At 67.4% G+C, this 55,348-nt stretch carries 56 protein-coding genes and 1 riboswitch (1 of these 57 cut by a window edge); of the genes, 29 read left to right on the forward strand and 27 right to left on the reverse strand.

Annotated elements, in window-relative coordinates:
• From SB751_RS13355 to pruA, 3 genes are all read right to left on the reverse strand, one after another.
• Positions 1-150 (reverse strand): ATP-binding cassette domain-containing protein (locus tag SB751_RS13355; RefSeq protein WP_410748194.1); only part of this gene is annotated, 150 nt, incomplete at its 3' end.
• Positions 151-234: 84 nt separating this feature from the next.
• Positions 235-1,443, reverse strand: a complete 1,209-nt coding sequence (locus SB751_RS13360) for an ABC transporter substrate-binding protein (protein WP_410748118.1) — start codon at positions 1,441-1,443, stop codon at positions 235-237.
• Positions 1,444-1,488: 45 nt separating this feature from the next.
• Positions 1,489-3,114: an L-glutamate gamma-semialdehyde dehydrogenase gene (gene pruA, locus SB751_RS13365; protein ID WP_410748119.1), complete on the reverse strand. Its 1,626-nt coding sequence runs from the start codon at positions 3,112-3,114 to the stop codon at positions 1,489-1,491.
• A 118-nt stretch (positions 3,115-3,232) separates the two neighbouring features.
• Here pruA and SB751_RS13370 point away from each other — a divergent pair, with 118 nt between their 5' ends.
• The gene (locus tag SB751_RS13370) at positions 3,233-3,904 is read left to right on the forward strand and encodes a GntR family transcriptional regulator (RefSeq protein ID WP_144198142.1); all 672 of its coding nucleotides are present in this window, start codon (positions 3,233-3,235) and stop codon (positions 3,902-3,904) included.
• Between the two features lie 6 nt (positions 3,905-3,910).
• On the opposite strand, the gene SB751_RS13375 is transcribed toward SB751_RS13370, so the two are convergent.
• The gene (locus SB751_RS13375) at positions 3,911-4,522 is read right to left on the reverse strand and encodes a helix-turn-helix domain-containing protein (RefSeq protein WP_144198143.1); all 612 of its coding nucleotides are present in this window, start codon (positions 4,520-4,522) and stop codon (positions 3,911-3,913) included.
• Between the two features lie 98 nt (positions 4,523-4,620).
• Between SB751_RS13375 and kbl the strand changes: the two genes are divergently transcribed.
• From kbl to msuE, 9 genes are all read left to right on the forward strand, one after another.
• Positions 4,621-5,823: a glycine C-acetyltransferase gene (gene kbl, locus SB751_RS13380; RefSeq protein ID WP_144198144.1), complete on the forward strand. Its 1,203-nt coding sequence runs from the start codon at positions 4,621-4,623 to the stop codon at positions 5,821-5,823.
• Complete coding sequence (locus SB751_RS13385) at positions 5,820-6,779, forward strand: L-threonine 3-dehydrogenase (RefSeq protein ID WP_144198145.1); 960 nt, start codon at positions 5,820-5,822, stop codon at positions 6,777-6,779. The genes kbl and SB751_RS13385 overlap by 4 nt, the downstream gene beginning before the upstream one ends.
• Before the next feature lie 77 nt (positions 6,780-6,856).
• The gene (locus SB751_RS13390; RefSeq protein WP_144198146.1) at positions 6,857-7,321 is read left to right on the forward strand and encodes a MarR family winged helix-turn-helix transcriptional regulator; all 465 of its coding nucleotides are present in this window, start codon (positions 6,857-6,859) and stop codon (positions 7,319-7,321) included.
• Between the two features lie 5 nt (positions 7,322-7,326).
• Positions 7,327-9,303, forward strand: coding sequence for an FUSC family protein (locus tag SB751_RS13395; protein ID WP_250025438.1), 1,977 nt, complete (start codon positions 7,327-7,329; stop codon positions 9,301-9,303).
• Positions 9,303-9,512 (forward strand): DUF1656 domain-containing protein, encoded by a 210-nt coding sequence (locus SB751_RS13400; protein ID WP_092296794.1) that lies wholly within the window; start codon positions 9,303-9,305, stop codon positions 9,510-9,512. The genes SB751_RS13395 and SB751_RS13400 overlap by 1 nt, the downstream gene beginning before the upstream one ends.
• A complete protein-coding gene (locus SB751_RS13405) occupies positions 9,509-10,384 on the forward strand; it encodes an HlyD family secretion protein (RefSeq protein ID WP_186296842.1) in 876 nt (291 codons plus the stop codon). Before SB751_RS13400 ends, SB751_RS13405 begins: the two co-directional genes overlap by 4 nt.
• An 8-nt stretch (positions 10,385-10,392) precedes the next feature.
• Entirely contained in the window at positions 10,393-11,853 is a 1,461-nt protein-coding gene (locus SB751_RS13410) for an efflux transporter outer membrane subunit (RefSeq protein WP_211942678.1), read from the forward strand.
• A 153-nt stretch (positions 11,854-12,006) separates the two neighbouring features.
• Positions 12,007-12,762 carry a MetQ/NlpA family ABC transporter substrate-binding protein gene (locus SB751_RS13415; protein WP_377731802.1) on the forward strand — a complete coding sequence of 252 codons (756 nt, stop codon included), beginning with the start codon at positions 12,007-12,009 and terminating at the stop codon, positions 12,760-12,762.
• 92 nt (positions 12,763-12,854) lie between these two features.
• Positions 12,855-13,418 (forward strand): FMN reductase, encoded by a 564-nt coding sequence (gene msuE / locus SB751_RS13420; RefSeq protein WP_144198222.1) that lies wholly within the window; start codon positions 12,855-12,857, stop codon positions 13,416-13,418.
• A gap of 40 nt (positions 13,419-13,458) precedes the next feature.
• Here the strand turns inward: msuE and SB751_RS13425 are convergent, their stop codons facing one another.
• The 6 genes from SB751_RS13425 to SB751_RS13450 all read right to left on the reverse strand — a co-directional run bounded on the left by SB751_RS13425 (position 13,459) and on the right by SB751_RS13450 (position 19,669).
• Entirely contained in the window at positions 13,459-13,707 is a 249-nt protein-coding gene (locus SB751_RS13425) for a hypothetical protein (protein WP_211942659.1), read from the reverse strand.
• Positions 13,708-13,800: 93 nt separating this feature from the next.
• Complete coding sequence (locus tag SB751_RS13430; protein WP_410748120.1) at positions 13,801-15,273, reverse strand: amidase; 1,473 nt, start codon at positions 15,271-15,273, stop codon at positions 13,801-13,803.
• A gap of 31 nt (positions 15,274-15,304) precedes the next feature.
• A complete protein-coding gene (gene fghA / locus SB751_RS13435; RefSeq protein WP_313817187.1) occupies positions 15,305-16,153 on the reverse strand; it encodes an S-formylglutathione hydrolase in 849 nt (282 codons plus the stop codon).
• A gap of 11 nt (positions 16,154-16,164) precedes the next feature.
• The gene (locus SB751_RS13440; protein ID WP_410748121.1) at positions 16,165-17,271 is read right to left on the reverse strand and encodes an S-(hydroxymethyl)glutathione dehydrogenase/class III alcohol dehydrogenase; all 1,107 of its coding nucleotides are present in this window, start codon (positions 17,269-17,271) and stop codon (positions 16,165-16,167) included.
• Between the two features lie 97 nt (positions 17,272-17,368).
• Entirely contained in the window at positions 17,369-18,727 is a 1,359-nt protein-coding gene (locus SB751_RS13445; RefSeq protein WP_144198226.1) for an NTP/NDP exchange transporter, read from the reverse strand.
• A gap of 9 nt (positions 18,728-18,736) precedes the next feature.
• The gene (locus SB751_RS13450; RefSeq protein ID WP_144198227.1) at positions 18,737-19,669 is read right to left on the reverse strand and encodes an aldo/keto reductase; all 933 of its coding nucleotides are present in this window, start codon (positions 19,667-19,669) and stop codon (positions 18,737-18,739) included.
• Between the two features lie 167 nt (positions 19,670-19,836).
• Here SB751_RS13450 and SB751_RS13455 point away from each other — a divergent pair, with 167 nt between their 5' ends.
• The 5 genes from SB751_RS13455 to SB751_RS13475 all read left to right on the forward strand — a co-directional run bounded on the left by SB751_RS13455 (position 19,837) and on the right by SB751_RS13475 (position 23,555).
• A complete protein-coding gene (locus tag SB751_RS13455; RefSeq protein WP_186296861.1) occupies positions 19,837-20,700 on the forward strand; it encodes a branched-chain amino acid ABC transporter permease in 864 nt (287 codons plus the stop codon).
• Positions 20,697-21,719, forward strand: a complete 1,023-nt coding sequence (locus SB751_RS13460; protein WP_144198229.1) for a branched-chain amino acid ABC transporter permease — start codon at positions 20,697-20,699, stop codon at positions 21,717-21,719. Before SB751_RS13455 ends, SB751_RS13460 begins: the two co-directional genes overlap by 4 nt.
• Positions 21,716-22,468, forward strand: a complete 753-nt coding sequence (locus SB751_RS13465) for an ABC transporter ATP-binding protein (RefSeq protein WP_144198230.1) — start codon at positions 21,716-21,718, stop codon at positions 22,466-22,468. The genes SB751_RS13460 and SB751_RS13465 overlap by 4 nt, the downstream gene beginning before the upstream one ends.
• Positions 22,461-23,165, forward strand: coding sequence for an ABC transporter ATP-binding protein (locus tag SB751_RS13470; RefSeq protein ID WP_250025430.1), 705 nt, complete (start codon positions 22,461-22,463; stop codon positions 23,163-23,165). Before SB751_RS13465 ends, SB751_RS13470 begins: the two co-directional genes overlap by 8 nt.
• Before the next feature lie 102 nt (positions 23,166-23,267).
• Positions 23,268-23,555, forward strand: a complete 288-nt coding sequence (locus tag SB751_RS13475) for a hypothetical protein (protein ID WP_144198232.1) — start codon at positions 23,268-23,270, stop codon at positions 23,553-23,555.
• Here the strand turns inward: SB751_RS13475 and SB751_RS13480 are convergent.
• The 7 genes from SB751_RS13480 to SB751_RS13510 all read right to left on the reverse strand — a co-directional run bounded on the left by SB751_RS13480 (position 23,534) and on the right by SB751_RS13510 (position 30,828).
• Complete coding sequence (locus SB751_RS13480; protein ID WP_144198379.1) at positions 23,534-23,812, reverse strand: c-type cytochrome; 279 nt, start codon at positions 23,810-23,812, stop codon at positions 23,534-23,536. The genes SB751_RS13475 and SB751_RS13480 overlap by 22 nt on opposite strands.
• 38 nt (positions 23,813-23,850) lie before the next feature.
• Positions 23,851-25,113 carry a PQQ-dependent sugar dehydrogenase gene (locus SB751_RS13485; protein WP_144198233.1) on the reverse strand — a complete coding sequence of 421 codons (1,263 nt, stop codon included), beginning with the start codon at positions 25,111-25,113 and terminating at the stop codon, positions 23,851-23,853.
• A gap of 123 nt (positions 25,114-25,236) precedes the next feature.
• Positions 25,237-26,418, reverse strand: coding sequence for an ABC transporter substrate-binding protein (locus tag SB751_RS13490; RefSeq protein WP_144198234.1), 1,182 nt, complete (start codon positions 26,416-26,418; stop codon positions 25,237-25,239).
• 126 nt (positions 26,419-26,544) lie between these two features.
• Entirely contained in the window at positions 26,545-27,906 is a 1,362-nt protein-coding gene (locus tag SB751_RS13495) for a GntP family permease (protein WP_144198235.1), read from the reverse strand.
• Positions 27,907-28,022: 116 nt separating this feature from the next.
• A complete protein-coding gene (locus SB751_RS13500; protein ID WP_144198236.1) occupies positions 28,023-28,415 on the reverse strand; it encodes a RidA family protein in 393 nt (130 codons plus the stop codon).
• A 44-nt stretch (positions 28,416-28,459) separates the two neighbouring features.
• On the reverse strand, positions 28,460-29,923 hold the full coding sequence (locus SB751_RS13505; RefSeq protein ID WP_144198237.1) for an N-acyl-D-amino-acid deacylase family protein: 1,464 nt from the start codon (positions 29,921-29,923) through the stop codon (positions 28,460-28,462).
• 2 nt (positions 29,924-29,925) lie between these two features.
• Positions 29,926-30,828, reverse strand: coding sequence for a MurR/RpiR family transcriptional regulator (locus tag SB751_RS13510; RefSeq protein WP_144198238.1), 903 nt, complete (start codon positions 30,826-30,828; stop codon positions 29,926-29,928).
• A 126-nt stretch (positions 30,829-30,954) separates the two neighbouring features.
• Between SB751_RS13510 and SB751_RS13515 the strand changes: the two genes are divergently transcribed.
• From SB751_RS13515 to SB751_RS13525, 3 genes are read left to right on the forward strand one after another with little or no spacing between them, the layout of a single operon-like run.
• Positions 30,955-32,235, forward strand: coding sequence for an amino acid deaminase (locus SB751_RS13515; protein ID WP_144198239.1), 1,281 nt, complete (start codon positions 30,955-30,957; stop codon positions 32,233-32,235).
• A gap of 14 nt (positions 32,236-32,249) precedes the next feature.
• A complete protein-coding gene (locus SB751_RS13520; protein ID WP_144198240.1) occupies positions 32,250-33,185 on the forward strand; it encodes a sugar kinase in 936 nt (311 codons plus the stop codon).
• Positions 33,186-33,244: 59 nt separating this feature from the next.
• Positions 33,245-33,886, forward strand: coding sequence for a bifunctional 4-hydroxy-2-oxoglutarate aldolase/2-dehydro-3-deoxy-phosphogluconate aldolase (locus tag SB751_RS13525; protein ID WP_144198241.1), 642 nt, complete (start codon positions 33,245-33,247; stop codon positions 33,884-33,886).
• Positions 33,887-34,011: 125 nt separating this feature from the next.
• On the opposite strand, the gene SB751_RS13530 is transcribed toward SB751_RS13525, so the two are convergent.
• The 5 genes from SB751_RS13530 to SB751_RS13550 all read right to left on the reverse strand — a co-directional run bounded on the left by SB751_RS13530 (position 34,012) and on the right by SB751_RS13550 (position 38,106).
• On the reverse strand, positions 34,012-34,143 hold the full coding sequence (locus SB751_RS13530) for an entericidin A/B family lipoprotein (protein ID WP_092296698.1): 132 nt from the start codon (positions 34,141-34,143) through the stop codon (positions 34,012-34,014).
• 165 nt (positions 34,144-34,308) lie between these two features.
• Entirely contained in the window at positions 34,309-35,631 is a 1,323-nt protein-coding gene (locus SB751_RS13535; RefSeq protein WP_144198242.1) for a GGDEF domain-containing phosphodiesterase, read from the reverse strand.
• Between the two features lie 375 nt (positions 35,632-36,006).
• Entirely contained in the window at positions 36,007-37,320 is a 1,314-nt protein-coding gene (locus SB751_RS13540) for a hemolysin family protein (RefSeq protein WP_144198243.1), read from the reverse strand.
• A gap of 142 nt (positions 37,321-37,462) precedes the next feature.
• Positions 37,463-37,810: a HigA family addiction module antitoxin gene (locus SB751_RS13545; RefSeq protein ID WP_410748122.1), complete on the reverse strand. Its 348-nt coding sequence runs from the start codon at positions 37,808-37,810 to the stop codon at positions 37,463-37,465.
• Positions 37,807-38,106 carry a type II toxin-antitoxin system RelE/ParE family toxin gene (locus tag SB751_RS13550; RefSeq protein ID WP_144198245.1) on the reverse strand — a complete coding sequence of 100 codons (300 nt, stop codon included), beginning with the start codon at positions 38,104-38,106 and terminating at the stop codon, positions 37,807-37,809. Before SB751_RS13550 ends, SB751_RS13545 begins: the two co-directional genes overlap by 4 nt.
• 177 nt (positions 38,107-38,283) lie before the next feature.
• Between SB751_RS13550 and SB751_RS13555 the strand changes: the two genes are divergently transcribed.
• From SB751_RS13555 to SB751_RS13570, 4 genes are all read left to right on the forward strand, one after another.
• Positions 38,284-39,174: a helix-turn-helix domain-containing protein gene (locus SB751_RS13555; RefSeq protein ID WP_144198246.1), complete on the forward strand. Its 891-nt coding sequence runs from the start codon at positions 38,284-38,286 to the stop codon at positions 39,172-39,174.
• A gap of 79 nt (positions 39,175-39,253) precedes the next feature.
• A riboswitch (FMN riboswitch) is annotated at positions 39,254-39,421 on the forward strand.
• A 195-nt stretch (positions 39,422-39,616) separates the two neighbouring features.
• Positions 39,617-40,249: a 3,4-dihydroxy-2-butanone-4-phosphate synthase gene (gene ribB, locus SB751_RS13560; RefSeq protein ID WP_244844450.1), complete on the forward strand. Its 633-nt coding sequence runs from the start codon at positions 39,617-39,619 to the stop codon at positions 40,247-40,249.
• Positions 40,250-40,278: 29 nt separating this feature from the next.
• On the forward strand, positions 40,279-40,794 hold the full coding sequence (locus SB751_RS13565) for a surface-adhesin E family protein (protein ID WP_377731798.1): 516 nt from the start codon (positions 40,279-40,281) through the stop codon (positions 40,792-40,794).
• 96 nt (positions 40,795-40,890) lie between these two features.
• Positions 40,891-42,609 (forward strand): mechanosensitive ion channel domain-containing protein, encoded by a 1,719-nt coding sequence (locus tag SB751_RS13570; protein ID WP_144198249.1) that lies wholly within the window; start codon positions 40,891-40,893, stop codon positions 42,607-42,609.
• Between the two features lie 19 nt (positions 42,610-42,628).
• Here SB751_RS13570 and SB751_RS13575 read toward each other — a convergent pair whose 3' ends face one another.
• Entirely contained in the window at positions 42,629-43,006 is a 378-nt protein-coding gene (locus SB751_RS13575; protein ID WP_246118965.1) for an RT0821/Lpp0805 family surface protein, read from the reverse strand.
• A 639-nt stretch (positions 43,007-43,645) separates the two neighbouring features.
• Here SB751_RS13575 and SB751_RS13580 point away from each other — a divergent pair.
• On the forward strand, positions 43,646-45,160 hold the full coding sequence (locus SB751_RS13580) for a glucan biosynthesis protein G (protein ID WP_410748195.1): 1,515 nt from the start codon (positions 43,646-43,648) through the stop codon (positions 45,158-45,160).
• Positions 45,133-47,736 carry a glucans biosynthesis glucosyltransferase MdoH gene (mdoH, locus tag SB751_RS13585; protein ID WP_250025425.1) on the forward strand — a complete coding sequence of 868 codons (2,604 nt, stop codon included), beginning with the start codon at positions 45,133-45,135 and terminating at the stop codon, positions 47,734-47,736. The genes SB751_RS13580 and mdoH overlap by 28 nt, the downstream gene beginning before the upstream one ends.
• 114 nt (positions 47,737-47,850) lie before the next feature.
• On the opposite strand, the gene SB751_RS13590 is transcribed toward mdoH, so the two are convergent.
• Entirely contained in the window at positions 47,851-48,432 is a 582-nt protein-coding gene (locus tag SB751_RS13590) for a hypothetical protein (RefSeq protein WP_144198252.1), read from the reverse strand.
• A gap of 192 nt (positions 48,433-48,624) precedes the next feature.
• Between SB751_RS13590 and SB751_RS13595 the strand changes: the two genes are divergently transcribed.
• The gene (locus SB751_RS13595) at positions 48,625-49,842 is read left to right on the forward strand and encodes a Bcr/CflA family multidrug efflux MFS transporter (RefSeq protein WP_144198253.1); all 1,218 of its coding nucleotides are present in this window, start codon (positions 48,625-48,627) and stop codon (positions 49,840-49,842) included.
• Here the strand turns inward: SB751_RS13595 and SB751_RS13600 are convergent, their stop codons facing one another.
• Both SB751_RS13600 and SB751_RS13605 read right to left on the reverse strand, forming a co-directional pair.
• Complete coding sequence (locus SB751_RS13600) at positions 49,843-50,709, reverse strand: mechanosensitive ion channel family protein (protein WP_144198254.1); 867 nt, start codon at positions 50,707-50,709, stop codon at positions 49,843-49,845.
• A gap of 153 nt (positions 50,710-50,862) precedes the next feature.
• Positions 50,863-52,065 (reverse strand): ammonium transporter, encoded by a 1,203-nt coding sequence (locus tag SB751_RS13605; RefSeq protein WP_144198255.1) that lies wholly within the window; start codon positions 52,063-52,065, stop codon positions 50,863-50,865.
• A 33-nt stretch (positions 52,066-52,098) separates the two neighbouring features.
• Between SB751_RS13605 and SB751_RS13610 the strand changes: the two genes are divergently transcribed.
• From SB751_RS13610 to SB751_RS13625, 4 genes are all read left to right on the forward strand, one after another.
• Positions 52,099-52,410: a hypothetical protein gene (locus SB751_RS13610; protein ID WP_410748123.1), complete on the forward strand. Its 312-nt coding sequence runs from the start codon at positions 52,099-52,101 to the stop codon at positions 52,408-52,410.
• A gap of 162 nt (positions 52,411-52,572) precedes the next feature.
• Positions 52,573-52,854, forward strand: a complete 282-nt coding sequence (locus tag SB751_RS13615) for an HU family DNA-binding protein (protein WP_008651272.1) — start codon at positions 52,573-52,575, stop codon at positions 52,852-52,854.
• A 148-nt stretch (positions 52,855-53,002) separates the two neighbouring features.
• A complete protein-coding gene (locus tag SB751_RS13620) occupies positions 53,003-53,488 on the forward strand; it encodes an acyl-CoA thioesterase (protein ID WP_092296653.1) in 486 nt (161 codons plus the stop codon).
• Positions 53,489-53,490: 2 nt separating this feature from the next.
• Positions 53,491-53,967 carry a CreA family protein gene (locus tag SB751_RS13625; protein WP_144198381.1) on the forward strand — a complete coding sequence of 159 codons (477 nt, stop codon included), beginning with the start codon at positions 53,491-53,493 and terminating at the stop codon, positions 53,965-53,967.
• 15 nt (positions 53,968-53,982) lie between these two features.
• On the opposite strand, the gene SB751_RS13630 is transcribed toward SB751_RS13625, so the two are convergent.
• On the reverse strand, positions 53,983-55,348 hold the 3' portion of the coding sequence (locus SB751_RS13630) for a class I adenylate-forming enzyme family protein (RefSeq protein WP_410748124.1). The gene runs 395 nt beyond the window's last position; 1,366 of the gene's 1,761 nt are visible here — the last part of the coding sequence; its start codon lies off the right edge, out of view; the stop codon is at positions 53,983-53,985.

Below are 55,348 nucleotides of genomic sequence, written 5' to 3' on the forward strand. Positions count from 1 at the left end.
CAGGTTGAAGCAGGTCGTCTTGCCTGCGCCGTTGGGGCCGATCAATGCGTGGATCGAGCCGCGCCGCACCTGCAGGTCCACGCCGCTGACCGCCGTAAATCCCTTGAAGGACTTGGTCAGGTTGCGGACTTCTAGTACGTTGGTTTGCATGAGTCTCTTATAGGCTGCCGGTTGGCTCCCCTCCGTCTGCGAGAAAGCGGCAGGAGAGGAGAGCGAACCATGGCTGTCGTCTATTTACTTCTTCACCAGCGGGCAGCGCGACTGCGACAGCGGCTGGAAGGCTTCCTCGGCCGGCACGGTGGCCACGAGCTTGAGGTAGTCCCACGGCGTCTTGGACTCGCTCGGCGCCTTCACTTCCATCAGGTACATGTCATGCATCATGCGGCCGTCGGCGCGGATATAGCCGTTCTTGGCGAACGCGTCGTTGATCTTGGCCTTCTTGAGCGCCGCCATCACGGTGTCCGAATCGTCGCTGCCGGTGGCCTGCACGGCCTTCAGGTACTGCAGCACGGCCGAGTACGTGCCGGCATGCACCATGTTCGGCATGCGCTTCATGCGGGCGAAGAAGCGTGCGCCGAATTCGCGCGTCTGCGGGTTCAGGTCCCAGTACCAGGCATCGGTCAGCTTCATGCGCTGCGTCAGCTTCAGGCCCAGGCTGTGCACGTCGCTGATGGTCATCAGCAGGCCCACCAGGGTCTGGTTGCGCGGCAGGCCGAAGTCGTTGGCCGCCTTGATGGCGTTGATGGTGTCACCGCCGCCGTTGGCCAGCGCCACCACCTGGGCCTTGCTGGCCTGGGCCTGGAGGATGAACGACGAGAAGTCCGACGCGTTCAGCGGGTGCTTGATGTTGCCGGCCACCGTGCCGCCGGACGCCTTCACCACATCCGCCGTGGCGGTTTCCAGCGACTGGCCGAACGCATAGTCGGCCGTCAGGAAGTACCAGCTCTTGAGGCCCTGCTTGACCATGGCCTTGCCGGCCACATTGGCCAGCGCGTACGTGTCATACACATAGTGGACGATGTACGGCGAGCACTCCTCGTTGGTGTGGCGCAGGTTGGCGCCACCGGTAATCAGCGAGATGCGCTTCTTCTCGGATGCGATGCGCGAGACGGCGAGCGCGACCGACGAGTTCGGCAGGTCGACGATGGCATCGACGCCGTCACGGTCGATCCACTCGCGCGCCTTGGCGCTGCCGATGTCCGCCTTGTTCTGGTGGTCGGCGGTGACCAGCTCGATCTTCTTGCCCGGCAGCCCATAGCCGAAATCCTCGATGGCCAGCTTGGCGGCCTCGACCGAACCCTTGCCGGCATAGTCAAGGTAGACGCCCGACAGGTCGGTCATCACGCCGATCTTGACGACATCTCCGGAAATCGCGGCGCTGGCAGCGCCGGCAAACGTGGAAAGGCTGAACGCCAGGGCGGACAGCAGGGTGGCTCGCTTCATCTCTTCTTCTCCATGGTGGTGTTGCTAGAAAAGCTGGGCGGCTGCTCAGACCGCCATGTGCGCGTACCGGTAGTCGGCAGGCGGCACGAACGTTTCCTTGACCGTGCGCGGCGACACCCAGCGCAGCAGGTTCAGCGGCGAACCGGCCTTGTCGTTGGTGCCACTGCGGCGTGCGCCGCCGAACGGCTGCTGGCCGACCACCGCACCGGTCGGCTTGTCGTTGATGTAGAAGTTGCCGGCGGCGAAGCGCAGCACGCTGGAGGCCTGGGCAATAGCCGCGCGGTCCCTCGCAAAGATCGCGCCGGTCAGCGCGTAGGGGCTGGTGCCGTCCACCAGTTCGAGCACCTCGGGCCAGTGCGCGTCGGCGTAGACGTAGACCGAGAGCACCGGGCCGAACAGTTCGGTTTCCATCAGTGTGTGGTGCGGGTTGTCTACCTGGAGCACGGTCGGCGTGATGAAGTAGCCCACGCTGTCGTCGGCCTTGCCGCCGGTGACCAGCTTCACGGCGCTGTCGCTGGCGGCGCGTTGCAGATGGCCATGGATGCGGTCGAACGCGCGGCGGTCGATCACGGCGCCCATGAAGTTGGTGAAGTCGGTCACATCGCCCATCTGGATGGTCTCGGCCATCGCCACCACGCGCTCGCGCACGGCCGGCCACAGCGAGGCGGGGATGTAGGCGCGCGACGCCGCGCTGCACTTCTGGCCCTGATACTCGAAGGCGCCGCGCAGCAGCGCCACGGCCAGCGTGTCGGCATCGGCGGACGGGTGGGCGAGCACGAAGTCCTTGCCGCCGGTTTCGCCGACCAGACGCGGATAGCTGCGGTAGCGCGACACATTGCAACCGACTTCGCCCCACAGCGTGTCGAACACGGCGGTCGAGCCAGTGAAGTGGATGCCGGCCAGTTCGGGCCGCGCCAGCACGGCGCCGCTGATGGCCACCGGGTCGCCCGGCAGGAAGTTGATGACCCCCTTCGGCAGACCGGCGGCCTCGAGCAGCTCCATGAACAGGAAGTTCGACAGCGACGCCGTGGCGGCCGGCTTCCACAGCACGGTGTTGCCCATCAGCGCCGGGGCGATGGCCAGATTGCCGCCGATGGCCGTGAAGTTGAACGGCGTGACGGCGTAGACGAAGCCTTCCAGCGGACGGTATTCGAGGTGATTGCGCATGCCCGGCGACGAAATCGGCTGGCCGGCCGCCAGTTCGTGGGCGAATTGGACGTTGAAGCGCAGGAAGTCGATCAGCTCGCAGGCGGAGTCGATTTCGGCCTGGTAGGCGGTCTTGCTCTGGCCGAGCATGGTCGCCGCGTTCAGGCGGGCGCGCCACGGGCCGGCCAGCAGGTCGGCGGCCTTGAGGAAGACGGCGGAGCGCTCGGCCAGCGTGGCGTTGGCCCAGTCGCGCTGGGCGGCCACGGCGGCGTCGATGGCGGCGTGGATGGTGGCCTGGCCGGCGTTGTGGACTTCGCCCAGGCAGTGGGCGTGAGCGTGCGGGGCGCGCACGTCGGTGATATCGCCGCTGCGGATGCGCTCGCCGCCCACGATGGCCGGGATCTCGCGCACCAGACCTTGCTGCTTGTCGAGTTCCGCCGTCAGCGCGATGCGTTCGGCGCTGCCCGGGGCGTAGTTCAGGACCGTTTCATTGATGGATTTTGGATAGAAATTGTTTGCAGACATATACGTTAGACGCTTCTTTGGATATGAATACTAATAAATTGGATCCAGTTTAGCAGTCGGGATATTCAGGCACAATAGGGGCCTCACTCGAATCGCATACCGATCTCCAGCACCTCCCATGTCCACGCAAACGGGCCGCGCAAGCGCCCCTACCAAGGGTTTACCCCAGATCATTCGCGATCAGCTTCGCTACGAAATTCAGAAAGGCACGTTGCCGGCGGGGGCGCAGTTGCGCCAGGACGCGCTGGCGGAACGCTTCAACGCGAGCCGCATTCCCGTGCGGGAAGCGCTGCGCCAGCTTGAATCGGAAGGGCTCGTCACCTACCAGCGCAACCGTGGCGCGGTGGTGTCAGGCATGGATGCGACGCAGATCTGCGAGCTGCTAGATATCCGCGTCGCCCTGGAATGCCACGCGGCGCGCATCGGCGTGCCGAACATGGTTCAGCAGGATTTCCAGCAGATGCAGGAGATTCTGGACGCGTACTCGCAGTCGGAGTCGCTCGTGGAGTGGGCCGAGTACAACCGGCGCTTCCACCTGGCGCTGTGCGCGCCGGCCAACAACAAGCGGCTGCGGCGGCTGATCGAGGAGTTCTGCCTGAACACGGACCGCTACACGCACGAGCAGATGTCGATGGCCACCGGCAAGGAAGGCCCGCAGGCGGACCACTATCGCATTCTGGAAGCGTGCAAGGCGCGCGATGCCGAGAAGGTGGCGTCGCTGCTCGAGGAGCACATCCTCGAGACCAAGCGCAATCTGCTCGCCAGCGAGCGGATGAAGGAAGTGGATTAAATCAAATCAGGCAGGGTGCACCACCACGAGCAGCGCCGTGGCGGCACTCTTGCCCGGATTGGCGATGGCATGGGCCACGTCCGCGCCATAACGCGCGGTATCGCCATGCTTCAGCTTTTTCTCGTCCTCCGCGGCACGCACGGTCATTGACCCGCTCAGCACCGACAGGTGCTCCTGCGTGCCCGCGTCATGCGGCTCGGACGCCAGCACCCCACCGGGCTGGATCGTCAGCTCATACCACTCGAATTTCCCTGCCAGGTCGATCGGCCCAAGGATGCGCAGTTCGCAGCGTCCGTCCGGGCTTTTCAGCGCCGGGATGGCGTGCGGCTGCACCACGGCAATCGCCGGCGCCGGCGCGCTCACCGCGCCATTGGCCAGGAAGTCCGCCAGGTTCACACCCAGCGCGTTGGCCAGCCGCCACAGCACGGCCACCGTCGGATTGGTGAGATTCCGTTCGATCTGGGACAGCATAGACTTGGAGACACCGGCGCGGCGCGACAGGTCGTCCAGCGACAGCTGCTGGGCCTGCCGCAGCGCCTGGAGCGCGCCTCCCACGGCGGGCGGCCCATCGGACTGGATGGGCGGCTTGGGGGTGTTGGGCGGGGAGGGTTGCGTCATCGTCATGTGTTCGTTATAGTGCACGAACCGTTCGTTATATAGAACATGTTCGATTTATCGAATCGAACGACCGAGACACTACCACCGGGAGCCGGGCCATGTCGAGTGCCGAGACCTTCTACGCATCCATCCGCGCGGAACTGGATGCCATCCGCGACGCGGGGCTGTACAAGCGCGAGCGCATCATCGCCACGCCGCAGGGCGCGGTCATCCGCACGGCCGACGGGCGGGAAGTAATCAACCTCTGCGCCAACAACTACCTGGGGCTGTCCTCGCACCCGCAGGTGATCGAGGCCGCCCACGAAGCCTTGCGCACCCACGGCTTCGGCCTCAGCTCGGTGCGCTTCATCTGCGGCACGCAGGACCTCCACAAGACGCTGGAGGCGCGGCTGGCCCGCTTCCTCGGTACCGAAGACACCATCCTCTACGGCTCCGCCTTCGACGCCAACGGCGGCCTGTTCGAGACCCTGCTGGGCCCGGAAGACGCCGTGATCAGCGACGCGCTGAACCATGCGTCGATCATCGACGGCATCCGGCTCTCCAAGGCGCGCCGCTACCGTTACCAGCACAACGACCTCGACGACCTGCGCGCCCAACTGCAACAGGCCGATGCCGACGGCGCGCGCTTCAAGCTGGTGTTCACCGACGGCGTGTTCTCGATGGACGGCACCGTGGCGCGCCTGGATGAAATCCGTGCGATCTGCGACGAGTTCGGCGCGCTGCTCGGCATCGACGAATGCCACGCCACCGGCTTCATGGGCGCGCGCGGGCGCGGCACGCACGAGGCGCGCGGCGTGTTCGGCAAGATCGACATCATCACCGGCACGCTCGGCAAGGCGCTGGGCGGCGCCTCGGGCGGCTTCACCAGCAGCCGCAAGGAAGTGGTGGAACTGCTGCGTCAGCGCTCGCGTCCGTATCTGTTCTCGAATACCGTGGCCCCGGCCATCGTCGGCGCCAGCATTGCCGTGCTGGACATCCTGGAGGCCAGCACAGACCTGCGCGACCGGCTCGAGCGCAACACCGCGTTCTTCCGCCGGGGCATTGCCGCGCTGGGCTTCGACATCAAGCCGGGCGACCATCCGATCGTCCCGATCATGGTCTACGATGCTGAGAAAGCCCAGCAGCTTGCCGAGCGGCTGCTGGCGCTGGGCGTCTACGTGGTGGGCTTCTTCTACCCCGTGGTACCGAAGGGCCAGGCGCGCATCCGCGTGCAGCTGAGCGCGGTGCACGACGAAGCCACGCTGCAACGCGCGCTGGACGCCTTCGCGCAGGCGGGCCGTGAACTGGGGCTGATTCGATGAGCCAGGCAGTGAGCAAGCCGCAGATTCTGATCATCGGCGCCAACGGGCAACTGGGTTCCGAACTCGCGCTGGCGCTGGCCGAGCGCCACGGGCGCGAGCATGTGGTCACCTCGGACGTGGTGCCCACCGGCCGCCACGTGCATATCGCCCATGAAATGCTGAACGTGACCGACCGGGGCGAACTGGCCACGGTGGTGGAGCGCCACGGCATCACCCAGATCTACCTGCTGGCCGCCGCGCTTTCCGCCACGGGCGAGAAGGCCCCGCAGTGGGCGTGGAACCTGAACATGACCGGGCTGCTGAACGTGCTGGAACTGGCGCGCCAGCAGGGCATCGAGCGGGTGTTCTGGCCCAGTTCGATCGCCGCGTTCGGCCCCACCACGCCCGCCGTGAACACCCCGCAGAAAACCATCATGGAGCCGACCACGGTCTACGGCATTTCCAAGCAGGCGGGCGAGGGCTGGTGTCGCTGGTACTTCGAGAACCACGGTGTGGATGTACGCAGCGTGCGCTATCCGGGGCTGATCTCGCACAAGACCCCGCCCGGCGGCGGCACCACCGACTATGCGGTCGATATCTTCCACCACGCGGTGCGCGGCGAACCGTACGACTGCTTTCTGGAGTCCGACGAGCGACTGCCGATGATGTATATGCCCGACGCGATCCGCGCCACGCTGGAGCTGATGGAAGCGCCGCGCGAGTCGATCCGCGAGCGGGGCAGCTACAACCTCGCCGGCATGAGCTTCACCCCGGCCGAGATTGCCGAGGCGATCCGCCGCCGGGTGCCGGACTTCGTTGTGCGCTATGCCCCGGACTACCGGCAGGCCATCGCCCGGGGCTGGCCGGATTCGATCGACGACAGCGCTGCGCGCACCGACTGGGGCTGGCAGCCGAAGTTCGGCCTCGCGGAAATGGTCGATGACATGCTGGAGAACCTGAAGACGGCCGCCGGGTAAGCGCCGCCCACGCCACGTGAACTAGTTCGGAAAGAAATAGTTTGCATCCTAATTAATTCACGTCTATCATTCGGCGCATGCCCAAGATAGACGCCCTCCTATTTGCCTTTACCGGCCAGCTCATGCTGGCGGGCCGCCAGTGGCGCCAGATCAGCCAGGCGTCGGTCACGGCACACGGTATCTCCGCAGCGGCCGCCGCGCCGCTGCTTTTCATTCGCCGCCTGGGTGGCGGGGTGCGCCAGGTGACGCTGGCGGACTACGTGGGCGTGGAAGGCGCCACGCTGGTCCGTCTGGTCGATCAACTGAGCGCTGCCGGGCTGGTCCGCCGCGAGGTGGACCCCAGCGATCGCCGCGCCAACGTGCTCTCGCTCACCGAGGCCGGTGAGCGCATGGCCGAGCAGATCGAAGCCGAACTCAAGCAACTGCGCGCCGAAGTGTTCGCCGAGATCAGCGAGACTGACCTCGAAGCCACGCTGCGCGTGCTGGGCGCCTTGTACAAGGCCTCAGGGGCCGCTTCCGCGGCGGCCAAGCTGGAGTCCTGAGCATCATGGGCAGTTGGCCATCCGCACGGGACTGGGTTTTCTCGTTCAAGGCGTTTGCCGCCGCCATGCTGGCGCTCTGGATCGCGATGTACATGGGCCTGCCGCGTCCGTACTGGGCGATGGCGTCCGTCTACGTGGTGGCACATCCGCTGACCGGCGCCACGCGCTCCAAGGCGCTGTACCGCGTGCTCGGCACGCTGATGGGCGCCGCGGCCGGCGTGGCGATGGTGCCCTCGCTGGTCAATTCGCCGCCGCTGCTGATGGGCGCCGTGGCGCTCTGGACCGGCTGCCTGCTCTACATCGCCCTGTTGCACCGCACCCCGCGCAGTTACGTCTTCATGCTGGCCGCCTACACGCTGCCGCTGGTGGCGCTGCCGGCGGTGGACAATCCCACCGCCATCTTCGATATCGCCATTGCCCGGGCCGAGGAAATCAGCCTGGGCATCCTGTGTGCGGCCGTGGTCGGCGCCGTGGTGTTCCCGGCGAGCGTGGCGGACGTGCTGCGCCACAAGTCGCGCCAGTGGATGGCCGACGCCGCACTCTGGGCCGGCGACATGCTCTCGCCCAGCCCCGGCATGCAGGTCACGCGCCACCAGAGCCGCCACCGCCTGGCCGCCGACATCCTGGCCCTCGATCAACTCATCAGCCAGCTGGGCTACGACACCGAAAGCATCGCCCGGGTGCGTGCCGCGCGTGAACTGCGCGGGCGCATGACGATGCTGCTGCCGGTGATGTCCTCGCTGGCGTCCATCGTGGAATCGCTCCAGGCCGCCGGCGGCTTGCCGGACACCCTGCGTGCCCAGATGCAAGCGGCCCGCGCGTGGATTCAGGGCGGGGCGGTGGACGCGCCGCCGGTGCTGACCAGTACGCCGCTGGAACCGGGCTGGGACGCCGCGCTGGTCACCGCCGCCGAAGACCGCCTGCAACAGATGGTGGCGCTGTGGCGCGACTGCGTGTCCCTGTGCCGGCGCATGGGCGAGCGCGACGTGCGCGGCGGCTGGGTGCCCGAGTTCCGGCGCTGGGACGTCGGTCAGACCCGCCACTACGACCACGGCCTGCTGCTGTTCTCCACCGTCACGGTGGCGCTGTCTATCTTCACCATGGGCATGCTGTGGATCCACATGGGCTGGGCCGATGGCGCCGGCGCGGTGGCGCTGGGCGCGGTGTCGTGCTGCTTCTTTGCCGCCCTGGACGAACCCGCGCCGATGATCCAGTCATTCTTCAACTGGAACGTGGTGTGCATGGTGATCTCGATGGTGTTCCTGTTCGCCGTGCTGCCCGTGGCACATGATTTCGAGATGCTGGTGCTGATGTTCGCCGTGCCGTACCTGATCATCGGCCTGCTGGTGGCGCAGCCGCGCCTGGCGATGATCGGCATGCCGCTGGCGGTGGTCACGGCCAACGACATCGGCATCTCGGGTGCCTACAGCGCGGACTTCCATACCTTCTTCAACAGCAATATCGCTGGCATCGCTGGCATCGCGTTCGCGCTGGTCTGGACGCTGGTGATGCGGCCGTTCGGCACCGCCGCCGCCACGCGCCGGCTGGTGCGATCCAGTTGGGGCGATATCGCCGACAACGCAGTGGGCACCCGCCCCGAGGAACACACCCGGCTGCGCGCGCGCATGCTGGACCGGCTGGCGCAACTGGTGCCCCGGCTGGCCGCCAGCGAGAGCGAGGTATCGCCCGATGGCTTCAGCGAGGTGCGCGTGGAGCTGACCACGCTGGCGCTCCAGCGCGAGATGCCCAGCCTGTCGGCGCCCGAGCAGCATGCGGTCAAGCGCGTGCTGCGCAGCGTGGCCGGCTACTACCAGGCGCGGCTGGACGGCAAGCGCGACGCACCGCCGCCGGCGCTGCACACGCGGCTGGCCAACGCGCAGCGCAAGGTGCAGTCGCGCATCGCGCTGGCTGCCCTGGTGGAGATGCAAGTGGCCCTGTTCCCGCCGGCCGTGATGCCGGCCCCTGTTACCGGAGGCGCCTGATGCCCGGCGAATTCAGTCTTTATGGCGTGTTCATCCCCAGCCTGCTGGTGTGGATGCTGGCCGCCTTTGCCATCACGAGTGGCGCGCGTGCAGTGCTGACGCGCCTGGGGTTCTACAAGCTCGTGTGGCACCGTTCTCTGTTCAATCTGGCGCTGTACGCGATCGTCCTGGGTGGGGTGGTTGCCGTGGTGCCGTGGTTCCAATCATGAAATTCAAACTCTCTTCGCTCGGGCCAGTCGTGCTGACGCTGGCCGTCACCGCCGTGGGCGCGGTTGTCGTCAAGCATCTGTGGGATTACTACACCGTGGCGCCGTGGACGCGCGACGGGCATATCCGCGCCGAGGTGGTGCAGGTGGCCCCCGATGTCTCGGGCCTGGTCACGCGCATCGCCGTCAAGGACAACCAGCGCGTGAAGGCTGGCGACCTGCTGTTCGAGATCGACCATGAACGCTACGCGCTGGCGCTGCGCCAGGCCCAGGCCACGGCTGCTGCAATGCGCGCCAGCCTGGCCCAGTACCGCCGCGAGGCGAACCGCAGCCAGAAGCTGGCCGAGGTGGTGTCGCGGGAAGTGATCGAGGAAGGGCTGGCCCGGGTGCAGCAGGGCGAGGCCACGCTGGCGCAGGCCGAAGCCGCCGTGGACGTGGCCAAGCTGAACCTGGACCGCACGCGCGTGGTGAGCCCGGTGGAGGGCTACGTCAACGACCGCCTGCCGCGCCTGGGTGACTACGTGAGCACCGGCAAGCCCGTGCTGTCGATGGTCGATGCCCGGTCCTTCCATGTGGAAGGCTACTTCGAGGAAACCAAGCTACACGGCATCCATATCGGCAGCCCGGTGGACATCCGCATCATGGGCGAGAAGGGCGTGCTGCATGGCCATGTGCAAAGCATCGCAGCCGGCATCGAGGACCGTGACCGCACCAGCAGCAACAGCCTGCTGCCCAACATCAATCCCACGTTCAACTGGGTGCGGCTGGCGCAGCGCGTGCCGGTGCGGATCCAGTTCGACCAGATGCCCGCCGACGTGCGGCTGGTGGCCGGACGTACCGCCACGGTCTCGGTGACCGGAGGAGGTACGCAGTGAACAGCGCAGTGAGTCGCTTCACCCGTGCCACGCTGGCGGGGTTGCTCCCGCTCGCGCTGGCAGCCTGCATGACCGTCGGCCCTGACCACAAGGTGCCCGGGGATGCCGTGGTCAACGCCACCACCGCCAACGGCCCGTTCCAGGGTGCCGACAACCCGGCGGTGTCGATCGGCGAGGTGCCCAACGACTGGTGGAAGCTCTATGACGACCCGAAGATCGAGGGGCTGGTGAAGCAGGCGCTCGTCGCCAACACCGACCTGCGCGTGGCCGCCGCCAACCTGAAGCGCGCCATCGCCGTGTATCACGAGGTGGAAGCGGAGAACCTCCCCGAGGCCAAGTTCCGCGCCAGCGCGGAGCGCGGCCAGATTGCCGGCGAGCCGCTGCTGAAGGAAGAAAAGATCCCGGCGATGAACTTCGGCGACATCGGCTTCGACGTGTCGTACCTGATCGACTTCTGGGGCAAGCTCACCCGCGCCGATGAAGCCGCGCTGGCCGGCGCGCAGGCCAGCCAGGCGGCGCTGGACCAGGCCCGCGTAGGCGTGGTTGCGGAAACCGTGCGCGCCTATATGCAGGGCTGCACTGCCACGCATGAACTGCACGTGGCCCAGCATCAGCTCGACCTCCAGGTGCGCGGCGCGCAGCTCGCCCAGAAGATGGTCGATGCGGGACGCGGCATGCCCACGGACGTGCTGCGCGCACAGGCGCAGGCCGATGCGCTGCGCGCCGTGCTGCCCAGGTACCGCGCCGAGCAGGAAGGCGCCGCCTATCGGCTGGCCGTGATGCTGGGCAAGCCGCCCACCGCGCTGGACATGTCGAGCGTGGCGTGCGAGCACGTGCCCACGCTGCGCCAGGCCCTGCCGGTGGGCGATGGCGCGGCGCTGCTCAAGCGCCGTCCGGACGTCCGTCAGGCCGAGCGGGAACTGGCTTCGGCGACGGCCAAGATCGGCGTGGCAACGGCGGACCTCTATCCGCAGATCCGCATCGGCGCCTCGGCGGGGTTCACCGGCATTCTGGATCACCTGGGCCAGGCGCCGACCGCGCACTGGGGCTGGGGCCCGGCGATCTCGTGGACGATTCCGACCAGCGGCACGCGCGCCCGCATCCACAACATGGAAGCCGGCGCCGAGGGCGCGCTGGCCCACTTCGATGGCGTGGTGCTGCGCGCGCTGCGCGAGACGCAAAGCGCGCTCTCCAGCTACACGCACGAACTCGAGCGCAACCAGGCGCTGCGCGACGCACGCGACAAGGCCGACGAGGCCGCCAGGCACAACCGGCTGCTGTATCAGGCAGGGCGCTCGCCGTACCTGCAGAGCCTGGACGCGGACCGCACGCTGGCTAACAACGACGCCGCGCTGGCCGCCTCGGACGCGCAGATCGCCATGGACCAGATCAACCTGTTCGTGGCGCTGGGCGGGGGCTGGCAGGACGCGCCGGCCGTGGCGAGCCACCCGGTCGGCAAGGAACATTGAGGTAAAGTTTCGTCCCGGCCGCGTCCACCCGACGCGGCCCCGCCGCCGCCGATCCGCGCGCGCGGCCTTCGATCCTGAGGAAAAAGACGTATGAAGACGCTTTCGTTCGCAAAGACCCTGTCCGCCGCCATGGTGGTGGCGACATTTGGCGTGATGGCCGCCGGCAACGCTGTGGCCCAGGAACAGACCGTGCGCGTGGGCACCGTGAGCGGCCCGGACGCCGAGGTCTGGCAAGTGGTGCAGAAGGTGGCCAAGCGCAACGGCCTGAACGTGAAGGTGGTGGAGTTCAACGACTACGTGCAGCCGAACGCCGCGCTGGACGCCGGCGATCTGGACGCCAACAGCTTCCAGCACCAGCCGTACCTGGACAGCCAGGTCAAGCAGCGCGGCTACAAGATGGTCAGCGTGGGCTACACCTATATCTCGCCGCTGGGCATGTATGCGCAGAAACTGAAGTCGCCGAAGGACCTGCCACAGGGCGCGAAGGTGGCCGTGCCGAACGACCCGTCGAACGAGAACCGCGCGCTGCTGCTGCTGGCCGCGCAGGGCGTGATCAAGCTGAAGCCGGGCGTGGGCACCAACGGCGTGAACGCCACGCCGCTGGACGTGGCCGAGAACCCGAAGAAACTGAAAATCGTGGAACTGGACGCCGCCCAGCTGGCGCGCGCCCTGCCTGACGTGAGCGCGGCGGTGATCAACACCAACTACGCGCTCGCCGCCGGCCTCCAGCCGACCAAGGACGCCATCGCCATGGAAGACATCCGCAGCCCGTACGCGAACATCATCGTGGTGCGCGCGCAGGACAAGGACAAGCCGTGGGTCAAGAAACTCGTGGCGGCGTACCAGTCGGAAGACGTGCGCCAGTTCATGAAGGAAAAGTACAAGGGCGCGATGGTGCCGTCGTTCTGATCGGCACTTCATCTATCCATACTCGAATTCCTTCGTTCGCCCTCGGCGGCGACGGCGCTAAGGTAGGGGTCGATCCAAACGGAGGTACACCAGTGGTCACACCCCTCAAAGTCGTCGCCGTCAATGGCAGTGTCCATCAGCCCTCGCGCACGCGGGTGCTGGTGGAGGCACTGCTCGGGGCGCTGGAAGAACGGCTCGTGCTCGACACCCGCGTCGTGGACCTGAGCGAGATTGCCCGCCCGCTGGGCGGCGCGCTGTCGCGCGAGGAACTGCCTGCGGAGATCGAGGCACAACTGGCGGACATCGAATCGGCAGACCTGCTGATCGCCGCCGCGCCGGTCTACCGTGGCTCGTTCCCGGGCCACTTCAAGCATCTGTTCGATCTGGTCGGGATGAACGCGCTGGTCGATACGCCGGTGCTGCTGGCCGCCACCGGCGGCAGTGAGCGGCACGCGCTGGTGCTGGAGCACCAGCTGCGCCCGCTGTTCGGCTTCCTCCAGGCGCTGACGCTGCCGATTGGCGTGTATGCGTCCACGGCGGATTTCGATGGCTATCAGGTCGGCAATGGCCCGTTGCAGGAGCGCATTCGTCTCGCGGCGGACCGTGCGGCGCCGCTGTTTGCCAGCCACGCGCGCCAGTTGCTGCGCGTGGCCTGAGGACTGGCCTGAGCTGGCCTGACCTGGCCGGACCCGGGGCTCAGATTCCCAGGATCTTCTTCGCGTCGCCTAGCGATTTCATCGAGGCGTCGTGATTGCCGGCCTTGTGCTGCGCTTCGCCGTCGGCACGCAGCTTCTGGACCTTGGTCATGTCGGCCTGCGAAAGCGCCGGCTTGGTCGCCAGTTTCGCGTCGATGGCCTTCATCTCGTTGGGGCAGTTATGCGCCAGCGCGGCACCGCTCGCGAAGAGCAGGCCCAGCGCCAGGGCGATGTGACGTGAAGTGCCCATGGCAGGCTCCTTCCTACGGGGATGGGGAGCCTTCAGGATAGTGCACCGAGGTCAGTCCGCTGGGATCAATCCGCTGGGGTCAGTCGGCCGAGGTCAGTCCACCATCGCCGGCGGCAGCCGGCTACCCACCCAGTCGCGCGCCTGCTCATAGGCCGCCGCGAGTTGCAGCACGCCCAGGTCGTCGCGCGGGCGGCCGATCAGCTGCATGCCCATCGGCAATCCTTCCGCACTGAAGCCCACCGGCACGCTGATGACCGGCGAGCCGGACAGCGTCCACGCCACCACCACCTCCATCCAGCGGTGATAGGTATCCATTTGCCGGCCGGCGATCGATTTCGGCCACGGCTGCTTCACATCGAACGGGAACACCTGCGCCGAGGGCACCGCCACGTAGTCGAACGTGGCGAAGGTGCGTTGCAGCGCGTTGTACCACGCCGAACGTTCGGTGCTGGCGGTGTAGAGGTCGCTGGCGGTCAGGTTCAGCGCGCCTTCGATCTCCCAGATGGCCTCGGGCTTCAGTTGTGCGCGCGTGGCCGGGTTGCGGTAGAGCGCCATGCGCGCGTTGCCGACGAGGAAATGCCGATGGGTCAGCCAGACCTGCCAGATCTTGTCGGGCGGGTAGGGCGCGCCGATGGCCTCCACGCTGACGCCGAAGTCCGGGAAGAAGCGCAGCGCCTGCTCGCACAGCGGCAGGATGCCGTCTTCCATCGGCAGGTAGCCGCCCCAGTCGCCCAGCCAGGCCACGCGCTTGCCGGTGAGGTCGGTGCGCAGCACGTCCGCCACGTTTGCCGGCGTGAGCGAGGCCAGCACCGGGTCGGCCGGCAACGCCTGCGGGGTGCGTGTGTCCGGGCCGGCCTGCGTGGCCAGCAGCAGGGCGAGGTCCGCCACCGTGCGTGCCATCGGCCCTTCGCAGCCAAGCTGCGGCAGGAACAGTTCGGGCGTGGGGCCGTAGGGCACGCGGCCCGCCGAGGGCCGGAAGCCGAACACGTTGCAGTAGCCGGCCGGGTTGCGCAGGGAGCCGCCAAAGTCGCTGCCGTCCGCCACGGGCAGCATGCGCAGCGCCAGTGCCGCCGCGGCGCCGCCACTGCTGCCGCCCGCCGTGCGCGTGGCATCGTACGGATTCAGCGTGGCGCCGTAGACCGGGTTGAACGTCTGCGAGCCCAGCCCGAACTCGGGCGTGTTGGTCTTGCCGATCAGGATTGCCCCGGCGCGCCGCGCGCGCTCGACCACGACGCCATCGCTGGCCGGCACGTTGTCCTTGTAGATCGGCGAGCCGAAGGTGGTGCGGATGCCGCGCGTCATCGCCAGGTCCTTGGGCGCCTGTGGCATGCCATGCATCCAGCCTGCGGAGCGGCCCGCCGCCAGCGCTTCGTCGGCGGCGGCGGCCTCGGCCATCAGCGCCGCCTCGTCGCGCAGCGCCACGATGGCGTTGCTGCCCGGGTTGACCTGCGCGATATGGGCCAGATAGGCGGCCATGACCTGCCGGCAAGATACTTCGCCACCGTGGATGGCCTGCGACAGCGCCCGCGCGGACAGCATGACGATGGGATCGGCGGCGTAAGGCATGGCGTGCTCGGTGTCAGAGTCAGAGTCAGAGTCAGAGTTGGGCGGCGTGGTGCCGGATATGGTCGGCAATGAACGTCTGGATGAAGTAGTAGCCGTGGTCATAGCCGGCGTGGCGGCGCAGCGTCAGCGGCTGGCCGGCCACCTTGCAGGCAGCCTCGAACGCTTCCGGATGCAGTTGTTCCTCAAGGAAGCGGTCGGCCAGACCCTGGTCGATCAGGATGCCGGCCGGGAAGGGCGGTGCATCCTGCCCGGTCATCAGCTCGCTGGCGTCGTGCTCGGCCCAGCGCACCGGATCGTTGCCCAGGTAGCCACTGAACGCCTTGACGCCCCACGGGCACTTCATCGGCGCGGCAATCGGCGCGAAGGCGGACACCGAGCGGAAACGGTGCGGATAGCGTTGCGCCAGCACCAGCGCCCCGTGGCCGCCCATCGAATGGCCGAAGATGCCCACGCGCGCGGCATCGCCGGGCAGTTCCGTGGTGGCGATGGCGAACAGCTCGCTCGCCACGTAGCTCTCCATATGCCAGTGCATGTGCCACGGCGCCTCGGTGGCATCCACGTAGAAGCCGGCCCCGACGCCGAAGTCCCAGCTGTCGGCCTCGCCCGGCGCGTTGGCCCCGCGCGGGCTGGTATCGGGCGAGATCAGCATCATGCCGTGCTCGGCGGCGTGGCGCTGGGCGTCGGCCTTGATCGGGAAGGTTTCCTCGGTGCAGGTCAGCCCGGCCAGGTAGAACAGCGCCGGCACGCGGGCGGTGCCCGTGCCCAGCGCTTCCTTCGGCAGGAACACCGAGAACCGCATCGGCAGCCCGATGGCCGCCGAGTGGTGCCGGTAGAAGCGCTGCACGCCGCCGTGGCAGCCGTGCTCGGCGAGCAGTTCCAGGTCGGTCTGCATCAGTACAGCACCACCGAGCGGATCGATTCGCCGCGCTTCATCAGGTCGAAGCCTTCGTTGATGCGGTCCAGCGGCAGCGTATGCGTGATCAGGTCGTCGATGTTGAGCTTGCCGTCCATGTACCAGTCGACGATCTTCGGCACGTCCGTGCGGCCGCGTGCGCCGCCGAACGCCGAACCCTTCCACTCGCGGCCCGTCACCAGCTGGAACGGGCGCGTCGAGATCTCCGCGCCGGCTTCCGCCACGCCGATGATGATCGACTTGCCCCAGCCCTTGTGGCAGCACTCCAGCGCCTGACGCATGACCTGCGTGTTGCCGATGCACTCGAACGAGTAGTCGGCGCCGCCGTCGGTGAGCTGGACGATGTGGTCCACCACGTTCGGCACGTCCTTGGGGTTGACGAAGTGGGTCATGCCGAACTTGCGCGCCATCGCCTCGCGGCCGGGGTTCAGGTCCACGCCGATGATCTTGTCCGCGCCGACCATCTTGGCGGCCTGGATCACGTTCAGACCGATGCCGCCGAGGCCGAATGCCACCACATTGGCGCCAGCTTCCACCTTGGCCGTGAACAGCACGGCGCCCACGCCGGTCGTCACGCCGCAGCCGATGTAGCAGACCTTGTCGAACGGGGCATCCGGGCGGATCTTGGCCAGCGCGATCTCCGGCACCACGATGTGGTTGGCGAAGGTGGACGTGCCCATGTAGTGGAAGATCGGCTTGCCGTCGATCGAGAAGCGCGAGGTGCCGTCCGGCATCAGGCCGCGTCCCTGCGTGGCGCGGATGGCCTGGCACAGGTTGGTCTTGCGCGACAGGCAGAACTTGCACTGGCGGCATTCCGGCGTGTAGAGGGGGATCACGTGGTCGCCCGGCTTGAGCGAGGTCACGCCCGGGCCCACGTCGGTGACGATGCCGGCGCCCTCATGGCCCAGGATGGCCGGGAAGATGCCTTCCGGATCGGCGCCTGACAGCGTGTAGTAATCGGTATGGCAGATGCCGGTGGCCTTGACTTCCACGAGCACCTCGCCGGCGCGCGGGCCGTCCAGGTCGACGTCTTCGATGGTCAGCGGGGCGCCGGCTTTCCAGGCGATGGCGGCTTTGGTCTTCATGGGGGCTCCTAGGCAAGCGTGTGGGGCGGCGCGCTTGGCGCGCGAACAGGTCACGACTATACGGCCATCGGCGGCGCGCGGCCAGACGGATGCTCGATTATCGGCCGCCCGGCGCGCCGCGTGCGAGCACGGTGGGCGCGTCCCCGGCCGGTGTCAGCTGGCCTTCATGCCGCCGGCCCAGCCACCAGCCCAGCCAGGCCCACGCGATGGCCAGCACCGCGCCGGCCAGCGCCACGGAAGCGGGGTGGCCGGAGATGGCGTCGATGGCGGTGCGCACCCAGGCGCTCACCGCGTCGCCGGCGCGATAGACCGCCGTGTCGATAACGTTCTTGGCCTTGTACTTGGTTTCCGGGTCCACCACGGTGAACAGCATCTCGCGCCCGGGGCGCAGCAGCGCGTACTCGCCCACGCGCCGCACGATCATCACACCGGCCAGCACCGCGAAGGTCGGCCAGACCGCCAGCGCCAGGAAGCCGAGAGTCACCAGCACGGGCACGCCGGTCAGCAGCGCGGTCACGCCGTAGCGCCGCGCCACGCGGCCCGAGAAGAACAGCTGGATGACGATGGTCAGCGCCTGCACCGTGGCATCGAGCGCACTGAAGACCTGCGTCTGCTGGGCGCGCGACGGATACGTGGCCGCAACGAGCTTGGCCTGCTCGAAGTACAGAAAGGTGCTCGCCGTGGCGAGCAGGATCACGAACACGCCAATGCCAAGCAGGTAGCGCGAGCGCGCCACGAGCACCAGCCCCGCCCAGAGCCCCCCGCCGACCGGCTCGGCCGGGTCTTGCCCGGCACCGGCACCGCCCACGCCCGCCATGCCAGCCCCCGCGCGGCGGCGCCAGCCGAACAGGAAGCCCACGCCCGGCAGCGTGGCGGCCAGCAGCGCCGCCGACAGCACCATCAGCCCCGTCAGCCCGATGCTTCCCACCAGCCAGCCACCCAGCAATGGACCGGCCAGCCCACCGGCGCTGGCACCCGCCGCCAGCAGCGCAAACAGCCGCTTGGCCTGGTCGGGACGGAACACATCGGCCATCAGGCTCCACGCCACCGATACCACGAACAGGTTGAAGACCGAGAGCCAGACATAGAACACGCGCGCCAGCCATACGTTGTCCGGCATCGCCCGCGTGGCGAAGGCAAAGCCGAGCAGGTTGGCGATGAAGAACGCGTAGACCCACGGCACGAATCGACGCCGGGGCAGCCACTTGCAGCAGGCGCCGTAGAACGGAATGGCCACCAGCATCACCACGAAGGTGGCGGTGAACAGCCATTGCAGGTTCTGCACGCCGCCGGCGATGCCCATGGTCTCGCGCACGGGCCGCAGCATGAAATAGCTGGCGAACAGGCAGAAGAAGAACAGGAAGCCCGCCACCACGGCGGGGGCCTCGCCGGGGCGCATGCCGAAGCCGCGTTGCAGCGGCCGGGCGGTGTCAGGTAGAGGCGGGGGCGCAGCCATGGCCGGCGCTCAGGCCAGCGCAGCGGCAATGCGGGCCCGCTCGCGCGTATCGGGCATGCGGCCGAACGCCGCGCTGAGGTTATCGGCCATATTGCGCGGCTTGGACGTGGCCGGGATAGCCGCCGTCACGGCCGGGTGGCTGACCACGAACTTCAGGAAGAGCTGGCCCCACGTGGTGCAGTCCACCTCGCCGGCCCAGTCGGGCACCGGCTTGCCTTTCACCGCGCTGAACAGCCGCCCATCCTGGAACGGCCGGTTGATCAGCACCGCCACGCCGCGCTCCTCGCACAGCGGCAGCAGCGTCTTCTCGGCGTTGCGCTCGCCCACCGAGTAGTTGATCTGGAGGAAATCCATCTTTTCGTGCCGAAGGATCTGCGCCAGGGTGTCGTGCGAGTCTTCCCGATAGTGGGTGATGCCGATGTAGCGTGTCTTGCCGGCTTCCTTCTGCTGGCGCAGCCAGCGCAGGTTGTTCTGCCAGTCGATCAGGTTATGCACCTGCAGCAAATCCACGCTTTCCACGTGGAGATCGGACAGCGAGCGGGCGAACTGCGCCGGCACCTGCGCCACGCTGGTGGAAATCTTGGTCGCCAGGAACACCCGCTGGCGGGCCTTGGCCGCCTGCAGGAGGTCGCCGGTGACGGCTTCCGCGCTGCCGTAGCTGGGCGCGGTGTCCACCACCGCGCCGGGAATGCGCTGCAGCAACAGCGCCATGACCTCGGTGAGCGGGGTGCGCTCGTCGGCGCCGGTGCCCACGTTGAAGGTATCCGCCGTGCCCATGCCGATGACCGGCAACTGCACGTTGGTGCCCGGGATCTTGCGCCGCATCGGCGCCTCCACGGTGGCGGCATGAGCGGCTGCATGCGCGGCGGCCAGGGCAGGGGTGGCCGGCAAGGCGGCCAGCGCGGCGGAAAATCCCAGGAAGGTGCGGCGGTCGATCGGCATGGCAATGTCCCTCGCGGTCGGGTTTCAGGACGTTAGCGCGTGGCCGGGGCGATGTAAACCAGACAACAGGGCAACATCCGGCGCGGGCGGGTGGGGCCCGATTGCAAAAAAGCGGCGCACACTGAACAATCCGGCGGCAACCCTGAAAACGGAGGACAACCCCGGTGATCGCGAGTTTCCTTGGCGTGCTGTTCGACGGCCTGGCGTACGGCAGCCTGCTGTTCCTGATCAGCATTGGCCTGTCCGTGACCATGGGGCTGATGAACTTCGTCAACCTGGCTCATGGCGCCTTTGCCATGCTCGGCGGCTATGTGGCCGTGGTGCTGATGAACCGCGCCGGCGTGCCGTTCCTGGCGGCGCTGCCGCTGGCCTTCCTGGGGGCGGCGGCGGTCGGCTGGGGGCTGGAGCGCACGCTCTATCGGCGCCTGTACCAGGCCAGCCACCTCGACCAGGTACTGTTCTCCATCGGCCTGACCTTCATGGCGATGGCTGGCGCCACGTGGCTGTTCGGCCCCGGCCAGCAGCCGGTGGCGCTTCCTGAGTGGCTGATCGGGCAGGTGCAGGTGGCCGGGATCGACCTGGGCGCCTATCGGCTGTTCCTGATCGGTGTGGTGGTGGTGATCACGCTGGCGCTGGGGTGGCTGGTGGCGCGTACGCGCTTCGGGGCGCAGGTGCGGGCGGCGGTGGATCACCAGCAGGCCGCGCGCGGCCTCGGCATCAACGTGGAGCGGGTATTCAGCCTCACGTTCGCGCTCGGCTCCGGGCTGGCGGGTCTTGGCGGCGGGCTGGGCATCGACGTGCTCGGGCTCGATCCAGCCTTCCCGCTCAAGTACATGGTGTATTTCCTGCTGGTGGTGGCCGTGGGCGGCGCCGGCTCCATCCGCGGCTCGCTGCTCGCGGCGATCGTGCTCGGCGTGGCGGACGTGGCCGGCAAGTACTACGTGCCGGCGGTGGGCGCGTTCGTGATCTACGCGATGATGGTGGTGCTGCTGGTGGCCTTCCCGGCCGGGCTGTTCGGGAGGCGCGCATGAAATCCGTGCTGCGTACCGATCACGCCGCCCAGCCGGCGGCCGCCCTGCGCCACCGCCTGCCCGATGGCCGCTGGCATCCGGCCGAAATCGTCTTCTGGCTTGTGCCGGTGGCGGTCTTCTTCCTGCTGCCTGACTACCTGATCCTCGGCAGCCAGATCCTGATTACCGGCCTGTTCGCGCTGTCGCTGGACCTGATCCTCGGCTATGCCGGCATTGTCTCGCTCGGCCACGCGGCCTTCTTCGGGCTGGGCGCCTATACGGCGGGCCTGCTGGGCGCGCATGGCTGGGGCGAGCCAATTTCCGGCCTGCTGGCCGCCGGCGCCGTGGCCGGGCTGGCGGGCTGGCTGTGCAGCTTCCTGGTGGTGCGCGGCGGCGACCTGACCCGGCTGATGGTCACGCTCGGCATTGGCCTGATGCTGTTCGAGGCCGCCAACAAGGCCGCCTTCCTGACTGGCGGGGTCGATGGGCTGTCCGGCGTGACCATGGGCAAGGTGCTCGGGCTGTTCGAATTCGACCTGTTCGGCAAGACTGCCTATATATATAGCCTCGTGGTGACCTTCCTGCTGTTCGTGGCGGTGCGCCGCATCGTCGCGTCGCCGTTCGGGCTGTCGCTGCGCGCCGTGCGCGAGGGCGTGCGGCGCATGCCGGCGCTGGGCGCCAACGTGCCGCGCCGGCTCGGGGCGGTGTTCGCGGTGTCGGCGGCGGTGGCTGGGGTGGCCGGTGGCCTGCTGGCCCAGACCACGCAGTTCGTCGGGCTCGACGTGCTGGGCTTCCCGCGTTCGGCCGAGCTGCTGGTCATGCTGGTGCTCGGCGGCACGGGCCGGCTCTATGGCGCGCTGGTCGGCGCGGCGCTGTTCATGATCGCGCAGGACGTGCTGGCCGGCATCAACCCGGTCTACTGGCAGTTCTGGATCGGCCTGCTGCTGGTGCTGATGGTGCTGTTCGCCAAGGGCGGCGTGATGGGCGCGGCCAGCGCCATCGCGGGCCGGTTGCGGCGGGGCCGGGGGGCGGCACCATGACGGCCATGCTCCGCACGGCAGGGCTCGGCAAGACCTGGGGCGCCTTCGCCGCCAATAGCGACATCTCGCTCAGTTTCGCGCCGGGCGCACGCCACGCGCTGATCGGCCCGAACGGCGCCGGCAAGACCACCTTCATCAACCTGCTGACCGGGGCGTTGCCGCCCTCGGCGGGGCGGATCTGGCTGGGCGGCCAGGACATCACCGCGCTGCCCCAGCACGCCCGCGTGCGGCTGGGCATGACGCGCACGTTCCAGATCAACACGCTGTTCCCGGGGCTGACGGTGCTCGAATCGGTGGTGCTGGCGGTGGCCGAGCGCACCGGGGCGGCACGCATCTGGGCACACACGGTGGCCTCCCAGACGGCCCTCGTGGACGAGGCCATGGCGGTGCTGGCCATGCTGCGGCTGGACGCCGATGCCGACGTGGAGACCCGCCAACTGCCCTACGGCAAGCAGCGGCTGCTGGAGATGGCGCTGGCGCTGGCCACGCGGCCGTCGATCCTGCTGCTGGACGAACCTGCCGCCGGCATTCCCACGGGCGAGAGCGCGGAGCTGTTCGCGGTCATCGCCGGCCTGCCGCGCGACATCACCATCGTCTTTATCGAGCACGACATGGACCTGGTGTTCCGCTTCGCCGAGCGCATCACGGTGCTGGTGGCGGGCCGCGTGCTGACCGAGGGCACGCCGGCTGAAATCGCCGCCGACCCGCGTGTGCGCGAGGTGTACCTGGGGGAGGCCGCCCATGACTGACTTGCTGCGGATGGAGGGCGTCAGCGCGGGCTACGGCGATGCGCTGGTGCTGGACGGCATCGACCTGACGCTCGCCGCCGGCGACAGCCTGGCGCTGCTGGGCCGCAACGGCGTGGGCAAGACCACGCTGCTGGCCACGCTGATGGGCTTCACGCGGCTGCGCGGCGGGCGGCTGCACTGGCAGGGGCGCGACCTTGCCCGCATGGCGTCACACCGGCGTGCGCAGGGCGGTATCGGCTGGGTGCCGCAGGAGCGCTGGGTGTTTCCGTCGCTGACCGTGGCCGAACACCTGAGCGCCGTGGCGCGCCCCGGGCCGTGGGACATCCCCCGCGTTTTTCAGGTTTTTCCGAGGCTTGAGGAGCGCCGGAAGAACCTCGGCAACCAGTTGTCCGGCGGGGAACAGCAGATGCTGGCGATTGCGCGCGCGCTGATGGTCAATCCGTCGCTGCTGCTGCTGGATGAGCCGATGGAAGGGCTGGCGCCGATCATCGTGCAGGAACTGCGGCGGGTGATTGCCGGGCTGATCGCGGACAGCGGCATGGCGGTGATCGTGGTGGAACAGCACGCCCGGCTGGCGCTGGCGATGACGCAGCGCGCGGTGGTGCTCGACCGGGGGCGCGTGGTGCATGCCGGCGAGAGCGCCGCGCTGCTGGCGGACCGGGCGCTGCTGGACCGGCTGGTCAGCGTGGCGGCGTAGGACTGGTCCGATCGCTTTTCAGAAACGTCTCATATCGCTGGGCCAGTTTCATTCCCAGAATGCATGGATCGGAATCATCCGCTCAGCCAGAAGGAGATCGCCATGCAAAAACCAAGACCCGCCGCCCGCACGTCCATTACACCCGGCATGTTGGGGACACCGGGGTTTCCCGGGCCGATGGCGCCGTCGGCCCCCGCGCTGCGTCAGCTGGAGCGTATACAGGAAGCATTGGGGGTGATGTCGGCGGCGCTGGATAACGCGGCCTCGCCGGACTTCGGCAACGCCGGCGCCGCGCTGATCATGCGGCTGATCCGGCGCGAGGCGGCGTCAGCCATCTCGGTGCTGTCGCCGCCGAAGGCACGCTCCGGTCACGGCTTCAAGCCGCTGTAGAACGCCGCGAGGTTGGCGATGTCCTTGTCGGTCAGCGGCTTGGCCATCAGGTTCATCATCTCGTCCTTGCGCGCGCCGGTCTTGTAGTCCTTGAGCGCCTTCACCAGGTAGGTCTCGTTCTGGCCGGCCAGGTGCGGCGCCTCGGGCAGCTTCGACTTGCCGTCCAGGCCATGGCAGGCCTGGCACTGCAGCGCGCGGGCCCTGCCGGCCTGGGCGTCCGCAGCCATGGCCGGCGCCCCGGCCATGGCCACGGTCATTCCCAGCAAGGCGGCGATTGTCAGGGAACCCTGTCGCGTCACTTGGCCCCCGCGTAGGAGATGCGGTAGATCGCCCCGGCGTAGTCATCGGACACCAGCAGCGAGCCGTCCTGCAACTGCTGCACGTCCACCGGGCGGCCCATGTACTCGCCGTTGGCCGTCAGCCAGCCTTCGGCGAAGACCTCGGTGGCGCCGACCGAGCCGTCGGCGTTGACCGGCGTGTACACCACCCGGGCGCCAATCGGCTTGGTGCGGTTCCAGGAGCCATGCTCGGCCGCAAACACGCCGTTCTGGTACTTGGCCGGGAACATCTTGCCGGTATAGAACGACATGCCGAGGTCGGCCGCGTGGGCGGCGTACTCCACCACCGGGAAGACGGCGTCTGCCGGCGGCTTGGCGTCCTTGTACTCGACCGTGCGGACCTTGCCGCCGCCATACCACGGGAAGCCGAAGTTCTGGCCCGCCTTGGTGGCCCGGTTCAGCTCGCCGGGGGGCTGGTCGTCGCCCATGCCGTCCACCTGGTTATCGGTGAACCAGAGCATCTTGTCGACCGGGCTGAAGTCCAGGCCCACGGAGTTACGCACGCCATGGGCATAGACCTCGCGGTTCTTGCCGTCCTGGTCGATCCGGATGATGCCGCCGACGCCATTCTTGTCGAGGGCGGCCAGCTTGTCCTTGGGCGGCACGTTCCACGGCTGGCCGAGGGCGACGTAGAGCTTCTTGTCCGGGCCGATGCGGCAGGCGCGCGCGCCGTGGTTGAAGCTCTCGAACTCGGTCGGGACCAGCTTGCCCTGCGGCACGACCACGCCGACAGCCACGTCCGGGCCGCCCTCGCCGAAGAACTGGGCGGCGGGGAACGCCAGAACGCGGTTCTGCTCGGCCACGTAGAGGATGCCGTCCGGGGAGAAACAGACGCCATTGGGCACCTTGAACGAGACGGAACTGGCGAACTGCACCACGTCGTCCGCCACACGGCGCTTGTTGCGGTCCGTCACCTGCCAGACCTTGGTCTTGCGCGTGCCGACGAAGACCACCCCCGTGGACGGCTCCACCGCCATGTGGCGGGCCTCGGGCACCACCGCGTACAGCTCGATCTTGAAGCCCTGCGGCAGCTTGATCGTCTTGAGGTTCTCGCGGATGGCATCAGCGCGCGCGCCGGTCTGCGGCACGGTTTCCGGCGTGGCGGTGCCGGTCGGCTTGAAGCTTTGTAGCTTCTGGAGGTTGTCGGGGGCGGCCATGGCAGGTGCCAGGGCCAGGAACATCGCGGCGGCGGCCGCGGAAGATATGGCAGTCCTGATCATTTTGTCGTCTCCGGAGTTCTTCTTGTGTGCATCAAACAGCTTAGGTCAAGAATCGGCACCCGCGTCATGCACTTTCTTGACGACGCAATAAAAGATTTTCAGGGCGGCCGCCGCCGGGCCGGCTTATTTGCCGGAGTCCTTCACCCCGTCGAATTTGTCGAACTCGACGTTGTAAAGCTCCCCGTTGACCTTTTCCACCTTGCGGATGTAAACGGTCTGCACCACGTCGCGGGTGGCCGGGTCGATGGTGATGGCGCCGCGCGGGCTCTGGATCTTCATGCCCTTGAGCGCCGCCAGGAACTTGTCGCCGTCCGTGGCGCCTCCGGTCTTCTTCAGGGCCTCGTAGATGGCCGCCATGCCGTCAAAGGCGGCCACGGCCATGAAGTTGGGCCGGCCGGCGCCCGGGTTGGCCTCGGCAAACGCCTTCAGGAACGCCTTGTTTTCCTTCGAATCATGGGCGGCGGAGTAGTGGAACGAGGTGATCACGCCCAGCGTGGCGTCGCCCATGGCCGGCAGCACATGGTCGTCGGTCAGGTCGCCCGTGGCAATCACGCGGATGCCGGCGGCGGCCAGCCCGCGCTCCCGGAAGCCCTTCATGAACGCCACGCCTTGTTCGCCGGCGGGCAGGAACAGGAATACGGCTTCGGGCCTGGCGTCCTTGATGCGCTGGATGAACGGCGCGAACTCGGGGTTGCGCAGCGGCACGCGGATCGACTCGAGAATCTGCCCGCCGCCGCCCAGGAAGTTGGTCTTGAACGCGGTTTCGGCGTCGATGCCGGGCGCGTAGTCCGCCACCAGCGTGACCACCTTGCGGATGTTGTTGCGCACCGCCCAGGTCGCCATCGGCGCCGAGATCTGCGGCAGCGTCATCGAGACCCGCGCGATGTAGTTCGACTTGGTGGTAATGACGGAGGAGGCCGCGTTGAAGATCACCATCGGCTTTTTCGCCTGCTCGGCGATGGGGGCCACGGCCAGCGCCTCGGGCGTGAGGCCGAAGCCGGCCAGGATGTCCACCTTGTCGCGTACCACCAGTTCCTGGGCCAGGCGCTTGGCCACGTCCGGCACCGGGCCGGTGGTGTCCTTGAGGATGACTTCGACCTTGCGGCCGCCCACGGTGTCGCCGTGGAGCTTCTGCCAGGCCTTCACGCCGCCTTCCATCTGCTTGCCGTAGTCGGCAAAGCTGCCCGAGAACGGGGCGATCAGCCCGATCTTGACCGGATCGGCGGCAAAGCTGGAAGCGGGGAATGCCAGGACGGCGAGGGCGCCGCACGCCAGGACGGCGCGCCGCAGCGGGGTGAAGGTCATCGAAGTCTCCCGAAAGTGCGGTACTAGGCGGCCGCATCGAACGGGAGTGTAGGGGGGAGGGCGGCTGTGCGCAATCCCGTGTTTCGCTCCCCCTCCCCGCAGGCGGGAGAGGGGGAAAACCAAGGCTCAGACCACCGTTGCCAGGGCCAGCGTCAGCCCCAGCGCCACCACCGAGATGATGGTCTCGCAGACCGACCAGGTCTTGAACGTCTGCGCCACGGACATGTTGAAGTACTCCTTCACCAGCCAGAAGCCGCCGTCGTTCACGTGCGAGAGGATCAGCGACCCGGCGCCCGTGGAGAGCACCAGCAGTTCCGGGCGGGTGCCCGGCACGCTGGCAGCGATCGGGGCGACGATGCCGGCCGCCGTGGTCATGGCCACCGTGGCCGAACCCGTGGCGATACGGATCATCACCGCCACCAGCCAGCCCAGCACCAGCACGGACACGTGGGCGCTGGTCGCCACGTCCACGATGGACGTGGAGATGCCCGAGTCGCGCAGGATGCGGCCAAAGCCGCCGCCGGCGCCCACCACCAGCGTGATGATGGCCGTGGGGGCCACGCACTCGTTGGTGAACTTCAGGATCGTCTCGCGGCTGAAGCCGCGCGCCTTGCCGAAGGTGTAGAAACTGACCAGTGCGGCGATCAGCAGCGCCATCACCGAGTTGCCGATCAGCTTCAGGAAGTCGTTGGCGAAGGTCTTCGGCGTGGTGAACAGGTCGGCCCAGCTACCGATCAGCATCAGCATCACCGGCAGCAGGATGGTGAACACCGTGATGCCGAAGCTCGGCAGGGCGTGCGTGGCCTTGACGCCTTCGTCTTCCTCGGTGAACTGCACGGCCAGCGGGTTCACATCGGGCAGCTTCACGTAGCGGTCCATCAGCTTGGCGAACAGCGGGCCGGCGATGGCTGCCGTGGGAATGCCCACGATCAGCGCGTACATGATGGTCTTGCCGATGTCGGCGCCATAGGCCGTCACGGCCAGCAGCGCGGCCGGGTGGGGCGGGATCAGCCCGTGCACCACGGACAGGCCGGCCACCATCGGAATGCCCACCAGCACCATCGAGGTACCGGTGCGCTTGGCCACGTTGAAGGCAATCGGTACCAGCAGCACGAAGCCCACCTCGAAGAACACCGGCAGGCCGACGATGAACGCGATGGTCACCATGGCCCAGTGCACGTTCTTCTCGCCGAAGAAGTCGATCAGCGTCAGCGCGATGCGCTCGGCGCCGCCCGACTCGGCCATCATCTTGCCGAGCATGGTGCCCAGCCCGATCACCAGCGCGATGTGGCCCAGCGTGCCGCCCACGCCGGCCTCGAACGACTTGATGATGTCGCCCATCGGCATGCCCACGGCAAAGCCGAGCGCGACGGACACCACCACCAGCGTGATGAACGGGTTGAGCTTGAACCTGGCGATCAGTATGACCAGCGCGATCACGGCGATCAGCGCATAGACCAGGAGTGTGGTTCCTGTTACGGCACCCATATTGTCTCCTTGCGCGGGTGCCGTCCGGAGGACGGTCCGCTTCCGCTATGAAAAGGCCGCTATTCCTGTGGGGCTTAGCGGCCGGGTTGAAAAATCGGTTGGCTCACCGTGCGGGCTTATGCCGCGGGTTTCTTGTAGGCAATGCAGTCCACTTCGACCTTGCAGTCCACCACCATGCTGGACTGCACGCAGGCGCGGGCCGGCGGGTTGGCGCCGAAGTATTCCTTGAAGATCTTGTTGAACGAGGTGAAGTCGCGGGCGTCGTCCAGCCAGACGCCGCAGCGCACCACGTGCTCGGTGCCGTAGCCGGCCTCGGCCAGGATCGCCAGCACGTTTTTGATGGCCTGGTGGCTCTGCGCCACGATGCCGCCGTCGATGACTTCGCCGCCCACCATCGGCACCTGGCCGGATACGTAGAGCCAGCCGTCGGCGGCTACCGCGCGGGCGAAGGGCATGTGCGAGCCGCCCTGGCCCGTGCCGCCTTCCACGCCGAAACGCTTGATGTCCATGAAAACTCCTGTTTGCTATTGATGAAAGGGATCAGGCCGTGGGATCAGGCCGTGGCGCGGCTGCCGCGCGGCAGGAAGCGGCCGGCGCGCACGCCGGTAGCCGCGCGCTGCTGCCAGGACAGCGCGCCGTTGACCCAGACCGCCGCGATGCCCTCGGCGGGCTGCATCGGGTCGGTGAAGCTGGCAGCGTCGCGGATCGTAGCCGCGTCGAACAGCACCAGGTCCGCCCAGTAGCCTTCGCGCACGAAGCCGCGTTCGGTCAGCCCGAAGCGCTCGGCGGAGAGGCCGGTCATCTTGTTGACGGCCACGGTCAGCGGAAACAGCTCGCGGTCACGCGCGTAGTGACCCAGCACGCGCGGGAACGCGCCCCAGAGGCGCGGATGCGGCAGCGGGTCATTGGGCAGGCCGTCGGAGCCGACCACCGTGGCCGGATGGCGCAGGATGCGGTCCACATCGGCATCTTCCATGCAGTGATAGACCGCCCCGGCCGGTTGCAGGCGGCGCGCGGCTTCCAACAGGTCGACGTTCCACTCGGCGGCGATGTCGGCCAGCAGGCGGCCGCCCATGGCCGGGTGCGACTCCGACCACGTGACCTGGATGTCGAAATCGCTGGTCACCTGCTTGAGATCTAGGGTGGACGAACTGGCCGTGTACGGATAGCAGTCGCAGCCCACCGGCTGCCAGCGCTGGGCGCCTTCCAGCGCGTCCAACACCTCGCCGCTGCGGCCCCAGTTGGGCACGCCGGCGCATTTCAGGTGGGAGATGACCACGGGCACGCGGGCGTGACGGCCGATGCGGAAGGCTTCGTCCATGGCGTCCAGGATCTCGGCGAACTCGCTGCGCAGGTGGGTGGCGTAGAGCGCGCCGGCGTCTGCGAGCGGCTCGGCCAGGGCGAGGACTTCCTCGGTGGGCGCGCAGAACGCGTTGGCGTAGGCCAGCCCGGTGGAGAGGCCCAGGGCGCCGTGGGCCAGGGCCTCCTCGAGCTGCGCGCGCATCGCGGCGGTTTCGTCGGGGGTGGCGGCGCGGTCGAGCCGGTCCATATGGTTGCTGCGCAGGGCCGTGTGGCCGACCAGCGCGGCCACGTTGACGGCGGGCTGTGCCGCGTTGACGGCCTCGACGTAGGCCTGGAAGTTCGGGTAGCAGAACGCCTCGGCGCGGCCCAGCAGGTTCATCGGATCGGGCGGATCGCCCGCCAGCGTGACCGGCGCGGCGCTGATGCCGCAGTTGCCAACGATCACCGTCGTCACGCCCTGCGAGATCTTCGGCGTCATCTCGGGCTGGCGGACCACGTTGGTGTCGTCGTGCGTGTGGACGTCGATAAAACCGGGCGCGAGCACCATCCCGTGGCCTTCCACCACGTGGGAAGCGGTGTCCGGGTCGATGGCGCCGGGGGCGTCGATGCGCGTGATGCGGCCGTCGCGGATGCCCACGTCGGCCAGCCGGGGCGCGGCGCCCGAGCCGTCGATCAGGCTTACGAGGCGGATCAGGGTGTCGAACAGGTGTGGCATGGTCAGTCTCCCAGCGGCTGGCGGCTGTCCGGCCCGTCGCTGTCCTGGCTCACGCCGCGATGGGCGTCGAGCACGTATTTGAGGCGGCGCAGCTTCTCGGCGCTCTGTTCCTGCGTCAGCAGGGCCAGGCGCGTGGCGAGCACGTCGAGCACCAGCAGCATTGCGTAGCGCGAGGCCGAAGGCTTGAAGATGAAATCCGTCTCCAGCGAGCGCACGGGCAGCAGCACATCGGCACGCGCCGCCAGCGGCGAGCCGAGTGCCGTCACGGCGATCAGGCGGGCGCCGTACTCGCGCGCAATGTCGCAACTGGCCAGCATCTCGGGCATGTTGCCGCTGGCGGAGAAGGCCAGGATTACGTCGTCGCGCGTCAGCGTGGCCGCCACCATTTTCTGGAGGACCGCGTCCTGATAGCTGGCCACGGGGTGCCCGAGCCGCGCCAGCCGGTAGCGCGCCTCGTCGGCCATGAAGGTCGAGCCGCCACCCATGCCAAAAGCGTAGACCATGCGCGCGTCCAGCAACAGCCGGGCGGCAATGCCAATGCGTTCCGGGTCGATCAGTTTGCGATTGACCTCCAGCGTGTTGATGACATCGGCGTGAATGCTCTCCGCCAGCGACGCCGGCGTGCCGGGCTCCGCCAGCGGCACCGGCTGCAGGAAGCGCGAGCCCACGGCGGTGGCCTGGGCCAGCCGCAGCTTCAGGTCGCGCACATCGCGGCAGCCGATGGCCTTGGCGAAGCGCGTGACACTGGCCTCGCTCACCGCCGCCTTGCGCGCCAGTTCATTGATGCTGGCCGCCGCCGCGCCGGCCAGGTCTTCCAGGATCACCTGGGCCACCTTCTGCTCGGCCAGACGCAGCGCGGGGCCGCGTTCGGCAATGCGGGTCAGGATGTCGAAAGGCGCGGTCATGGCGGGCGGATGGGCGCCGCCTGGCAGGGGTGCCGGGCGACGCATGTTACTTTATAACAAGGATGAAATATCGTAGTTTCAAGGCTATGATTACGTCAATCAGAATTTTTGCGGGGCGATGACAGCATGCGTGAGACAAAGTATCAGGGGGAATACCAAGCCGGGATCATCGATCCGCTGAACAAGGCGCTGGGCCGGATGGACACGCCGCTGGCCCCGGAAAATGCGGGCCAGGTGGGCTGGAACCTGTTGTCCGAGGACCTCAGCCTGCCGGCCGCTGTGCTCTATGAGGAACGTCTTGCGCACAACCTCACGTGGATGCGCCGCTTCATGGGTGAATATGGCGTGCAGTTGGCGCCCCATGGCAAGACCACCATGGCGCCCAAGCTGTTTGCGCGGCAGTTGCAGGAAGGTGCCTGGGGCATCACCCTGGCTACCGCCCACCAGACCGCCGCCGCCGCTGCGCATGGCGTGAAACGCGTGCTGATGGCCAACCAGCTGGTCGGCCGCCGCAATATGGAGATCGTGGCAGACCTGCTGCGCGATCCGTCCTTCGAATTCTTCTCGCTCGTCGATTCGGCAGATCTCGTCGATCAGCTAGGCGCGTTCTTCCGCGCGCGTGGCCAGAAGCTCCAGGTATTGGTGGAACTGGGCGTGGAGGGCGGCCGTACCGGCGTGCGTGACGCCGCCCAGCAGCAGGCCGTGATGGACGCGCTGGCGCGCTGGCCCGATGCGCTCTCCCTGGCCGGCGTGGAAGTCTACGAAGGCGTGCTCCAGCACGAGGCCGACATCCGCGCCTTCCTGCAGCGCACCGTGGCCGTGACGCGCCAGCTGGCCGCCGAAGGCCGCTTCAGCCGCAGCCCGGTGGTCATGTCTGGCGCCGGCTCGGCCTGGTATGACGTGGTGGCCGAGGAGTTCTCGCGCACCGATATCGGCGCCCCCATCGACATCGTGCTGCGCCCCGGCTGCTACCTGACCCACGACGTGGGCATCTACCGCGCCGCGCAGACCCGCATCCTGGCCAACAACCCCGTGGCGCAACAGATGCGCGAGGGGCTGCTGCCCGCGCTGCAGCTGTGGGCTTATGTGCAGTCGATTCCCGAGCCGACGCGCGCGATCATCGGCATGGGCAAGCGTGACGCCGCGTTCGACGCCGGCATGCCGATACCCGCGCGGCTGTACCGGCCCGGCGCGGACGCCCCGGTGGACACCCCGGCGCACTGGCAGGTCACCGGCATGATGGACCAGCACGCCTATTTGCAGATCGAGGCTGGCGACGATGTGCGCGTCGGGGATATGATTGCCTTCGACATCTCGCATCCCTGCCTGACGTTCGACAAGTGGCGGCACATCCCCGTGCTGGACGGCCAGTTGCGCGTCATCGACATCGTGCAGACGTTCTTCTGAGGGAGACCTGCGACATGAGCATCGATATTCTTGCCTACGGCGAGCCGCTGGTCGAATTCAACCAGCAGCCTGACGACGCCAGCCGCTACCTGCAAGGCTTCGGCGGCGATACCTCGAACTTCTGCATCGCCGCCGCACGGCAGGGCGCCACCACCGGCTACATCAGCGCGGTGGGCGCCGACAGCTTTGGCGAGCGCCTGCTGGCACTGTGGACCACCGAGCGCGTGGATACCCGCCATGTCAGCGTGAACGCGGCGGCGCCCACGGGCGTGTACTTCGTTTCGCACGACAGCCACGGCCACCGTTTCGACTACCTGCGCGAGGGCTCGGCCGCGAGCCGCTATCACCATGACCAGCTGCCGCTGGCGGCAATTGCCCAGGCGCGCTTCCTGCACCTGTCCGGCATCAGCCTGGCCATCAGCACCAGCGCCTGTGACGCCGGGCTGGCCGCGATGGAGCACGCGCGCAAGGGCGGCACGCAGGTGTCGCTCGATACCAACCTGCGGCTGCGGCTGTGGTCGCTGGCCCGCGCGCGCGGCATCATGCGCGAGGCGTTTTCGCTGACCGACGTCTGCCTGCCGAGCTGGGACGACATCACCGTGCTCACGGGGCTCGATGACCGCGACGCCATCGTCGATTACCTGCTCGGCTGCGGCATCAGCCTCGTGGCGCTGAAGCTGGGCGAGGAGGGCAGCTACGTGGCCACGCCCGAGGCGCGCTCGCTGGTGCCGCCGTACCCGGTGCGGCCGCTCGACGCGACCGGCGCCGGCGACTGCTTCGGCGGCAGCTTCATCGCCCGGCTGGCTGTGGGCGCCGATCCGTTCGACGCCGCACGCTACGCCAATGTGGCGGCGGCGCTGTCTACCACGGGCTATGGCGCGGTCGCGCCGATCCCGAGCGCCGAGACCGTACAGGCGCGCCTGGAGCAATCCGTGTCGGTGATTGCCTGACTGGAACCAGACGGGCGTGTTCTGCCCCTCAATATTTGCCACCCAACATCGGGACTGTCATGCCAAATCAACCTTCCCCGCTGCTAGAACGACTTGTCAATGTGCCGGTGATTCCGGTGCTGGAATACCACTCGGTGGACGACGCCCTGCACGTCAGCGAGGCGCTGGTCGCTGGTGGCCTGCCGCTGCTGGAGATCACGCTGCGCACGCCGGTGGCGCTGGAGGCCATCCAGGCCGTGGCCAAGGCGCTGCCGCAGGCCGTGGTGGGCGCCGGTACGGTGCTGACCGTGGAGCAGCTTCACGCCGTGCGCGACGCCGGCGCCCAGTTCGCGGTATCGCCCGGCCTGACACAAAAGCTGGCCGATGGCGCGCAGGGCGCGGGCATCACGCTGTTGCCGGGCGTGGCCACCGCCAGCGAGGCCATGGCGGCGCTGGAATCCGGTTTCACCTTCCTGAAGTTCTTCCCGGCCGAGGCGGCCGGCGGCGTGCCGATGCTGAAGTCGCTGTACGGACCGCTGGCGCAGCTGAAGTTCTGCCCGACCGGCGGCATCGACATCGTCAAGGCCCAGCACTACCTGGCCCTGCCGAACGTGGTGTGCGTGGGCGGCTCGTGGGTCGTGCCGAAGGACGCCGTGGCCGCCAAGGACTGGGGCCGCATCCGCAAGCTTGCCGAGGAAGCCGCGCGGCTCTGCAAGGGCTGATCGCCCGGTCGCTGGAAAGCGGGGAGTAAAAAATACAAAGCCGGCCGGGAATTCATTCCCGGCCGGCTTTTTTTGGCCCTCGAGGCGCCAGCTACGGCGCCCCGGCGGCAGAGCGCCGGAGAGCGTTACTTCGCCTTTTCAGCGGAGTTTTCGAGTTTCTGACCGCCCTTCTGCACGTCCTGGCCGACGCCGGCCATGGTGTTGCAACCTGCCAGCAGGGTGGCACACAGTACGCACCAGATCCATCCTTTTTTCACGAGTGGCTCCTTTAGGGATAGTGAGAAGTGGGCACATTCTACCGTCGCCCCCACCGATCCCGATGCAGGATGTGTGCCAATTTGTAAGTAGGAAAACGCTGACAAACGGGCTGACAAGGGGGCTGACAAAGGGGCTGACAAACGGGCCATCGGCGCTGTCCGCGATCAGGGTCTCAGGCTGGGGCCGAGGAGTTGCCGCGCGCGGTTCACGATGGCCGCGTGGGTCTGTGCCAGCCAGTGCGCAGGGAACGGCTGCGCCAGCAGGTAGCCCTGGACGCTGTCGCAACCCCAGGCGCGCACGGCCTCCAGCTGGACGCGCGTCTCCACGCCCTTGGCACAGACCGGCACGCCATGCGCGTGGGCCAGCACGCATGCCGCGCGCAGGTGTGCGGCGATGTCGCCGCTGCGGGTCGCGTGCCCCAGATGGCGCGCATCGAGCGTGATCACATCGGGCCGGGTGCTTTCCAGCGCGCGCAGGCTTGCCGCATTATCAGTGAAGTCGCTGAGGGCCATGCCGATGCCGGTGTCATGCAGCAGCGCTGCCTTGCGGGCGGTCTCCGGGCTGTCCGGCACGATGCTCACCGGCACTTCCACGCAGAGCCGGCCCGGGCCGACGCCATAGGCGTCGACGGCACGCCGCAGCATGTCGATGGTGCCGGGTGACTGCAACTGCGAGCTTGACGCCAGCAGCGTGAAGGGCACTGGCGCCACGGCCTCCGTGGCCCGCATCAGGGGCAGCAGTTGCTGGAGAATCCATTGCCCCAGTTCATCCATCATGCCCAGCGCCTCGGCGGCGGGCAGGAAATCCTGTGGTCCAATGCGGCCCAGCACCGCGTGCTGCCAGCGCAGCCGCACGGTGTAGGCGACGATCTCGGCGGTGGAAAGCAAGGCGCGGGGTTGCAGATGCAGGCTCAGTTCCCCACGGGCGATGGCATGGGGCAGGGCGGCGAGCAGCGGCGCCATACGCGGCGGCGTGGGCAGGTCGGCGCGGCCAACGCCATCGCCGCCGCGCCGGTTGATCTGCAGCATGGCGTCGAAGGCCTGCTGCAGGTTGCGTTCGGTGGCGCTGTCCGGGTGATCCATCGCCGCGCCGATGCTGCAAGACAGAAACAATTCGAAACCATCTACCAGATAAGGCCGGCCCAGCACGGCCGCAATCGTCATGCTCAGGCAGCCGGGGTCGTCCGTGCCTTCGGGGAGCACGCAGGCAACGCCGAGGTCGGCCGGGCCCAGCCATTGCATCACGGCCGGCATGGTGGCGAGGCTGGCCACCCGCGACTTGATCTCCGCGCGCAGCCGGTTGGCGCGCGCCGGGCCGAGGGTGTCGCAGGCATGCTGGAAGCGGTCGAGGCGGATGACCAGCACGGCCAGCGGATGGGCCGTGCCGACCTGCGCGCGGTGCTCGTCCAGCGCGGCGATGAACGCCGCCGGCTGGACGGCGCGGTTGCCGTCCATGGCGGGTGGCGTGTCGTGAGTGCCCGCGCTCATCAGTGACTCGCGGCGCCGTAGAGGCCGAGGCGGACATCAGCCATGGGCGATACCCGTTTTGCGTTCCCGTTCATGCATTCCATCTTTCGGGGCGCTCTGTTGGCGCCGCTCGATTTTGTTTAGCGACTGCGTAGTACTGCGGATGCTGCAAGGCAGATCATACGGCAGCCACGCAGAACTAGGAGAACGGCTATGTACACGTGCGCTGCGCGTAACAACGATGTTTGATTTCGCACAACGAATCCAATGTCGCTACAAATGTCGTCTTGACCATTGAGCAGGAAACGCGTTAGGGCGCGGGTCATAAAAAACGGACGCATGAGCGTCCGTTTCGTGGGTGGCCGGGTGGGACCGGGCGGGGCCCAGGCGGGGCCGTCAGCCGGTGGTTTCAGGCTCCGGGCCTTCCTCCGGCGGCACCTGGGAGGCCAGCACCTTGTCGATGCGCTTGCCGTCCATGTCGATGATCTCGAACTTCCAGTCGCCCCACTGCACGCTGTCGGTGGTCTGCGGCAGGCGGCCGAGCAGCAAGAGCAACATGCCGGACAGCGTGTGGTAGCGCTCCTTGTCTTCCTCGGGCACGGCGCGCAGGCCCAGGCGGTCCTTGAATTCCGGCACCGGGATCATGCCGTCCAGCAGCCACGAGCCATCGTCGCGCTGCACGGCCCACTCGCCACCTGCCTCATCGGGCTTGAACTCGCCGGTAATGGCCTCGATCAGGTCCTGCAGCGTGACCAAACCCAGCACCTCGCCGTATTCGTCGATCACGAAGGCGATCTGGCCGCCGGACGCACGGAAATTCTCGAGCAGCTCCATGCCGGTGACGCTCTCCGGCACGAACACGGCCGGCTGGAGCACCGCCGTCAGCTCGGCACGCTCGCCACGCAGGCGGCGGGCCAGCAGCTGACGCGCGCTGACCACGCCCAGAATGTCGTGCATCCCCCCCCGGACCACGGGAAAGCGCGAGTGGTCCGATTCCTCGATCCGGCGCAGGTTCTCTTCCTCGGAAAGGCCAACGTCCAGATAGACCACATCGCCGCGCGGCACCATCAGCGAGGCCAGCTGGCGATCATCGAGCCGGAACACGTTGCGCACCATCGTGTGCTCGTGACGCTCGATGACACCGGCCTCCGAGCCTTCCACAAGCAGCGCGTGGATCTCTTCTTCGGTCACGGCCGGGCCGCGATCCGTCTTGACGCCGAGCAACCGCAGCACCAGGCGCGTGGAGCCGCCCAGCAGCTTGACGAACGGCGTGGATGCCGTGGCAAGGAACGAGATCGGGCGTGCCACCGCGCGCGCGATGGCCTCCGGCGCCAGCTGGCCGAGCCGCTTGGGCACCAGTTCGCCCAGGACAATAGAGAAATAGGTCAGTCCGGCCACCACGATGGCCGTGGCGGTATAGCCGGCCGACGGCTGCGACAGGCCCAGGCCTGCGAGCCATTCGCCGAGCGGCGCCGCCAGCGTGGATTCCCCGACCACGCCGTTCAGCACGCCGATGGAGGTAATGCCGATCTGGACGGTGGACAGGAACCGCGTGGGGTCCTCTCCGAGCTTGACGGCCTCTATCGCGCCACGGTCGCCGTTTTCAATCTGCCGCTGCAGCCGGGCCTTGCGGGCCGTGACGAGCGCGATTTCGGACATGGCGAACAGGCCGTTAAGCAGAATGAGCGCCAGTAATATGGCTATTTCCATCAGGGTGCGCGCCCTACGCGCGCGGGTATTGAAAAGTCAAAGCATACCATCTGCATGTGACTGGACCACTGCGCGGTGGCGCTTACGTCACAAGGTAATGGTGCGTCCGGTGGACGGTTTTGCACGGCATCGCAAGCACGGATCATGCCGTCAGCGGCTGGATTTCCCGGTCGATCTTCTCGCCGGCCTTCTCCTGGGCGAAGCGCAGGTCGTACCCGGCCTGGAGATTGGCCCAGAACTGTGGCGTCGTGCCGAAATAACGCGCGAGCCGCAACGCGGTTTCGGGCGAGATGGCGCGCCGCCCGCGCACGACGTCATTGATGCGCGGTGCCGGCACGCGCAGGGCAATGGCCAGCGCATTGGCCGAGAGCCCATGCGGGGCCATGAAGTCCTGGCGCAGGATCTCGCCCGGATGCACCGGCGCGAGGGGTTCGCCGGTTTCGACGTCACTGGCATCGAGGCGCGGCAGGTCTTCACGCTTGATGGTCATGCTGGCTCCGGTTGTCGGTGATAGTCCGCGATGTCGACGTCCCATGCTTCGCCGTTCTGGAAACGGAAGCAGATGCGCCACTGGTTGTGAATCTGGATGCTCCATTGCCCGCGCCGCACGCCGCGCAGTGCCTCCAGCCGGTTCGCCGGCGGCGCCTGCATGTCTGTCAGCGAGGCCGCTGCGTCCAACAGGCCGAGCTTCCTGAATGCCGTGGCCTGAATGTGCCGCGGCAGGGTGCTGACGTACCGGCCGCAGAACACTGCCGCCGTGGCTTTGTTGGCGAAGGTCCGGATCATGAATGTCGATGGTATAACGTATTGCATTAAATGGCCAGCATCAAAGATGAGGGTGAGCCGTCATCCTAGGAAACCGCGGGGCATTGCGACATGGGACGAATCTGAAAACTTTTTGAATCACGATGATTACCTCGGAGGTAGTCGCCACGCTTCCCGGTCCATGCTGTAATGCCTGCCATGGAACCCCTCACGCCCGGCTCCGAAGCCGCCCTCGATTTCCCCGGCCTGCTGCGCTACTGGCGCGGCAGGCGCGGCTACAGCCAGCTCGCGCTGTCGCTAGCGGCCGGTGTGTCGCAGCGCCATATCAGCTTTCTGGAGTCGGGCCGGGCGCGGCCCAGCCGCGAGATGGTGCTGGCGCTGGCAGACCGCCTCGCCGTGCCGCTGCGCCAGCGCAACCGGCTGCTGCTGGCGAGCGGCTTCGCGCCGGCCTATAGCGAACACGCGCTGGCGGCGCCGCCCCTGCACATGGTGCGGCAGGCCATCGCCCTGATTCTGAGCAAGCAGGAGCCTTATCCTGCCGTGGTGCTGGACCGGTTCTGGAACCTGGTTGACGCCAACGTCGCGTACCGGCGCATGTTCGGCACGCTGCTGGCGGGGCGCCAGCCTGTTTCGCTCGATGAGGACGGCCGGCGCATCAACCTGATGCTGACCGTGTTCGATCCGGACGGCCTCTGGCCGATGATCGAGAACGCGCAGCAGGTGGGCCGTTACCTTGTGCGCCGGGTCTGGCAGGCCTTGCAGGCGCAGGCGCACGACGAGGTGGCGCATGAGATGTTTCGCCGTATCGCCGCATGGCATCCGGACATGGTCGGGCCCGGCGGCGAGCTGCTTGTGGACGAGGATGACGCCGAGGCGGACGGGGCGCCGCCGCCCGTCCTGCCCGTGATCGTCCAGGCCGGGCGGTTCCGCGCCTCGCTGTTCTCCACCCTGACCACGCTGGGCATTCCGCAGGACGTCACGCTGGAGGAGTTGCGCATCGAGTGCTTCTTCCCGGCCGACGAGGCCACCCGCGCCGTGTTCGAATCATTGGCCGGTACCCCCGCGCCCGCGAGCGCGCTCGAATCGTAGTTCAGCCAGAATCGCACGCTCGTGCTAAGATCGCCGGGCCGTTGTGGCAGTGCGGAAAACGCCTGCCGCCACGGCGTCGTTACGTCTTCAGGGCGGGGTGAAAGTCCCCACCGGCGGTATGTTGCCAGCGTCGTGCATCGATGGCGCCTGGCGGTGAGCCCGCGAGCGCCCGCATTCCCGTGCGGGGTCAGCAGACCTGGTGAGAGGCCAGGGCCGACGGTCAGAGTCCGGATGAAAGAAGATGGGCGAAATCCGCAAGCCTGCCTTGCGCGCGTGGACACGTCCGCCCGCGCGGCGGAGCGTCGTCGTATTTTTGCGGGTTTCGCTGATCCACCCTGAAACGCCCACTGATCCCTATATATGGAGCGTTTCAATGCTGCACCACAACGAAGTCAATCTCCCGAACGCCAATTCCAACGTCAATCCCGCCGCCAGCCTCGCCATGGCCGATGCCGATCCGCGCCCGCTGGCCGAGCGCATCGCGCACGCGCTCGAGGCCATGCGTGAGGGCCGTCCCGTCGTGCTGCTCGATGACGACGACCGCGAGAACGAGGCGGACCTGATCCTCGCCGCCGAGCGCCTGACCACGGCCAATATGGCGATGATGATCCGCGAATGCAGCGGCATCGTCTGCCTGTGCCTGACCGAGACCAAGGTCCGCGAACTCGGGCTGCGGCCGATGGTGGAGAACAACCGGAGCCAGTACGGCACCGCCTTCACCGTGTCGATCGAGGCGCGCGAGGGCGTGACCACCGGCGTGAGCGCCGCCGACCGCATCACCACCATCCGCGCGGCCATCGCCGAGGATGCCGGCACGGACGCCGTGGTGAGCCCCGGCCACGTGTTCCCGCTCGTGGCCCGCGATGGCGGCGTGCTGGTGCGGCGCGGTCATACCGAGGGCTCGGTGGACCTCGCGCGGATGGCTGGGCTCTCGCCGGCGGCGGTGCTCTGCGAGCTGATGAACCCGGACGGCACCATGGCGCGCCGCCCCGAGGCACTGGCGTTTGCGGAGATGTACCAGTTGCCGGTGCTGACCATCGAAGACCTCGCCGCCTGGCGTGAAATCAACGGTTGACGGCCCCGGGGCGGCCTCGCTATGCGACAATGCGGGCTGTTTTTTCCCGTCATGACGAGGGCTCCCCGATGTCTCTTCGCGCGTTTCTCCCGCGGATTTCGCGATTTCCCCGATTTCTCGCACGCCTGACCGTACTGGCCGGCGCGTGCTTCAGCCTGACCGCCCACGCCGGCGGGCAGGCCGACCCGGCCCCGCCTGACCCCCAACGCTGGGTGCCGGTGACGGGCGCCACGGGCATGATCTCCTACTTCGATCAGACGGCCGTGCGCCGTCGCGGCCCCGAGGTGGGCGTCGTGCTGATGCATAACGCCCCCACGGGCGGGGTGATCCGCACCGCCAGCGGCGACGCCATTCGCTCCTCGCTGAAGCGGATGGTGCTCAACTGCGCCACGTCGATGTTCGCGGTGGTGGAGCAGACCCTCTACAGCAAGCGCTACGCGCGCGGCGATTCGCTCTACACGATCCGCGCCCCGCAGACGGGCATGCCCCAGCCGATTTCCGCCGGCACCCTCGCCGGGGAGCTGATGAGCCGGCTCTGCCGCTGAGGCCAATCGCCACGGGCTCAGACCGCCCGCCACGACTGTCCCGTTTTCCGCTGCCACGCGTTATGCTTCGCCTCACGTCCACACGAAGGGGCAGGCATGGCGCACGCATGGCGGCAGGTGGCATGGTTCTGGCTGGCGACCATTGGACTGGTCGGCATCTTCTGTGGATGGGGGCACGCGGCGTCGGCGCCTGCCGCGCCATCCTCTCCTCCGGCGGCCGCCACGGCCGCTGCCCAATCCACGCCTGTGGAACTGCGGCTGATGAACCGCCCCGTTGCCACGCTGCGCGGCACCCTGGGCGGGGCGGGCCCCGCCACCCGCGCTGAGCGGGCCGAAGCCACGTTCGACAGCTTGAGCGAGTCGGAACTGGGGCTGCCGCTGAGCCAGTTGAGCGGTACGCTCGGCGATGTCAGCGGCGTGGCCTTCCGCCTTGGGGACCGGGTGCTGTTCGCCCTGGTCGAGGGCGATCTCGATCCCACCGATGGCCTGACGATGGAAGCGGCTGCCGCCCAGACGCGCGCGCGGCTCCAGGCCGTCATCGACGCCCGCCGGGCCCAGCTCTACTGGCCGAATCTGTTGCGCGGTGCCTTGTTCTCGCTGGGCAGCCTGGCGCTGCTGGTCGGACTGATCTGGGGCATCGGCCGCGCCCGCAGCCGCATGCGCGCCGCCCTGCAACGGGCGCTGGACGTTCACCTGCAACAGCGCAGCGGTAGCCAGTTCGACTGGACCGGCGCCGTCTACCAGCTTGTCAGCCGCATCGTCCAGATCCTGGCGGTGGGCTCGGTCATCGCGCTGGGTTTCCTCTGGCTCCAGTTCGCGCTCGAGCAGTTTCCGCTGACCGAACCGCTCGGCGACCGCATGGGCGCCTTTATCCTTGGCCTGCTGCGGCAGATCGGCGTGTCGATTGTGGAGTCGATCCCGGGGCTGGTCACGGTGGTGGTCATCCTGCTGATCACGCGCGCGGTCCAGCGGCTGGTCGGCAATATCTTCGTCGCGGTGCAGAAGGGCCAGATCACGGTGCCGGGCATGCACCCGGAAACGGCCAGCGCCACGCGGCGTCTGGCCAGCGTGCTGGTCTGGGCGCTCGGGTTCACCTTCGCCTATCCCTATATCCCCGGCTCCCAGAGCGATGTGTTCAAGGGCCTGTCCGTGCTGATCGGCTTCATGGTCACGCTGGGCTCGGCCAACATCGTCAACCAGATCATGAGTGGGATGGTGGTGATTTATTCGCGCGCGCTGCGCCGGGGGGACATGGTCAGTATTGGCGATACGGTGGGCACGGTGGTGGGGCTGGACGCGCTGTCGGTCAAGGTGGTCAACCTGCGCAACGAGGAGGTGACGCTGCCGAACGCCGTGGTGGTGGGCAGCGCCATCCACAACTTCTCGCGCCATGGCGCCACGCGCGCCCCCGACAGTGGCGAGCAGAGCGCGATGGTGTCCACCTCGGTCACCATCGGCTATGACACGCCGTGGCGGCAGGTCCATGCGATGCTGCTCGAGGCCGCCGCCCATGCCACCCACGTGGTGGCGGCGCCCACGCCGTTCGTGCTACAGCGCGGGCTATCGGATTTCTACGTCGAATATGAGCTGTTCACGGCGATCGACAACCCGCGCAATCGCTTCTTTGCGCTGTCGGCGCTGCACGCGGCCATCCAGGATGTATTCAATACCCACGGCGTGCAGATCATGTCGCCCCATTTCATCGACCAGCCGGGCCAGAGCGTGGTGGTGCCGCAGGCCCGCTGGTTCGAGGCGCCGGGCAATGCCGGGGTGGACCCGGCCGCGCACCCGCGTCGCCGGGGCACGCAGCCCTGAGGCCGGCTTCGGTTGGGGCTTACTGCGCCACGTGGCGGGCCTTCCAGGCGCCGTTGGACTGCTTGCAGAACCAGCCCGACCACGCTTCGGTGGCGCTGCCGCGCTGCAGTTCGGACTTCAGGCGCCGGCACTTCTGGCCCTTGTCCTCCTTGGTGGCGACGGGGGTGATGGTGCCGAGAATGGCGGCGCGCTTGCCGGCGCCCGGGTAGTTCCAGGTCACGGCTTCGTTGTCGGGGCCACCGTCGAGGATCTTGCGCACCGTCTGTTGCAGCGACGCGGCTTCCTTCTGGTTGAGCGTGCCGATGATGCTGCCGGACAGGTAGTTGTCGAAATAGGCGAGGGCGGGCTGGGCGGCGCCAAGCAGCAGGGCGCTGCCGAGGCTGGCGGCAAGCGCCATACGGAGATGGGAACGGCGAAGGGTACCCCGGGCGTGCATGACGATTCCTCGTGAGAATGGATGACGAGGCGATTGTAAGCGCGCCCGCGCCGCTTGGGGGCATCGCGATGCTTCCCGAGCCACTTGGCGCCCCGGTGCGGCGCAGCATGGCTTGCGCCGCAGTGCGGTTTGACACCGTGCCGCCGCTGACCTAGCGTGTATTGCCATGTGTCCGCGCAGTCATCCCGCGCGGCACAGCCATGGGCCGGGCGCGGGGGCGAACCCTGCCCATATGCCGGAAACGCTTGTCTGAAGCGGCTTTGGCGCTACCGCTTGAACATTTTGTTGCAAACGTTGCCCCAACGAAACGTGACTTTTAAGTCTCGAATTGTTATGGTTTCGCATCGCAATGCAACAAATCGGTTACGGACTGGTCGATACCAATCCGGTTGATTTGAACCCGGCGCCTGGTCCGTCTCTTGCTCTGGAGACCTGCGACCGACAGCCGGGCGCACGCTAAACCGTCTGTTGAACACTTTCGATCCGCGCCGGCATGGCGGGTCGCCATCCATCCATTTTCCGGCCTTCATGACCGCAACCATCTCGCCGTTCCGCCCCATCCAAGCCCCGACCGATGCGCCCGTGCGCCGCTTACCCGGGATGCTAGGTGGGCTGGGACGCTGGCTGGGGGGCGGGCTGCTGGCCGTGGCGGCGCTGTCCGCACACGCGTTCGACTTCGAGACCGTGGCCGCCAAGGCCCGCCAGCTCTCGGGCGCGCCCTACAAGCCGGCGCCGCAGAACCTGCCGGCCGAGCTGAAGGATCTGAGCTACGAGCGCTATCGCGAGATCGAATACAAGCCGGAGCGCTTCGCCTGGCGCGGTGCGCGCCTGCCGTTCGAGATTTCCTTCTATCACGAGGGCATGGTGTTCGATCAGCCCGTGCGTATCAACGAGGTGGTGGGCAACAGCGTGCGCGAGTTCCGCTTCGATCCGGGCGCGTTCAACTACGGCTCGCACAAGGTGGATGCGGCCAAGCTCAAGGGACTCGGCTTTGCGGGCTTCCGCCTGCTGTACCCGCTGAACCAGGGCAAGCGCAAGGATGAACTGGCCTCGTTCCTGGGCGCCAGCTACTTCCGCGCGCTGGGCAAGGACCAGTGGTACGGCCTGTCGGCCCGCGGGCTGGCGGTGGACATCGCGCTCAATTCGGGCGAGGAGTTCCCGCGCTTCGTCGAATACTGGATCGAGCGGCCGTCCGCCAACGACAAGCAGGTGACGATCTACGCGCTGATGGATTCGCGGCGCATGAGCGGGGCGTACCGCTTCGTGATCAAGCCGGGCAACGAGACGGTGATGGAAGTGAAGTCGCGTCTGTTCCTGCGTGAGAACGTGACCAAGCTCGGCCTGGCCCCACTGACCAGCATGTACCTGTACGGCGAGAACCAGCCGTCCACGGCGGCGGACTTCCGCCCCGAGGTGCACGACTCGGACGGCCTGTCCGTGCAGCTGGGCACCGGGGAGTGGGTCTGGCGTCCGCTGGTCAATCCCAAGCGGCTGCTGGTGACGTCGTTCGCGGCCACCAACCCGCAGGGTTACGGCCTGATGCAGCGCGACCGCAGCTTCGACAATTACCAGGAGTTGGGCGCGTGGTACGAGCGCCGCCCGAGCGGCTGGGTGGAGCCCAAGGGCAACTGGGGCTCGGGTCGGGTGGAGCTGGTGCAGATTCCGACCCCGGACGAGACCAACGACAACATCGTGGCCTTCTGGGTGCCGGACAACCCGCCCAAGCCCAAGCAGGCTTTCGACTATGAATATCGCCTGAAATGGCAGAAGGATGGCGAGAACCTGCCGCCGCTGTCGTGGGTCACGCAGACCCGGCGCGGCCAGGGGCTGACCCGCAAGCAGGACGACACGAGTTTCTCGCTGACCGTGGATTTCGAAGGCCCGGCCTTCAAGAAGCTGGCCGAGGATGCGCGGCTGGACCCCGTGATCTCGGCAGACGCCAATGGCGAACTGCTGAAGACCGCGGTCCGCCGCAACGAAGCCACGGGCGGCTGGCGCATGACGCTGTTCATGCGCCGCAAGGACGAGACAAAGCCGGTTGAGTTGCGCGGCTATCTTCGCAACGGCAATACAACCCTATCCGAGACATGGAGCTACATCATTCCCCCAGGCTAAAGCAGCGCCCGGCCCAGGCGGCAGCATGCGAGCGCTATGTCGACCGCCTGCCTGCCTCGCCCGAGCTGCGCAGCGAACTGCTGGCCGACACCCCCATGCCGCCGGTGACCTCCGTGCCCGCCGAGGGCATCGAGGTGCCTTCCGCGATGATCGAGTTGCAGACCCGGCTGGCCCGCCGCGACCCCAAGGAGCGCGAGGGCGATGAGGCCGCCGTCACCGCCACGCCCGGCGGTCCGACCTACGCCTCGGTGCCGCGCCGCCTGACGATGGCCTACGGCAATCCGCAGGTGGATGGCGAGCCGCTGCTGCAGCGCCGCGACGACGGCACCGTGCGCGTGGATACCGGGCCGAAGCCCGAGCGCGCCTCGATGGTGCCGCGCCAGTGGCCGCCCCATGTGGTGACCGGCTGGCTGCGCAATACCTGGCGCAAGATGACGGGCCGCCCGCCCGTGCCCGAGACCTGGGACACCCTGCACGACGGCCCTGACGCCGAGGGCAAGTGGCACCCGGCCGGCTCGCATCGCCGCTGGTTCCTGCTGGGGCTGGTGGTTGCCCAGACCACGGTGGCCACGTACTTCATGGCCAAGGTGCTGCCGTACCATGGCGCCGATCCGCTCGAAGTGGCCATCCTGGCCCTGTTCGCGATCCTGTTCTCGTGGGTGTCTGCCGGGTTCTGGACGGCGATGATGGGCTTCCTGGTGCTGGCCAAGGGCGGCGACCGCCACCTGATCTCGCGCAGCGCCGCGCCGGACGCGCCAATCGATCCATCCGCCCGCACGGCAGTCATCATGCCGATTGCCAACGAGGACGTGACACGCGTCTTCGCCGGGCTGCGGGCGACGTATGAGTCGCTCGAGCGCTCGGGCGACCTGGCCCACTTCGACTTCTTTGTCCTCTCGGACAGCGGCAACCCCGACCTGCGCACCGCCGAGCACGACGCCTGGATGGAAATCTGCCGCGCCGTGGGCGGCTTCGGTCGCATCTTCTACCGCTGGCGCCGCCACCGCGTGAAGCGCAAGACCGGCAACGTGGCCGACTTCTGCCGCCGCTGGGGCAGCAAGTACCGCTACATGATCGTGCTCGACGCCGACAGCGTGATGAGCGGCGAGTGCCTGGGCACGCTGACGCGCCTGATGGAAGCCAACCCCGGCGCCGGGATCATCCAGACCGCGCCGCTGGCCGTAGGCCGCGACACCCTCTATGCGCGGGTGCAGCAATTCTCCACCCGGGTCTACGGTCCGCTGTTCACGGCCGGCCTGCATTACTGGCAGTTGGGCGAGTCCCACTACTGGGGCCACAACGCGATCATCCGCATCAAGCCGTTCATGGAGCACTGCGCGCTGGCGCCGTTGCCGGGCAAGGGGCCGCTCTCGGGCGAGATCCTGTCGCACGACTTCGTTGAAGCCGCGCTGATGCGCCGGGCGGGGTGGGGGGTGTGGATTGCCTACGACCTGCCGGGCTCGTTCGAGGAACTGCCGCCGAACCTGCTGGACGAGGTGAAGCGCGACCGCCGCTGGTGCCAGGGCAACCTGATGAATTTCCGGCTCTGGATGAAGCAGGGTTTCCACATGGTGCACCGCGCCGTGTTCCTGACCGGCATCATGGCCTACCTGTCGGCGCCGCTCTGGTTCCTGTTCCTGCTGCTGTCCACCGCCGCGCTGGCCAAGCACGCGCTGGTACCGCCCGAGTACTTCACGCAGCCGTACCAGTTGTTCCCGACCTGGCCCGAGTGGCACCCGGAGAAGGCGCTCGCGCTGTTCTCGGCCACGGCCACGCTGCTGTTCCTGCCGAAACTGGCCAGCGTGATCCTGCTGCTCAAGGACGCGCGGCAGTACGGCGGCCCGGTGCGGCTCATCGTCAGCATGCTGCTGGAAATGCTGATGTCGGCGCTGCTGGCGCCCACGCGGATGCTGTTCCATACCAAGTTCGTGATTGCGGCGTACAGCGGCTGGGGCATTTCGTGGAAATCGCCCCCGCGCGAGGATGCCGAGACCTCCTGGGGCGAGGCGTTCCGCCGCCACGGCTGGCACACGGTGCTGGGCCTGGTCTGGGGCGCGGGCGTGTATTGGCTGAGCCCCGGCTTCATCTGGTGGCTGCTGCCGATTGTCGGTTCGCTGGCGCTCTCGATTCCGCTGTCGGTGCTGCTCTCGCGCGTGACGCTGGGCCGTGCCATGCGCCGCGCCGGGCTGTTCGTGATTCCCGAGGAAGCCAATGTGCCGCGCGAGATCGTGGAAACCCAGCAGCACGTGGAGGCGGCGCAGGACGTGCCGGGCTTCGTCGATGCCGTGGTGGACCCGGTCACCAATGCGCTGATGTGCGCCACGGCCACTGCCCGCAAGGTGCAGCCCACGCCGACGCGCCTGCAGCACGGCGCGCTGGTGCAGCATGCGCTGACGCATGGTCCGCAATCGCTGTCGGCGGCGCAGAAGCACGTGCTGCTGGGCGATCCGTTCGCACTCTCCAAGCTGCACGAACTGGTCTGGGGCTCGCCCCTGGCCGATGCAGCGTGGAAGGAGACGCGCGTGCTGATGCGCCGCGCCGCCAACGTGCTGCCGCTGCGGCCGCGCGCGGCCTGATAGACGACCTCCGGCCTGACGCAAGTCAAAACGGCAGGTCAGCCCCGGTTGGGCTGACCTGCCGTTTTTTTCGTCCTGTCGTTTTAAACCGTTGTATCGGGGGCGGGTGGGGACTTATCTCAGGGCCGACACGCAGATCGGCGCATTGATATAGACATCGCCCACGCGGCGCTCGCCGCGGTCCTTGCGGGTCATGTAGCGGAACATCATGCTGACGCCGAGCTTGGTCAGGATTTCCACGTCGCGGTTGGCGCAGATGTTACGTTGCAGCGGCGCGGCGTAGTTGACCTCGAAACTGGCCAGGTCAAGCATCGGCCCACGATAGTTGGTCAGCTCCAACTGGAACAGCACGTGCTTGCCTGGCACCGACTGGCAGCGGCGCAGGCGCGTCTCGCCATCGATCTCGATGGGCAGGGCATCGTTGAGTTGGCGGCAGGCGCGGGCCAGCACGCCGTCGGGGCGGCTGGTGTTGCGGAGCAGTTCGGGGACGCCGGCGCCGCCGGTGTTCTGGCCGGTGGCGGCACCCTTGAGCATGCGCGACAAGGCGTCGGCTTCATCCACGGGCACGGGAGCGGGTGCCGGCGCGGAAGCCGTGACCGGCGCCCTGACCGGCGCGGCCCACGCGGGCAGCAGCGGCAGGGTTGCCAAGGCAACCAGGCTCAGCGAAACAATGATCGGCGTTTGTCGTATGGTCATGCGGGCTAGCGTTGCCGGGGACGGCTCCCGTGACCCGTCTCCCGCTGTGCGTCCGACTACGCGGTCGGCGCAACATCGGTGCCGACAGGCAGGCATTGTACCCTCCACCCCCGTGCATGCGAAAGCCACGCCACACCGAAAGCACGCTTTGTAACCTGTGCAACAATTGCGCCTTGTCTTCGGAACCGTTTCATGACTGCCACCCCGCGCGCGCCCACGTCTTCCACCCGCTTTCCCCTCTGGTTGTTGATCTGTGCCTCGCTGACCGCGCTGGCGCCGCTGTCGATCGACATGTATCTGCCGAGCTTTCCGGCGCTCGCGGCAGACCTCCACACCGAGATCGGGCAGGTGCAGCTGACGCTGGGCACCTTCCTGGTCGGGCTGGCGATCGGGCAGGCGTTCTATGGTCCGATCAGCGACCGCTACGGCCGCAAGGCGCCCCTCTATATAGGACTGACGCTGTACGGCGCCGCCGCCGCCGGCTGCGCACTGGCCGGCAGCGTGGAGTCGCTGATGCTGTGGCGCTTCCTGGAGGCGCTGGGCGGCTGCACGGGCCTCGTGGTGTCGCGCGCCGTGATCCGGGACCGGCTCGAGGCCAAGGAATCGGCGCGGGCGTTCTCGTCCCTGATGCTGGTGATGGGCCTGGCGCCGATCCTCGCGCCGCTGATCGGCGGGGCCATCCTGTCCGCCCTGGGCTGGCGCGCGATCTTCTGGGTCCATTGTGGCGCGGCGGTGCTGATCCTTTGGTTCGTTCACGCACGGATGGAGGAGTCGCTCGATCCGGCGCACCGGCGCACGCTGCACCCGGGCACCGTCCTGCGCAACTACTGGGAGTTGCTGCGCGACCGCGAATTCCTGGGCTACTCGCTCACGGCGGGCTGCGTGCAGGCGGGCATGTTCGCCTATATCGCCGGGTCGCCGTTCGTGCTGATCGAGTTGCATGGCATCGACCCCTCGCACTATGGGTTCGTGTTCGGGGCGAACGCGTTCGGGCTGATCGCGATGTCCCAGATCAACGCGCGGCTGGTGCGCGCGCGCTCGCTCGACGCCGTGCTGGGCATGGCCCTGTACGCGCCGCTGCTGGCTGGCCTGATGCTGGCCGTCGCGGCGCTGGCGGGCATGGCCGTGCTGCCGGTGCTGCTGGTGGGCTTCTTCGTCTTTCTGGCGGGAATGGGGTGCATCACGCCGAATGCGTCGGCGCTGGCGCTGGCGCACCAGAGCCATCGCGCGGGGACGGCGTCCGCGCTGATGGGCACGCTCCAGTTCGGCTTCGGCACGCTGGCCGGCGCTGCCGTCAGCCTGTGGCACGACGGCACCGCGCTCCCGCTTGCCGTGGTGATGGCCCTCTGCGGCTGCAGCGCGGTCCTGATGCGGCGTTACGGGCGGGTTGGCGCGGGCGTGCCCGCCTGATCAGGCGGCCTGGTTGGCCGGCGCCGCCGGCGCAATCGGCATGGCCGGGGCAGGTTGCATGACCACCATCTGCGCCGGCATCGGGGCGGCAAAGCCAGCCTGGCCAAAGCTCTCCCGAATCACACGGTTGGTATCGAAATAGACCTGCCAGTAATGATCGTTATGGCAGTGCGGCCGCACGGCGAGCACCGGGCCGACCAGCGTGAACTCGAGGATTTCCACGTCCACCGGCGGTTCGGCCAGGACATTGGGAATCGCGCCGATGCGCTCCTTGAGGAGCGCCACCGCGGCGGCTGCGTCGGTCGAGCCCGCCAGTTGCGCCTTCAGTTCCACGCGCCGGTAGGCATTGGCGGTGAAATTCTGGATGGTGTCCGAGAAGATCTTGTTGTTGCCGACCACGGTCAGCACGTTGTCCGGCGTGTCCAGGGTGGTGGCAAACAGGCCGATCTCCCTGACCGTGCCGGTCACGCCGCCGATGGTCACGAAATCGCCCACCTTGAACGGACGCAGCACCACAAGGAAGGCGCCGGCGGCGAAATTCGACATCAGCCCCGACCACGCCATGCCGATGGCCACGCCCGCCGCCGCAATCAGCGCCGCGAAGGTGGTGGTCTGAATGCCGAAGTAACCAAGGATGCCGATCACCAGCACCACGTTGAGGGTGACGGTGACGATGGAACCGACGTAGCGCAGCAGCGTGGGGTCCACCTTCTGCCTGCCCAGCGAGTTCTGCACCAGCCGGACCACGAAATGGATCAGCCAGCGGCCGATGACCCAGAAGGCCAGCGCGGCCAGGATCTTGACGCCGAACACGGTGGCGTAACCGATGATCAGCTCGCGAATGCTCTGCAACGAAGAGGTATCCATGGGGCATGCTCCTGTTAGGCAAGGGCATTATTGGCCTCGTCGCGGGCAAGTTCAAGTTAATAATTTCGCGAAAATCCGCCGTTCGATCTGCGTAAATAGCAAAGCGGCCGGAACGCTGTCCGGCCGCTTTCGCGCAATCCCCATCAGGGCGGATTACCAGTTGGTCTCGCGCTCCGGGGTGGCCGAAATGCGGTGCAGGGTGAGGTCAGCGCCATTGAACTCGGCTTCGGCATCGAGCCGTATTCCGACGAATTTCTTCAGTGCACCGTAGACCACCGTACCGCCCACCAGCGCGATGGCGATGCCAAGCGCCGTGCCGATCAGCTGCGCGCCGAGCGAGACCCCGCCCATGCCGCCAAGCGCATGGCTGCCGAAGATGCCCGCCGCGATGCCGCCCCAGGCGCCGCACAGGCCGTGCAGCGGCCAGACGCCCAGCACGTCATCGATATGCCATTTGTTCTGGGCCAGCGTAAACAGGTAGACGAACAGCACGCCGGCCACGGCGCCGGTGATCAGCGCGCCGAGCGGATGCATCAGGTCCGAGCCGGCGCACACGGCCACCAGCCCGGCCAGCGGGCCGTTGTAGGCGAAGCCGGGATCGTTGCGGCCAGCCCACCACGCCGCCAGCGTGCCGCCGGCCATGGCCATCAGCGAGTTGATGGCCACCAGGCCGCTGATCTTGTCCACGGTCTGGGCGCTCATCACATTGAAGCCGAACCAGCCCACCGCCAGCACCCAGGCGCCTAGCGCCAGGAAGGGAATGTTCGAGGGCGGATGCGCGCTGATGCGGCCGTCCTTCGCGTACCGGCCGCGCCGGGCGCCGAGCAGCAGCACAGCGGGCAGGGCGATCCAGCCGCCCACCGCGTGGACGACTACCGAGCCCGCGAAATCGTGGAACGGTGAGCCCGCCACCGAGGCGATCCAGTCCTGGATGCCGAAGCGGTTGTTCCAGGCGATGCCTTCGAAGAACGGGTAGACAAAGCCGACCAGAATGAACGTGGCGACCAGTTGCGGGTTGAATCGGGAGCGCTCGGCAATGCCGCCCGAAATAATCGCCGGAATCGCTGCGGCAAATGTGGCGAGGAAGAAGAACTTGACCAGTTCATATCCGCTCTTTTGTGCCAGGACTTCCGCACCGGACATGAATTGCACCCCGTACGCCACCGTATAACCGACAAAAAAGTAAGCAATCGTGGAAACAGCAAAATCAACAAGGATTTTCACCAGTGCATTCACCTGGTTTTTCTTGCGCACCGTGCCGAGTTCCAGGAACGCAAATCCCGCATGCATGGCCAGTACCAGGATGGCACCGAGCAGGATGAACATCGCATCGGCGCCCGTTTTCCAGTTTTCCATTGCTACCTCAATGCTCAAAATGGGAGCACGAGTATGCAAAATCCGTTCCAGATTGCGATGCAAAATGGGGAAAATAGCGCCGAGGCGGTGCGCGGCGCACTGACGTGGCGTTTGCGGGTGAGTTGTCAGGTCAACTATTGCGCGAATGGCGCGGGCCCCGGGTCGAGTCCTGCCTCATTATGGATCGTCATGCGCCAAAATCGGGCGTCGCGGCCGGCGGGCGCGGTCCAGAATGGTGCGCTGCTGGCAAGCGCAGGCCGCGGAGGCACGGGTTCTCAGGTGTGCGCCGTACGATACGTGCCGGGCCTGAAAAGTGACGATTCCATTCAGGGAAAAGAGGGGTAAAACCCCCGCTAAGTCTTGCCAGAGAAGGATTTCCGGCCGTTTTCGTTGCTTCGGTGCCACTGGGGATTGCCCAAGGCGCAAAGGGCAGATTAGACTGCGCCGATCGGTAATTTGCCGGCAGGCAGATGTCCGGTGACGACGACCAACAAGGGAAATCTAGCCATGAATAAAGGTGAACTGGTATCGGCCATCGCCGCGGAAGCAGAACTCAGCAACGCCGCCGCCGAGCGCGCGCTGAACGCCGCGCTGGACAGTATCAAAAAGGCAGTGGCCAAGGGGGACTCGGTCACCCTGGTGGGGTTTGGTAGCTTCAGCTCGGGCAAGCGTGCTGCCCGTACCGGCCGCAATCCGCGCACCGGCGAAACGATCAAGATCCCGGCCGCCAAGACGGTGAAGTTCTCCGCCGGCCAGGGTTTCAAGGACGCCGTGAACAAGAAGAAGTAAGCAAGTTCGCGTTCTTGAAAGCATGGAAAGCGGCCTTCGGGGCCGCTTTTCTTTTTGGGCCTGGCATCCACGCGCGGATTTGCGCCATGGGCACGCCGCGTCGGGTTACACTGCCCGCGCCTCAGGCTCGATTTCTGGATTTTCTGCGATGAACGATCTGTCCCACCAGCTTTCCATGACCGTGCTGATGACGCCGGACATGGCCAACTTCTCCGGCAACGTGCACGGGGGCACCATCCTGAAGTACCTGGACATGGTGGCCTACGCCTGCGCCAGCCGCTACGCCGGCCGCTACGTGGTCACGCTGTCGGTGGATCAGGTGATGTTCCGCCAGCCGATTCACGTGGGCGAACTCGTCACCTTCCTGTCCGCCGTGAACTACACCGGCCGCAGCTCGATGGAAATCGGCATCAAGGTGGTGACTGAGAATATTCGTAGCAAGGTGGTCCGGCATACCAACAGCTGCTATTTCACGATGGTGGCCGTGGACGACAACGGTGCGCCGGCCGAGGTGCCGCCGCTGCAACCGCGCGACGAGGTGGAGCGCCAGCGCTTTGCCGCCGCGCAGCAGCGCCGCGCGCTGCGCCAGGAAATGGAGCGCCGGCACGACGAGATCAAGGGATCGGCGGACTGATGATGGCGAAATTCCGCATCGGGATGGTGGCCGCCGCCGGCCTGTGCGCGCTCTCCGGCGCCACGCAGGCCGAAGAAATCGGCAGCGTCAGCACGAATTTCCGCGTCACCGGCTCCGACAAGGTGGTGATCGAAGCCTACGACGATCCGCAGGTGGACGGCATCACCTGCTACGTCTCGCGGGCGCGCACGGGCGGCATCAAGGGCTCGCTGGGCATGGCCGAAGACCCGCCCGAAGCGTCGATCGCCTGCCGCCAGGTGGGCCCCATCAGCTTCAAGGGCCCGGTCAAGGCGCAGGAAGACGTGTTTTCCGAGCGGATGTCGATCCTGTTCAAGACCCTGCACGTGGTGCGCGCGGTAGACCGCAAGCGCAACACGCTGGTCTACCTGACCTATTCCGACCGCATCGTCAGCGGCAGTCCGCAGAACGCAGTGACGGCGGTGCCGGTGCCGGCGGGGACACCGATCCCGGTCAAGTAAGCCTGGGGGGCCACGTCAGGCTTCAAACAGCTTGCGCAGGTTGGATTTCAGAATCTTCCCATTGGGATTGCGCGGCAGCATCTCCCCGCTGACGATAATCCGCACCGGCACCTTGAACGCCGCCAGTTGCTGGCGCACGAAGTCCTGCAATTCCGGCTCCGTGGCCTGCATGCCCGGCTTCAGGCTTACCACCGCGCCGGGCTCCTCGCCCAGCGTGCGGTGCGGAATGCCGACCAGCGCCGCGTCCATGACGGCCGGGTGCGCATACAGCGCGCTTTCCACCTCGATGCAGTAGATGTTCTCGCCGCCCCGGATCAGCATGTCCTTCATCCGGTCGACGATATAGAGGAAGCCGTCCGCGTCCAGCCGGGCGATGTCGCCGGTGTGCAGCCAGCCATCGACGAAGGTCTTGGCCGTCGCCTCGGCCTTGTTCCAGTAGCCGTGTACCACGTTCGCGCCGCGCACCATCAACTCGCCGGTCTCGCCCACGGGCAGGGCGCGCCCAAAGCCGTCGTCGATCTTCATCTCGCCAATCGGCAGGGCCGGGCCGCTGCTGTCCGGCCGGAATACATATTCTTCCGCGCTGTGGCTGGTGAAGGTAGCCGAGGTCTCGGTCATGCCCCAGCCGATGCCGGGCGCCGCGTGCGGAAACACCTCCTTGATGCGCCGCACCAGCTCCGGCGAGGCCGGCGCGCCGCCGTAGTTCACGTTTTCCAGCGATGACAGATCGAAGTCGCCACGCCGGGGATGTTCGATGATCTGCCAGGCGATGGTCGGCACGCCGCCCGCCGCCGTGCAGCGTTCGCGCTCGATCAGCGCCATGGCCTGGAGCGTGTCCCAGCGATGCAGCAGCACGATCTTGCCGCCCGTCGCGAGTGCACCATTGAGCACTGACATGCAGCCGGTCACATGGAAGAACGGTACCGCCAGCAGCGCCGCCTTCTGCGGGGCGTTCGGATCGGGTTCCGGCACCGGCTCGCCGCGCCGCATCAGGTTGCGCAGCGGGCTGAACTGGGCCGCCACGGCTACCGAGGTGGCGTTGCGGTGCGAGCCCACGGCGCCCTTCGGCTTGCCGGTGGTGCCCGAGGTGTAGAAGATCGTCGCGTCCTCGTCCGGGTCCAGCGGGATGGCCGGCAGCGATTGGGAGGGCAGGCCGTTCCAGGCCGACGACGGGCCGATCACGGATTCGAGCGTGGCGATATGGGCGTCGCCGGCGACCTGCGAAAAATCGCCGCTCTCCGGCAGCCGCGACACATAGACGCGCTCCAGCGCCGGGCAGGCGGGCAGGTGCTCGAGGATGCGGCCGAGCCGCTCGTTGTCGACAATGGCAATCCGGCTGCCCGAATCGGCCAGCCCGTATTCGAGTTCGGCGCCCGTCCAC

It is taken from the genome of Cupriavidus sp. SIMBA_020, from assembly GCF_046535395.1.
GTDB lineage: Bacteria > Pseudomonadota > Gammaproteobacteria > Burkholderiales > Burkholderiaceae > Cupriavidus > Cupriavidus campinensis.

Coding starts and splice junctions, on each gene's coding strand:
- SB751_RS13570 (WP_144198249.1), top strand. CDS start 40,891: ATGGCGCACGCATGGCGGCAGGTGGCATGGTTCTGGCTGGCGACCATT.
- SB751_RS13550 (WP_144198245.1), bottom strand. CDS start 38,106: ATGATCCGGACCTTCGCCAACAAAGCCACGGCGGCAGTGTTCTGCGGC.
- mdoH (WP_250025425.1), top strand. CDS start 45,133: ATGGAGCTACATCATTCCCCCAGGCTAAAGCAGCGCCCGGCCCAGGCG.
- SB751_RS13505 (WP_144198237.1), bottom strand. CDS start 29,923: ATGCCACACCTGTTCGACACCCTGATCCGCCTCGTAAGCCTGATCGAC.
- SB751_RS13535 (WP_144198242.1), bottom strand. CDS start 35,631: ATGAGCGCGGGCACTCACGACACGCCACCCGCCATGGACGGCAACCGC.
- SB751_RS13450 (WP_144198227.1), bottom strand. CDS start 19,669: ATGCCGATCGACCGCCGCACCTTCCTGGGATTTTCCGCCGCGCTGGCC.
- SB751_RS13510 (WP_144198238.1), bottom strand. CDS start 30,828: ATGACCGCGCCTTTCGACATCCTGACCCGCATTGCCGAACGCGGCCCC.
- SB751_RS13400 (WP_092296794.1), top strand. CDS start 9,303: ATGCCCGGCGAATTCAGTCTTTATGGCGTGTTCATCCCCAGCCTGCTG.
- SB751_RS13615 (WP_008651272.1), top strand. CDS start 52,573: ATGAATAAAGGTGAACTGGTATCGGCCATCGCCGCGGAAGCAGAACTC.
- SB751_RS13405 (WP_186296842.1), top strand. CDS start 9,509: ATGAAATTCAAACTCTCTTCGCTCGGGCCAGTCGTGCTGACGCTGGCC.
- SB751_RS13515 (WP_144198239.1), top strand. CDS start 30,955: ATGCGTGAGACAAAGTATCAGGGGGAATACCAAGCCGGGATCATCGAT.
- SB751_RS13600 (WP_144198254.1), bottom strand. CDS start 50,709: ATGGATACCTCTTCGTTGCAGAGCATTCGCGAGCTGATCATCGGTTAC.
- SB751_RS13555 (WP_144198246.1), top strand. CDS start 38,284: ATGGAACCCCTCACGCCCGGCTCCGAAGCCGCCCTCGATTTCCCCGGC.
- SB751_RS13470 (WP_250025430.1), top strand. CDS start 22,461: ATGACTGACTTGCTGCGGATGGAGGGCGTCAGCGCGGGCTACGGCGAT.
- SB751_RS13545 (WP_410748122.1), bottom strand. CDS start 37,810: ATGACCATCAAGCGTGAAGACCTGCCGCGCCTCGATGCCAGTGACGTC.
- SB751_RS13480 (WP_144198379.1), bottom strand. CDS start 23,812: ATGACCGTGGCCATGGCCGGGGCGCCGGCCATGGCTGCGGACGCCCAG.
- SB751_RS13590 (WP_144198252.1), bottom strand. CDS start 48,432: ATGACCATACGACAAACGCCGATCATTGTTTCGCTGAGCCTGGTTGCC.
- SB751_RS13620 (WP_092296653.1), top strand. CDS start 53,003: ATGAACGATCTGTCCCACCAGCTTTCCATGACCGTGCTGATGACGCCG.
- SB751_RS13575 (WP_246118965.1), bottom strand. CDS start 43,006: ATGGCGCTTGCCGCCAGCCTCGGCAGCGCCCTGCTGCTTGGCGCCGCC.
- SB751_RS13500 (WP_144198236.1), bottom strand. CDS start 28,415: ATGGACATCAAGCGTTTCGGCGTGGAAGGCGGCACGGGCCAGGGCGGC.
- SB751_RS13385 (WP_144198145.1), top strand. CDS start 5,820: ATGAGCCAGGCAGTGAGCAAGCCGCAGATTCTGATCATCGGCGCCAAC.
- SB751_RS13495 (WP_144198235.1), bottom strand. CDS start 27,906: ATGGGTGCCGTAACAGGAACCACACTCCTGGTCTATGCGCTGATCGCC.
- SB751_RS13445 (WP_144198226.1), bottom strand. CDS start 18,727: ATGGCTGCGCCCCCGCCTCTACCTGACACCGCCCGGCCGCTGCAACGC.
- SB751_RS13565 (WP_377731798.1), top strand. CDS start 40,279: ATGCGGGCTGTTTTTTCCCGTCATGACGAGGGCTCCCCGATGTCTCTT.
- SB751_RS13540 (WP_144198243.1), bottom strand. CDS start 37,320: ATGGAAATAGCCATATTACTGGCGCTCATTCTGCTTAACGGCCTGTTC.
- SB751_RS13595 (WP_144198253.1), top strand. CDS start 48,625: ATGACTGCCACCCCGCGCGCGCCCACGTCTTCCACCCGCTTTCCCCTC.
- SB751_RS13465 (WP_144198230.1), top strand. CDS start 21,716: ATGACGGCCATGCTCCGCACGGCAGGGCTCGGCAAGACCTGGGGCGCC.
- SB751_RS13525 (WP_144198241.1), top strand. CDS start 33,245: ATGCCAAATCAACCTTCCCCGCTGCTAGAACGACTTGTCAATGTGCCG.
- SB751_RS13485 (WP_144198233.1), bottom strand. CDS start 25,113: ATGATCAGGACTGCCATATCTTCCGCGGCCGCCGCCGCGATGTTCCTG.
- SB751_RS13490 (WP_144198234.1), bottom strand. CDS start 26,418: ATGACCTTCACCCCGCTGCGGCGCGCCGTCCTGGCGTGCGGCGCCCTC.
- SB751_RS13360 (WP_410748118.1), bottom strand. CDS start 1,443: ATGAAGCGAGCCACCCTGCTGTCCGCCCTGGCGTTCAGCCTTTCCACG.
- SB751_RS13580 (WP_410748195.1), top strand. CDS start 43,646: ATGCTAGGTGGGCTGGGACGCTGGCTGGGGGGCGGGCTGCTGGCCGTG.
- SB751_RS13440 (WP_410748121.1), bottom strand. CDS start 17,271: ATGAAGACCAAAGCCGCCATCGCCTGGAAAGCCGGCGCCCCGCTGACC.
- kbl (WP_144198144.1), top strand. CDS start 4,621: ATGTCGAGTGCCGAGACCTTCTACGCATCCATCCGCGCGGAACTGGAT.
- SB751_RS13375 (WP_144198143.1), bottom strand. CDS start 4,522: ATGACGCAACCCTCCCCGCCCAACACCCCCAAGCCGCCCATCCAGTCC.
- SB751_RS13605 (WP_144198255.1), bottom strand. CDS start 52,065: ATGGAAAACTGGAAAACGGGCGCCGATGCGATGTTCATCCTGCTCGGT.
- SB751_RS13610 (WP_410748123.1), top strand. CDS start 52,099: ATGCAAAATCCGTTCCAGATTGCGATGCAAAATGGGGAAAATAGCGCC.
- SB751_RS13625 (WP_144198381.1), top strand. CDS start 53,491: ATGGCGAAATTCCGCATCGGGATGGTGGCCGCCGCCGGCCTGTGCGCG.
- SB751_RS13370 (WP_144198142.1), top strand. CDS start 3,233: ATGTCCACGCAAACGGGCCGCGCAAGCGCCCCTACCAAGGGTTTACCC.
- SB751_RS13475 (WP_144198232.1), top strand. CDS start 23,268: ATGCAAAAACCAAGACCCGCCGCCCGCACGTCCATTACACCCGGCATG.
- pruA (WP_410748119.1), bottom strand. CDS start 3,114: ATGTCTGCAAACAATTTCTATCCAAAATCCATCAATGAAACGGTCCTG.
- SB751_RS13425 (WP_211942659.1), bottom strand. CDS start 13,707: ATGGGCACTTCACGTCACATCGCCCTGGCGCTGGGCCTGCTCTTCGCG.
- SB751_RS13460 (WP_144198229.1), top strand. CDS start 20,697: ATGAAATCCGTGCTGCGTACCGATCACGCCGCCCAGCCGGCGGCCGCC.
- ribB (WP_244844450.1), top strand. CDS start 39,617: ATGGCCGATGCCGATCCGCGCCCGCTGGCCGAGCGCATCGCGCACGCG.
- SB751_RS13430 (WP_410748120.1), bottom strand. CDS start 15,273: ATGCCTTACGCCGCCGATCCCATCGTCATGCTGTCCGCGCGGGCGCTG.
- SB751_RS13415 (WP_377731802.1), top strand. CDS start 12,007: ATGGCCGCCGGCAACGCTGTGGCCCAGGAACAGACCGTGCGCGTGGGC.
- SB751_RS13390 (WP_144198146.1), top strand. CDS start 6,857: ATGCCCAAGATAGACGCCCTCCTATTTGCCTTTACCGGCCAGCTCATG.
- SB751_RS13520 (WP_144198240.1), top strand. CDS start 32,250: ATGAGCATCGATATTCTTGCCTACGGCGAGCCGCTGGTCGAATTCAAC.
- SB751_RS13395 (WP_250025438.1), top strand. CDS start 7,327: ATGGGCAGTTGGCCATCCGCACGGGACTGGGTTTTCTCGTTCAAGGCG.